This window comes from Legionella bozemanae (genome assembly GCF_900450575.1).
Taxonomy (GTDB): Bacteria; Pseudomonadota; Gammaproteobacteria; order Legionellales; family Legionellaceae; genus Legionella; species Legionella bozemanae.
Window position 1 is genome coordinate 924,384 of record NZ_UGGY01000001.1, and the last position, 57,671, is coordinate 982,054.

The window sequence follows — 57,671 nt, forward strand, 5'->3', positions numbered from 1 at the left end:
GAAGATATTTTTAACAAGTTAAAACTTAAAGAAAATGATAAAGCCAGTTTGCGAACCCTATTATCTAAGGAAGCAGATCAAGCGTTTACCTCCCATGAGATCAAAACGATTATTGAACCTATCTTGGGAAGGGCAACAAGGGATTTGGCAGCGGAACATACAAAAGATGAATTCAAAACGTCTCCTCAAGATGCACCCTTATTTGCTGCGTCTAAATACGGTTTAGAGTATTATTTCAAGCTCCAGTTTGATACTAAGTATTCGGAGTTATCAGAGCTTATTAACCACGGATTTACTCATACTGATTTTACTGAAGCAGAAATATATCGAGTGAGCGGCATAAAAACGGCGATGGAAGAGTTTGCTAAAGCAAGATTTCTGCAAGTTAGAGAAGATTTTTCGCGTGAGTGGGCAATTAAAGAACAACAGCTCAAATCAAAAGGTAAACGACCCACTGAAAGTACTCTTCAATCTCATAAAGCACATCTTTTAGATAATATCTTGAGAAAAGAAACAGTTGCGTTTTTTTCAGTCGATGATGACAAGCATCTCAAACAATATAAAAATCATCTGCAAAATGAATCTGTGTGGGGTACTGAAGAGACACTCTTTGTCTTACATCGAGCCATTCAGGGTGAGCTTATGGTGCGTAATAAGAAAGGAACTATTGATACGTTTTATGATAATGAGATCGTTTTACACCTACATAGAAATGGCAACAGCCCATATATTCAATCTGGAAATCCAGTAATGATTTTGAATAATGAAGAGAATAGACATTGGACTTCTAAAATACCTAATTCGGTATTTTCAATGCAACAATCTACGAAAATGATTCAAACAGATTACCCCGCAGAAATTGCTCTTTTTGTTAAAGAAGGCAGACAGTCGGGCCCAAAAGTAGCGAAAGCACTGAGACATATGTATCAAAAAGGGCTTTTGGAAGGCAATGAACTATACTCCCCAGAACGGTGTAAAGAAATAGCAGAACACTATCTAAATTATGTAAAACATAACAATCGTCGTTTTCTAATCACTGAGGTAGAGAGCTTTTTAGAAGAAATGAACGAAATTATTAAGAAAAAAGCAGTCAATGATATACCCGTTGTAGTGGGCTCAAACCCCATGTTAGAGGTTAAGGAAACAAATTCCCAGCTGCAGATGACTACTACAGACTCTCCGATGGAAGAGGTATTCTCTGAGGTTAAATTAAAAGACCAAGAAGTGACATTGAATACCCCAGTTGCAGAGGGGGTTACATCTTTTATTCTGCAAGAATATCCCATACCAAATGGCGACGAACTTACGGGCAAGGATAAGAGTTTTGCAAATAAGAAACAATTTACGCATCCTTATAGAGATGAGGACGTCACCATGTTGTATCAGACTATATATGATTGGATCGATTCTTTAACGGATAGATCATTTAGAAGTTTGATTAATTCTTCATTAAGAAAATATGAATCGAAAATATGGGGAAGTCTTTGGGGAGCTTCCAGAAGAGCAGAAGTAGAGGATTATTTAAATGGAAATTGCGGCTCGAAAGCACTTGCCATGATTCTTATAAATGGAGAGGAAGAATCAACATTCAATGAGTGTTTGTTTATTAAAATAGTTGAAACAATTAAAAAAGAAATTAATAGATACCCAGTAATGTTGGAAGAGCCGAAATATCAATTAATTGCTCAATTTAATTTGGAAGAGCATGGAGCGTTTTATCTTTCGAAAATGAAATCTCACAAGGAAACGATTTCGGTTTCGAAGCGACAACTACTTGATACTTCGACTTTAATCTGTTGAAACTAGAAAATTATTGCTGTATTTCTGTACTTTGCTATCCAGAACATATTCCTGATGCAGAGCTCTTTTTAGAGCTCAATAAACCAGGATTTTGCTTAATAAAGACAAATAATTTGTCATCCAGTTATTTTGTTCGTTTTTTGTGTACTTTCTTGAACGAGAGCCTCCGGATTAGAGGCTTCTGAAGTAGTTTCTTTATTTGTGAAAACTCCGACCTTTACTAAAGCTTCACTTAACGCTCCAGGATCTTTTATCTTAACGGTATTTTGAGCAAGTGCATCTGCATCTGGACTTGGGACACCCTTACTCTGCACTCCTGAAGATGGATAAGTTTTAGTTAACTTTTCGGATACCCCTGTTTTGGTTTGAAGGGTTGCTCCAGTCAATCCATTTTTATCTGCTAGCGCTATCCCATCTTCCACATATTCTTTATTTGCTGATTCTAAAATTAAATAAACCTCTTTTCCAGAAAAAAAACGATTCAGCGTGCCGTCAAATAAACAATCGGTAGGAGATTTATCACTGGTACACAGGTTTAAATCACCACGATAAGTTACTTTTTCAAATTCACTTTCTAATCTACCGTCAAGTGTACTTAATAATTCGAGCAACTTACTTTGTATGGCATCTTGTGAGGCTTTAGGAAACTCTCCCTCTATTTCTTGTAAGTCTTTTAGTTTTAAACCCTCTTTTCTAACTAATGCAGCAGCATTAGATTTTGATTGAACTTTTTCGTGATAACTTGAAATAATGAGTTCCTTGCTGGGTGTGACTGCATAAGTAATATAAATTTTAGGCATGATAACCTCTTATAAAAAAGGAATGACTTTATAAATTATAGACTATTTGATTTATTTTAAGACATTTATTGATTTAGACGATTTAGAGTTGTCTAATGAAGCAATTGATTTTTCATAATATCCCACAAAAAAATCTTTTGCTTGTGCTGGTAATTCAAATCCCATGGAGTTACTGCATTTAAGACCTAAACCTATACTTGCATTTTGAATGCTGTATTGGCTTTCATTTAAAAGTAACTCTGCATTATCCAAAGCCTCTAAAGCAAACTTATATTCAGTTTCTGCTTTTACAACATCTTGATGGTTTAGCAACCAGATGCAGTAATGGCCTATTGCATCTGCTAAGACCATATAACCATAACTGCCGTAATGAGGGAGCATGAGTTTACTGTTAGCGATAAGCTCTTGATAAAGGGCAGCAGCTTCTTCGGGATTTGCTTGCTCTAGTTTATGGTATAAATAGTCATTGTAACGTTGGATTGCATGAACGGAACCGTATTGAATTGCCATTCTAACCGATTCAATTTCAGAAAATCCAAATTCTTGCTTCATACTTTTTCGTGCTTCTTGTGACAGGTGATAAAAATAGGCACCGCGTACTAAATTAAATTGATTTAATTGATCATGAGAATAAAATAACATTAATGGTATATCCTTTTGTTGAGATAATGCTACACCATAGGCACACCATATTTTTCCCCAATATTCTTTTAATTCCGAGCGATTGCAAAATGTTTCAATTTCCTGGATGTGATAGGCGATTCGAGCAATTGTTTCAATATTCTGGTTTTTTATAAGCTTAAGCTTTTCTTCATCATTTGCCTGATGAAACATATAGATAAATAATGTATCTTGGTCTGTTAACTTTAATGACTTATTTAATGTCTTAAAATCAAAGAATTTGTACATATTTTATTACCCTTGCCTATGCGTGTATTAATTATAATGCACTTATATTACTTAAACTGAGTATTATTGATTATATAGTATATTTTATGAGTTCTAAGCTAATCCATACTGGTTACCAAAGCACAGACTTATTTATTTAGCTGTTTGAGCTTGTTAATCCTTTTTGTTTTTCGAGTTCTTCTGATGAGGATTCCTCTATTGGTTGTTTTACCGTTGGTATTTCAGGGATCTTTCCTCCTGGGTTGGTAGATTGCGGAGAGGTTAATAATGGACCATCATCTATAGAAGTAGGTGCTGGTGTTTGCGGCTTTTGAAATGCATCTAAAGTAGGCAGTTTTTCCATCTCTTCTTTGCTCGGTCGTAAAGGACCATCTGTTAACTCCTTATCTCCTCTGAATAACTTTCCATCTTTTGAATAGGCTAAAACTTTATTTGTCTCTTTATCAATCATAATAAAGTTTTGATTCTGACTCGCTAATTTTTTGGCAAAATTTAGTGCATCCTCGTCTGATTTAAAGGTTAAAGTAGTCTTATTTCCTTCAACCTTGGGCTCGTGAGTTTTATACCATTCATTATCTTTAAAATGCTCTTTAAAAGCTGAGACTACGGCATTAACATTTTCAGATTTGGCCGTTACAGTTAGAGGAGGGGAGCTTGGGTTATGCTTTTGATAATGTTCTTTGGCCTTCCCCATTTTATCGCCATTTTGTTGAAAAAGTGCTAGATATTCCTCATAGGCTTTTTTACTTTCATTATCATTAGCCTCTTTGATTTTCACTGCTTTTTCATAAGCCTCATCATTTGCCTTATCACATTCTTCTTTTATCTTTAAGTATTCCTCGCGGGTAATTTCTCCTTTTGCTGCCTGTTCACCAGCAGCTCGTGATTTAGCATTATTCTCTTCACAAGTTTTATCATACTCTTTAAAAGCTTCGTCAGATTTAGCATTATTAATTTGCTGAGTTTTTAGAAAGGTTTGATAAGCAAGTCCGTTGGCTTTCTTAAAGGCATTCATCGCGGATTCATGGTCTTCAATTTTGGGTGGAGAGCCCATGGCCTTGAGTAAGGCTTTCTCTGCTAATTCCTGAGCTTCTTCATATTGCTTAAGCTGTTTATCACGGAGCTTTGTTAACCTTTCTATCTCTGTTGGCATAATAGTAACTCAATCCTATACGCATATATAAAGGTATAGCATAAAAACTTAAACAATAGAGGTATAATACCAGCACTAAATATTCTTACGGCCTTAAACCTATCGTTTAGAAGCCAGAAAATACTATGCTTGAAGTAAAAATTAAGAATGGAGAATAGGGAATTTATAATGGGGGCTATTAGGCTCGGAGCATTGTGCCCCGAGCTCATGATACTATTTTGCAGGAACTTCTTTCCACCAATTTGTTTTGGTTTCTGTTGCCCAATGTCCTTCGCGCATACGAGCAACAAATGCCTCAGCTTTTTCTGGAGAGGACATTTTTGGATCTAACTTAATGCACCAATCCCATTCACCTGTTGTAGACCACATTTTCTCTACACCTTCCCATTTTGCCATTGCATTCATGTCAGACATCGATTTGTTACTTTTTACAAAAATTACACTATTCCATGCATTCATTATTACTATCCTTATAAAATGTTAAATGAACTGCTTGAGTGGTTCAAGCTTATTAAGAATAAAATAATTCAAGCATTCTTTCCACGTATCGCCTGATTTTTATATTTGATTTTTTTAGTGATCTTACAGATATCAAATATGCAGAATATTGGGATATTGTGATGAATTGATCACAGGTAATCAAAGAATACTTAATCGCTTAACAATACTGATCACTTATTGATCATTATGATCAATAAGTGATTGATTAATCTTAATAAAATAATCCTGCGTTAACAATCCCATAAGTTTTATTTGATACCATAGTGACAATTTAATTTATTTAATTTTTTAAAATGCGTGATAAAAAATTTGAGATTCTGTCGTGCTCTATCGATCAAGATCAGGTTAATGTTGCTCAACAATGGGCCAATACATTTATTCATAATTCAAAGGATGATCATGCAGTGAACATGATGCAGTTGTTGCTGGCCTGTTTGGCTTGCGGTGACTTCGGAGTACGTTCTTATCTATCCAAATCATCTGAATTACAAGCTCCATCGACTCAATTAAGCATTGTTGATTATGTATCTCATGCTAGCCGTGTGATTCTTGATTACCAAGAGCTATCTGAAGCGAATAGAAAAGAATTATTGAAGTTTTTCCCCGCTCCGGGGGGAGACAATAAGGTTTTTGCTCGCTCAGCTACTCATAATGTATATCGTAGTGGAGAAGGAGAGATTGTAGAAGGGAAGGGCTTTTTGTTAGGGGTAATAGGACAATTGCCCGAAATGATCAAATCATCCCTGGATTTTGGGATTAACATCGCCATGGGGGGAAATGGGCAAAAGAATTTTTATGGAAAAAAAATATCAACCAATGGCTACAGTGGTCATTTTTATTTTCACCGCAATGACCGAGATAATTTACTCATGCTTGGGCTGGAACAATCAGCACCAGCAGCTTCTCCGTTAGCATTTATTTGGGGGGCGGAAAAGTATCCTGAGGATGTGCAACAAAATCATGATCAATTTGGTCAGGGGCATTCATTGACAGGTGCTTCTGATACTTATACTGCCGCAGGATCTTTATATTTTAGTGATCCTGTTTATCAAGCAAAACTCTTATTGGAAAAAGGGGTTTTCCCTCCCGATAAATACGGGGCAATGCAAGTCAAGGTTACCGATGCAAATTGGCCGAAAATCAAAGAGTTTTTAGAGCTACTGAGAGCAAAGTCTGATGACCTCCACAAGGAGCAACTATTAGATTTACTACTTACCAAGCCTTCCAGTGCAAAACCTGCTAAAGACGACTACAAAAGTTATATCGCGCTTGATTTTCAAAGTTATTTGAAACGTGTCTATCAAGTTTTTATTAGTGAAGAGGAATTGGATACGGAGAGTCAATCACGTTTCTTGGCGTTACAGGCTAACTTATTGGTTACGATTAAAAAATTACAACAAGGCCAAATTGAAAATTATGAGCTCTTTAAGGAGCAGATTAAAGAAATCATTGGAACAAAAAATACTCCGCCCGAGTACCTAAAGGCTATTATTCGTATCCAACAATTATTTGAATTACAACTTAAAATTGATCCCCTGCTTCATCAAACACATCAAGAGCTCTTACTAAGAAATCAATATGATGACTTGCAGGAAGAAAGTAAAGTTATTCTGGAAAAACTCTTGGAAATTCAAAGATATTTTCGCGAGCAACCTCCTACAATAGAGCAAAAAGAACTACAGGTGTTTCTTCTGCAACTTGACATGCAAATTAATGAGCTTGAAAACCCGTTTGCATCAAAAGAGCCAGTTGATTTAGAATCAAGTTGGGTGATGTGTGATGTTTCTATTTCTATTAATACGGATTCTATTGAAAAATTGAGACAAACAATAGAGCGAGCTAAAGCACTTACTAAACAAAGCCCTTTAACTTTAAAAGGTAGGGAAGGAGTTTCTTTCCCCCAAGTACTATTAGGCTGGCAAGAAAAGCTTTTACCCTTATCCCAAATCAATCTTATTGATTACACCGAATTAAACTTAAATGATTTGGCGAAGCAATTTAATGACTATGTAGATTTTTTAGCACTGCAAGCGGAAACCCTTAATCTTTGGGAACACGCTCCTTCGCAAACGGCGAATCTTCTTGTCACTTACTCTGATAAAAATCCTGAGTTTGCTCATGGTTATGCTTTTGTAGCACAGTACCGTGAGAGTACGATCCTGCGACGTTTATTTACCTTAGATACTTTAGCTCTGAGTACTCACCGTTTTAAACCTTATGAAGTTCCTAGTGCACGTTGTAGGGAACAATCGTCTCTATCTTATTGGGGCAAAGTCAGCACGCTTCTTACGGCAGGTTCTGATGTGATTGCGATGCTTCGAACTTTAAAAAACCTACAAACGATTAAAGCATCATGGGAGGATATGAGTCGTACAGCAACTCTTCTTCAAGAATCTGCAGTACGTTTTGAAAAAGCACGCAAAGAGGTAACGAATCATTTAAGTAAAATTCCTCAAGAACCTTCTGGTGAAGTTTTTGAAAGCCCATTTTTTTATTCCATCAGTAAGAAAGCGTTGCAAGAAATGGATGGTTTGCAACTTGCCACTATATGTCTGGAAGAGTTGAATGCAAAAAAACCGAGTATCTTGCTAAAACGCATCACGAGTAATCCTGAATTGTGGCAATGTATGGATAAAGTCTTACAAAGTAAGATGGCTGATTTTACAAACCGAAAAGATAATGCCAAGGAAAAAATTATAGCACTAGGCCAAATCCGGCATTTTTGGGAATTAGTCCAACAATTTAAAGAAAACACGAATGTAACAATTAAAGAAAGATTTTTTGCCGAATTACAGAGTCTGTCGCGAGAAACTTCTTATATTTTTATTTTGGGAGGAGATGAAACGATTAAGAATGCTCAAAATGAGTTAACGCAATTGCGAGAATTCTTATTATTGTTGCAACGATTCGCGACAGAAGAAAAAGATAAGAATGCTGCACTTCAATTATTGGAACAAGGATATCAGAAGCTTACGGAAAATGAGCGAAAGTACTATGCACCTCAATTGCTTAGGGCGAAGGAGATTACTTGTCAGTTTTGTCTTGATAAAATCAATTCATCAATAACAATTGATGAGAGAAGAACAAAATTTGGTATCTTCCATCAAATATTTGAAGTACTTCCTCTTAAGTCACAGGAGCAATTCAAGGCTGAGCATGAAGTAAAGCAAAAAGAAGAGAGTTTGTATGCATTACATGAACGCTTAGCAACAGCGGTTTTGGTAAATGACAAACACCAAAAATTCAATGATGAATTATTCGCTACTACCATACAGAATTTTGAAAATGTAAAGAGCGAGCTCACCTCTGAATGTGCCAAAAAGGTTCATAAACAAATCACAAGGGCTAAAGCGATTTATGAAATGCTTTTACGTGATAAAGTTATTGGAGAGAGGGACTCAAGTAACTCTATAGACACACTCTTAAATCAGCTGGAACCAATACTTGATGCAATTAAAGGCTCGCTTCACGGTCAATTAGTAGAAACAGCGCTACAGGATGACGTGTTTAAAGTGGCTATTCTGAAAAAAGTCAGAGCCCATAAAAAATTCACCTCAGCATTGATTCAGGATTTATTTACCTTAAAAGAGTTCCGAGATCAAAAAATTACATTAAGTCAAACGAAACATTATGATAAAGAATATGATCAATCAATTAATCAATTTTATGCAAGAGCCTTAAATATACGTTTATCAGAGCTTCCTATAAAAAAACAGGGTGAAAAAATAATTGATGCTGCCAATAATGAGTTTAAACATCGACACGATGGAATTCGCCTGATTGCTGATGTAGTTATGATGGTTACGGTTTTGGGACTTCTGGCAGGATTAGGGCGTTTAGCTTTAAATAAGACTTTCTTTTTCAGTAGTTATCTCAGTGATATAAAAACTGATAGAGAAGTAGAATTAAAAAAGGATTGGCTTGTTAAGGACTTACCAGAAGATGGGAATGACGTTCGAATAATAGCTGCTCCTGCTGCTTAAGCAAGAGGAGCAGTCGAGTTTCAAGATCTAAAAATAGCAATTCAGCGCAAGGGCTCCAGTCACGAATTTGGCTGCATGCGGCCCAGTTACTGAAAACCAAACACCACCAATAAGACCGATATTGGAATTAAAATTATATTCGAGGGCAGGGGCCAGTGAAACTTGCTCGTTTGCCTTCCCTCCTATACCTGCAACAGTTCCACCTGGAGTAAATCCTGGGTTACCATCAAAGTTGCTTCCCGGACTATGTACATAAAGTGCTTCAAAAACGGGAACCCAGTTTTGCGTTAGCGTGTACTCAAATGCTAAGTCAGCAGAGTAACTATTATCAAGTTTTACTTTACCGCTGGTTCCGGCGGTGCCGCCAAAAACGTTCGCGTTATGTACGTTGATATCACTAAACTTTGCACCAACCAAGCTCAAACGTGTTCGTAAGTAACGCCCACTATGAAACTGAATCAATTTTTGAAAGTTAAAACCAAGGTAAGTTTGGTAAGCGCCTAAGCCCGTTTGATCAGTACCCAATCTCTGCGGATCCAGGTTTTCAAAGCGTCCTGTGGGAAAAACTTCTTGTATCACTACACGAAGATCAGGAAGCCATGAATTTTCTTTTTGTCGCAGAACTTGAAACCCTAAAGCCAAGCTATAATCGCCAATGCCATTTCCATGCTGCCTATCGTCCCAACTGACGTCATAAGGTAGTGCAGTTTGTAAATCTACAAAACTAAGAATCCCGACGCTTAAAATGGGAACGACTTCAAAATTTCTAAACCCTTTGGGATAGCCGCTATAAAATGCATAAGGTTCAAAATTTATATGGCCTGCTGGTATTGTTTTTCCAGCTGGGGCGAGCAGAGGTCCGGTGAACCATGGGCTTGCAAGTGCAACATGAGCAAAAAATAATAATAAAAAAAGCAATCTTAAACGCATAGTAAAATATTCTTATTATGAATGGAAAATAGAATTTAAAACTTTTTTCATATTAATGGAATCTATTTTTACTCACTTCTTAAACTTTTTTTACTATCAATAATTTATTCGTTAAAAAATTTTTCACAGTCAGCTTTTTTAGAATATCAAGCGACTTCCAAATCAGGTAATACCGCTTGATAATTCATTTACTTCAGCAGATGGTTCATCAGAGGCAGAAGCAGTACATTGAAAAGACCTGATAAAATCATGACTAGGCTGGCAATAGCTCCTTCAACATGACCTATTTTATGGGCTTGTGCAGTCCCTGCGCCATGGGCTCCAGCGCCCAAAAGTGCGCCTCGAGCCAGGGTTGAATGAAACGATAGATGTTTTAGAATAAATTCCCCCATAATAGCTCCTAGGATGCCTGTAATAATCACAAATATGGCCGTCAATTCAGGGATGCCTCCAATACTGTGTGATACTTCCAGCGCGAAGGGCGTGCTAATCGATCGGGGTAGCAGGCTTAATCGTATATTTTCATCAAGGCCTACTAGTAGCGCTAATGACCAGCTTGATAATATTGCAGTGAAGCTGCCGGTAATTACACCAATTAAAAGTATTCGCCAATGTTGGCAAATGAGTGCACGTTTTTCATAAATGGGAATTGCGAAAGCAACCGTTGCGGGTCCAATTAATTGGACTAACCATTGTGTTCCATGAGCATAATCTTGGTAAGTGACGTGCAGTAAAAGAACAAGGCCGGCGATAATTACTGGTGTCAAAATAAGTGGCATTAACAACCAAAATGACCAGCGGCTATATAATTTTTTGGTAAAAAAATACAGGCCTATCGTCATGAAAGACCAGAAAAGGGCTGGTTTAAAAAGAATGGGGCTTAGCACGATTAGTTCTCCGATAAAAATAATCCACAACAATCGCAGTGACAAGCATCACACATAAGGTACTGAGCAAAATAACAAAGAGAATTTTAAGACCTAAAAGACCGATCAACTCATGATGCTCGAGTACCGCAAGTACGGCTGGAATAAAAAAAAGCAACATGTCTCTAAGGATTAATTCAGCTCCGTTCTTTATGAGATTCAGCGTTAAGCGTTTTGTAGCTAAAAGCAATAAAACCATTCCTAGGCCAAAGATTCCACCGGAAAAAGGAAGTTTTAAAAAATGAACAATAAGTACACTGGAAAGCCAAAACAGGCACACCAACCCCACTTGGAGTAACGAATTGTGCTGAATTTTTAATGCTATATACTTGGTCATATTGTTCATTTCCTGTTTGGGCGTATTTTACACTTTTCTATAATATGAATAAAATGAATTTATAGACTAATGATCATTCTGGAATGGAATAATTATGGAATTTAAACTACTCCGAGCTTTCGTTGAGGTTGTGCGTCAAGGCAGTTTTTCCAAGGCTGCGGAAACTCTTTTTGCTACTCAATCAACAGTGAGCAAAGCGATAAAACAGCTTGAGGATGAGCTGGGAGTTCCTCTTATTGACCGATTTAAGAAACGTAATGCCCCGACTACTGCGGGTGAAATTGTCTATCGTCGAGGCGTTAAGCTGCTTGCTGATCGTGACGATCTTCTCAAAGAGCTTGATGCAATCCGTGGTTTGAAGCAAGGACATCTGCGTCTGGGTATTGCTCCGGTTGGAAGTAGTACTTTATTTGCCCCTCTTTTTGCTCAATATAATCAACGCTATCCAGGTATTGAGGTGGAACTTATTGAACATGGTAGTATTAAGCTTGCGGAATGTTTACGCGCAGGTGAAATTGATTTTGCTGGAACATTATTATCTGTTGCTGAAGGGTTTGATTGTCAACTAATCCGTAGTGAACCTCTGGTTGCACTTTTGGCATCGGGTCATCCTTTGGCCACACGGCACACAATTTCCTTGCTAGAGCTTAAAGAGACGCCATTTATCTTATTCAGTCGTGATTTTGCCTTGTATCGCATGATACTGGATGCGGGTCGTCGAGCAGGTTTTGAGCCTAAAGTAGTTGCACAAACCAGCCAGATTGATTTTATGGTAGAACTTGTGGCCGCAGGTCTTGGCGTTGCCTTTTTGCCACGAATGATTGCCCATGAACGATTAAATCCTCAAGTTTGTTTTTCTTTACTTGAAGGAGACGAGTTTCAGTGGGATATGGCTATGACATGGCGCCGTGATGCTTATCTTTCTGATGCTGCAAAAGCATGGTTGGCTCTGGTGCGCGAAGTACACGACGCTAATTAATTTAGGGGTTTGTTTATGTACAGACCTTAAAATGAAATAAACTTGAGGAAATAAGAGTGTAGATATCATTATGATATTGCTAATTTTCATCTTTAAATATGTTCACGTTTAAAACAAAACCTACTTTAAGTGAATGATTGCAATGGTGTTATCCTTTTGATTTCATTAATTGATTATAAATTGTTCTTCATGTTACAATAATGCTCATTTTTGAGGGGCAGGGTTGGTCATGCAAGCCAAATCAGTGAAGTTAAGAACGCATTAGAGCAGAATCCTTCATTGGATGTTGGTCGATATATATTAGAAAGAACAAATCAATTAATCGGTTTAATGGGAGTTCAGCTTTCTCGAAGATCAGACATTTTTTATATAGCCTCTATAAGACAGCGTTGGGAACGCTTAAATGAGGTTCGAAAACCTGATCTTGCCGCACCTCAACGTATGGAGGAAAGCATTAGTTCCTTTGCATCTCCATAGAAATTTATTAGCTATAAGTTTTAACTTAATCTTCCTTTGAAAAAGTATTATTTAATCCTAAAATTAAAATTCTTATCAAAGTAAATTCATGTTGGGTCTAAATTGACCCAACATTGTTGTTTGTTATAAAGTATGCAAACGTGCTAGTTCAGATAAAGATTGTTCGAGTGTTTCCAGAATGAAATTAACGTGTTCCCGATTAATTGTCAGCGGCGGCGCTATTCGGAAAACGTTTCCAAACTGACCTCCTTTTCCAACTAATAACCCTTTTTCCTTACACAGATCCATTAATTGAAATGCTTCATCGGATGCCGGTGTTTTTGTTTTGAGATCTTTGACGAGTTCAATCCCTAAAAGCAAACCGCGACCGCGAACATCTCCAATGAGGGGATATTTCTTTTGCAGTTGCAGGAATCCGTCTTTTAGTAGTTCTCCCATGATGCGTGCATTTTCAACCAACTGTTCTTCTTTAATAATTTCCAATGTGAGCCGGGATTGGATCATTTGCAAGGGGTCGCCAGCAAAGGTATTAAAATACGTTTTGCCGGTCATTGTTTCAGCCACCTCGGTTTTCATAAGTACTGCCCCAACTGGAGCCCCATTACCAAGTCCTTTAGCCATGGTCACCATATCGGCATCGATATTTAGGGTTTTGGTAAGTAAAAGATCACCACCGCCGCGACCTGCACCAGTTTGTACTTCATCACTAATGTATTTGCCACCGTAATTATGAACAATACGAGCAACCTCGCTAAAATAATCATCAGGAGGAGTAATAAAACCACCTACCCCCATCACAGGTTCAAGTATAAACGCAGCGATCTTTCCATGAGTTGAGTTCTGAATGGTTGTTTCAACATTTTTTGCACATGATAAATCGCAGCTGTCTGGTTTTTGGTTAAACGGACAGCGGTAACAATAGGGTTCAAGTGCAGAGGTTACGCCGGTAACTGGCTGTGCCTTGAATCTCCAGATTGAATGGCCACATGAGGCAAGTGCAGCAGAAGTTCCTCCATGATAAGAGTGGCGCACATTCACTACCATTGTTTCTCCAGTTGCATGGCGCGCTGCCATTATGGCAAGTTCATTGGCCTCTGAGCCTGAGTTAGTAAACGATACTCTGTCCATACCATTAGGTGCTTCTTCAAGTAAACGTTCCGCAGTTTCGACGGGGGCCTGGTTTAGATAAAGAAGGGTTGTGTGTTGAATTTCATCATTTTCTATCGCATCAATAAGTGCTTTTTTGATTTTAGGATGATTATGTCCCGCGGAGATGCAAACAATTCCACCTATGGCATCAAGGTAACGCTTTCCTTCAGAGTCCCATACATAAGTATCTTGTGCTTTGACAAGCTGAATTGGCTCCTTATGGTAAAAACCAGCGGTGGGTAAAAAGTGTTTTTTTCTGAAATTAATAAGCTCTTCATTTGAGCGTAGTTGCTTTTGATTATTACTCTCATTCATGAGGGTTGTTTCCTTTTATGTTTGTAAAGACTTGAACTTGTAAATAAAGAGCTTTTGCACACTCCTTTTACTTCAAATTCTTGTTGACTTATTTTGAGATTTGCATCTTTTTCCAGTATTTTGTAAACATTATATTCTTTGGAATTCATATCTTTATCATTCTCCTATTTTGTTATTTTCATTATTAAAAAATAAGTTTGCGCGCGTTGTGCTAAAAATAAGACCAAGATTCGCCCTACGCCTGCTCAACCTTCTAAATAACTGATTTATCCGTAGATTCCTGGGCCAAAAATAATTTATAAACAGTGGCAACGGATTTAGTTCCCATAGGATCAGCTTGCGTTTTAAGTTTACAGAAATCTTCTGCCCATTCCGATGTTCTGATTCTCAATGGAGGATTTTTACTGTTCACTACGTCAAGGACACAATCCGCAACTTGGTCGCTGCTTTGATAAACATCAAGCGTGGATGCATTTTTAAAACGATCTCGTGCCTCTTCAAAATACCGTTTAAATATGGGAGCATATTCGTCATTTTCTGAGAAGTCGATGGCACTGTTTTTAATAACATTTGTAGAAAATTCTGAAACAATACCTCCTGGTTCAATGGCTGTGAATTTAATATTAAAAAAGGGTTGTATGTAACTTGCCATACTTTCAGTCAAGCCTTCTACTGCAAATTTAGAGGCACAATAAATTTCATTAAATGGCTGTCCAATTAAACCGCCAATGGAGGTGATGTTAATAATTTTCCCGGATTTGGCTTGGCGCATTGCAGGCAATACTGCTTTGATTGTTCGGACAACTCCCATAAAATTAATATTCATAACCTGGTTTATCTTTGCTTCTGAGGCTTTCTCAGTGGTTTCTACAAAACCTATTCCTGCATTATTGATCAGACAATCAATACGGCCGTTTTGCTCAAGAATGGTTGCAACAGCACGGGCAACACTCTCTGTAGACTCAACGTCCATCTGAATTAAATGAATATTGAGATTCTTCTTTGCTATGGCTTGCTTTATTTGCTCTGCTTTATCAAGATTACGCATACTTGCATAAACAGTATGGCCTTGCTCCGCAAGCTTTATCGATACGCTTAAACCTAGGCCAGAAGAGGTCCCAGTAATTAATATTATTTTTTTCATGATGATGATGAGACTCCAATGTCTGCTGAATTGATCCAATATGTGTTATAACGCAAAATGCACTTAAGTATCAATTGGTAACTTTTGAATGTCCAGCAATTTGCAACGGCCCTTGGGCAGGCCTGTCCATAGATTTATTGTGTTTATCAAAAAAAGAATGATTTAAAAGAGTACCTGATGTTGGCATTGTTGCAGAAGAGCGGCTATGTGATAAATCAGAACTGTATTTAGAGACAGTTTGGGAACTACAAGACACCAGAACATTTAGTGCTGCCTGATTATTGTGTTTCTTGGCAATATCAAGCGCTGTTTCGCCATCGACGTTGGTGAGGGTCACATTGGCTTTGGCTGCTAAAAGCAGCTTAAATAATGCAGGATTTTTTTGTGTATAAGATGATTTACAGGCAAGCATTAAGGGAGTCATTCCTTTGGAGTTTTGCATATTCACATTAATATTGGCATCGCGAAGCAACAATTGCACAATACGGTCATTGCCATATCTGCAAGCCACTCCCAGCGGAGAGTCATCCTGACTACAAGGACTGTTGATATCGATTTTGGGAATATTTATTAGTTGATGCATAATGCTCGACCGATTGCAGGCCGCCGCATAAAAGAATGCATTCTCTAATTCGGATTGGCTGATAACCGGTGATTTATTGTGTAATCGTAGTATTTTCCATACTGTACTTCTATCATCATTTTGAACTGCCAGAGCAAGCGCGCCATAGCCGCGACAATTAGTGGTTTGGATAATCTCTGAATCGACAGGATATAAATCATCAATTGCTCGGATTTTTTGCACTAAATTCCGTTTTCCTGATGTTGCGATAAAAGAGCAGTGAAATACCAAACTTCTACTGGATTCAAAGAGAGATTTATAAAGTATGGGACAGAGTTCCTCACTGGTTAATAATTGATAAGGGTATTCTTCATTTTGTTCATATAAGTGATTGATATCCATGAATAACCATGTATTGTCCTTATGCTTTTTAAAACCAACGGTATGTTCCTCACTACTGCAAATCACCACAACATGACTTTTAGCTGGGAGGATAATATACAGTTGTTGTAAAAATTCTTTGACGCTTTGCGGCGATGCCAAACTTATTGTTTTACTAAACAGGTTCTTGACGGTGTTTTGATTCCTATAGAGATTAAGTTGAATCATCTTATAAATCATATCAATATTAGATTGTTGAATCACTTGAGCATAAATCTCATGATAATCGTCGGGGGATTGAGCGAGACATATGGCTTCAAGAAAAGGTCTTACTTCATTTCGCTTTTGTTCTTTTCTGGATAGAGTTTGGCTGGATCTTATTTTCTCACTAATTACTTGTAGTGTATCGGGTAATGTTTTTTTTTCTCGCTTAATCAGATTGAGCCGATTATAAAATTGATAATCTAATCCAAGTGCTGCTTCTTGTGCCCAGGTTAACGTAAAGCCATGACAAACGCCGTCTTCATGTTTGTAATTAAATTTATCAAAAAGAGTTAATAAATCTTCATGTTCTAAAGCATTCTGTTTTGATAAAGATAAGCGATTTAATGAAATGAGCTTAAACTGGTGCATTACTACAATCAGTAGAGAGACTAAAAGCAGTACATAGACGACGTATTCCATTTTACGAATCAGTGAAGTCCTTTATCAAAATCAAATCATAATCCGCAAACGAAAGCAACACAGGGTCTATTTGTGAATGAAGCGGCAGGTAAAGTGTCTAAGCTATTCGTTTGATTTACAACATTTTATGTATGATTGAAGTTTAAATTATGGTACATGAATGTGAACTGATGCACTCGTTCCTTTTTGTCTTTTCTGTGTCGTCGTCTGGTAGGTATTTCAGCGCATCAAATTGAGTGAGAAGAGTCATTAGACTGACGAGAGTGGAATGATCCGTTTAAAAAATGTGTCCTTTTTTTATTTTTTAAATGTTTTTTTAATAGAGTAACTGTTTCGGATACTGCTCTGACCATAATTTTTACAACATTAAAACTTTTTTAAATTATAGATAAAAAAATGGAAAAAAGGATAATTCGTTCTACAATTAAGGTATCTGAGGCCTCATGGGTTAATTAGCTCAATACGATTTATTCTGGTTAAGAGGAGCTCCAAATGAGGAAAAGAGTCATGGAGGACATAAATGAGAATTTGGCAATCAGTGGTAGTTACGACCTTCTTGTTGTTTCCCTTAAGTCATGCTAATTCATTTACGAATAATATCACTGATTTTCCTCAACTTGTACAAGCCGTTGAGAGTGGTAGTGATGTCCGCGCAATTATTCATTTTGATAATTGCCAGGTCACAGGTCCTGAACTTTCGACTCAAGCAAAAAGAAGATTAAATGGAGCTACAACGCGCTTTAATTTTACCCAGTTTTTTCATGGTAAAGAGGATATTGATGATCAATTAATCGATACCGTGACTACCTCCATGAAAATTTTTATAGAGAAACCCACAGGAGAATTCTTAACATTTTCTGGTCGTTTAAGTGTTTTTGAAGATAACACCGCGACACTGCATGTGGATTTCATCGATCCCGTTTTGAAGAAGCAAAAATTGGTTGTTGATTGGTTTTGCAGAATTAGCAACGGTGACGATAATAATGGTTTAGTGTTATTCAATTTTTCTTAGCAGGGTAAGAAGCCCATGGGCTTTTGATAATACTCCAATCAAAGAGGAGAAAGTAAATGGCCTCGTCTAAACTAGAGAACGAAATTATACAAACAAGAACTTTTCTTAAACAGATATCCTCCCCAAAAAAGGCAATACGATAATTCTTTGAATCATCTCTTCAGCATCCTATCAACGAAATAGGTGAAAAAATTACGCGTACACAAGACATAAGCCAAATGGCGGATGACCATATAAAACTAATATGGCTAAAGGCAGCAAGTTTGGCAAATTATTTGAAAGAGTTATTGAAAAAGGAGCAATTGAAAAGGATAAAGATGAGAGTTTAGCTGATTTTATGGATCAGCATAACCTAAGAGAGGCAATGCCAGAAAGCTTAAAAAATTATTTAGCAGAACATGATTCGGACTATGGAAAAAAAGTTCAAACTGTAATGTAGTAATAATCGTTGTGAATTAAATGCTAACAAAACCTGCAGAATAAGGTAACCATTTATTAAGAAACCCGATGTTTTATTGCGCTGGATTTTTCTTACAGCAAAAATCACTTCTTATCAATTGATCATGATTAATGCCCCCATTTCCCTTAGTTTTTATAAGCAAAATCCTCAATTGTGTAAAAAATATCTGGAAATTAAGATGAAATTATTCTTGATTTACAGTTATTTGAAGTACTTGAAATGAGTTCATTAAGTGTACCTTCAACTAAAAGACATTTAGTTCTGAACTGCTAATAATAAAGGAATAATGACAATGTCAGAAAAGATAAAAGGGACTGTAAAATGGTTTAACGAACGCAAAGGTTTCGGATTTATCCAAAGTGATGGCCAGGATTATTTTGTGCATTTCAGTTCCATTCAAGGAAGTGGCTTTAAGACACTTAGAGAAGGGGCGTCTGTGTTGTTTAAGCAAGGAAAAGGGCAAAAAGGTCTCTTGGCACAAGAGGTTCAAGTGGTCTAGGCTCATGGATGTGAGTTAAAAAAGATAGCGCTATTTGATAGTTAATGATCACCTGCTTAAAATTCCGCGGTTTAGTCCGCGGAATTTCTAATTTTTACATTGGCAAATGTTCTCGTAGAAAATCAGATAATTTTTGCTCTGTTAAATGAATCACGTCATTCTTAATGTTATAAGTTATCAAATTATTGATATGTTTGTTTGTGTGCTGTAATAAAAGCCCATTCATATGAGGCGGTGCGACGATAATGAGTCTGTCATAGTCGTGATTATTCCTACCATTATCCAGCTCTTCTGCAATTTCTCTTGCAAAATTATCGTTCTCGATTTCTTTTGGATCGGATTGTTGGGTATATGTTCCTTGAGTGGTGGTTCCGGTGTTGAAGCGTCCCGATTTACTTGATGTCATCTCAATATCTCTAAGCTTAGCTTCAGGATGAAAAAGTTCTTTGACCAGTGAGAATTGATAAGGTTTTGTGGTCGATTTATAGATTCTGCAAGTGCTTGTATCTGCAGTCAGAATCCATGTTGTATGTTGATCAAATTTCATCACGATATCCTTATTATGAGTAGCGGCAAGAAATTCTTAATGTGTATAACTAAATTGATGGGGCAAGGGTTTCTGCTCTATTCTCTTCCTGCAAATGAGCATCAAGCGTTGGTAAAAATTCATTTTTTAGCGCATATTTTTTTAACAGATGCAATACAATTCCATCTATTTGTTTGTCAACTTCTTCAAACAGCGGCTCTATGTTTTTATTATCCATAATAACTCCATTCATTAGATTGCTCCGATACACTCATCGAGACATATTGCACACATGGTAGAACTTGTTTTTCTTGTTTTCTGAAAAAAATGCTGCATTCTTTAATCAGGAATTGGCAATTTTAATTCCCGTATGTTTTTTTTACAATCGAGGTCTTACTTATAAAAACTAAGGAAAACTGGAATGTGTTGATTGCCAATTGCTAAGTGGAACAGCACTTAGCTCACTGATCCCCTAATACCTATGACTACAGAGTTTCTGTCCAGTTTGGCCGTTTTCACTTTCATATACATGCCTGCTTCAAAATGGCCTGGGATATTACAGGCAAATACAACATCATGCTTTGGATTTGCTTTAAATTGCCAAGTCAATGTTTTAGTTTCACCAGGATTAATTGTGATGGTATTACCATCTTTATGAACCAAACCTGGCATGGTACGCATCATTTTTTGATGTTCTTTTTGTTCTTTTTCATCGCCTATAGAAAATTCATGAACTACTTTTCCTATATTGGTCACTTCAAATGTTATGATTTCACCATCATGAACTTTGGGGGCTTGTAAAAAATTAAAGCGCATATCATCAGAAGCAGTCACTTTAATCGTTTTGGTGGCCTTTGTTGCATTCACTGGATTTCCTATAGAACTTGTTTCGTGGTGAGAATGTGCAAATGATGAATTGATAAAAATTCCTGAAAAAAAGCTGGTCAAAATAAAAGTTCTTGACAAAGTAGTTAACATATTTGAAATCCTATTTTAATAGTAAGATAATTTAGAATCACGAGGTAATCGTATTGGTGATTCTAAATGATCTTAATGTTTAGTCACACCCTGTGTTTGGGTAAAGTGCAAATAAACCAAGCGCCTATGCCCTCATGATTCTGCACATAAAGTTTACCGCCATGGGCTTCAAGGAGGTTTCTACAAATAGTAAGCCCCAAACCAGTTCCTTGGGCTTTGGTGGTAAAATAAGAGTGTAAAATTTTATCTTTATGCTCAGGAATGATTCCTGGTCCATTGTCACGGAAATGAATTTCAATGTATTCATCTTTATTCTTTGTTTGAATGGTGAGCTCAGGAGTTTGGCTTGTATTTTCTTGCATCGCTTCAATGCTATTTCGCGTTAAGTTGATAATGATTTGCATGATTTGAATTCTATCAATATCTAATTTAGGGAGCTCCTCTTCTAAAATTAAATTAATTTTTAATTTTGAATGTGTTAACTCATAATCTAAAAAAATCATGGTGTCTTGAATTAAGGTATTGATATCCGCTCTTTCTGGAAAATGCACATTTTGATAAATAAAGCTTTTCATACGACTCATTACTTCACTGGCATGTTTTGCCTGTAAAATAATTTTATTCAACAAGGCTAATGGACTCGGATCTAATTTATTTTTTTCAATGTGTTCTTTGATTTGTAAAAGACACGTCTGACCATAAAGAAAAATGGCAGTTAAAGGCTGATTAATTTCATGAGACAATGCTGATGCCATTCCTTCCATTGTATTCAAGCGAATTGCATGAGCTAATTTTGCTTGCTCTTTCATTTTTAATTTTTTTTGTAAATAAAATTCGGTTAAATCTTTAATAAGCAAAATAATTTCATTGTTTTGGGATGAGTGGTTATAAATAGGATTAAAATTGATTTCAAAACAAAAATTAGCTTCATATAATTCACTCGAATTTTCAATTAAAATGGTGGTTTCTTCTCCTAAAAGAGCTTGATGACATGCTTTGATTAGTTGTTGTTTATATTCTGAAAAATTGGAAATAAGTGTAAGAAAATTCATTCCTGTTTGAATTTTTATGGTAAAAATCCTAGAAAAAAAATTAATAAAAGTGGGATTTATAATTTTAAAGTAAAATTCTTTATCTAGTGTGGCTATTGCATCGGAAACATTTTGCAACAAATTAGTAATCGTCTCTAACGATCGATTTAACTGTATCTGTTGTGATTCTAATTGGCGTACATAGGTAATATCTTTAAGAATAAGTCGTATTAAGTGTTCATTCTTTGTAACCAGGCATTCGATACGTACTTGTTTTCGTTTTCCTCCTTTTTGTAGTAATTCCAGCTCACATACTTGCTTTATTTTTTTTTCCATTAGGGTATGGATGCATTTTTCTAGATTATTTTTCTGAAAAGGATTAATTAAATTTAAAAAATTTTTATGAATCAACTGATTGCGATCATAATTCAATAAAATGGCGCCTTGAAAATTTACAGAGTGTATTAAGTAATTTTTATTAATAGTAAAAAAAGCCGTGGAATTAAAATCATAAAATTCAATAAATTGATTTTTTAATTCATCTATTTCCGAATTAAGGAAATCAATTTCCCGATCTTTTTTATTTAATTCTTTTTGTTTGAGCAACAGCTGCTCTTGTAATTTTTTAATTTCCTCTGGTATCGGGACAAATAGTTCTCTATTGACTGTTAAATCCATTTAATTTCTCTCAAAATATTTGGAATTTATTCAAGCATTCCTATAATGAATCTGTTTTAAATTGTATTAATAATAAAGAGCCCGAAATTTTTTGCACTGTGATTTGGCAAACAGCAGTATTGCTAAGTTCTAGTTCGCCTTCACAATGAAGATCTTGCTTGCTGAGAAACTTCTCTAAAAAGTGGTTCAATTTGTTTCGATCAAATTTCAATTTCAATTTGAAAATATTTTGGCCAATAATGCTTTCATTGTGTTCAAGAAATCGTTCGTTAAAACGATTATTGGCTAAAAAGACCTTGAAATGCTTGTCTAACAGTAAAACTGGATAAGGAAGTATATTAATTAATTGAACTTCAATTGCTTTGGAGGCTTTAAGTTCATCTTCTATTTTAATTAATTCATTTTCAGCTTTTTTTTGGTTATGAATATTTAAAAAGGTAATCACGATACCGTCAATAATATTATTGACCGTACGATAGGGAATAATTCTTATGACATACCAACGTCCGCTCTTATCAACTACTTCTATTGTTTTCGATTCTAATGTTTTAAGAACTTTACGCGCATCGTCTGTCAATTTATCGTATTGCAAATTAGATACAATATGATTGATAGGACGTCCGACATCTGTTGGAATTAAATTAATAATATCTGTTGCTCTGGGAGTAAAGCGTTTGATGCATAAATCTTTATCTAAAAAAATGGTTGCAATTTCTGTATTATCAAGGAGATTCTTAATATCATCATTGGCACTTGATAATTGTTCAATTCTGCTTTCTAGTTCTGAGTTCACTGTAGTTAATTCTTCATTTAAAGATTGTAATTCTTCTTTTGAGGTTTCAATTTCTTCGTTAGTACTTTGTAATTCTTCATTAGTTGATTGCAGTTCTTCATTACTGGACTTCAGTTCTTCATTAGAAGTTTCTAATTCTTCAATTGTAGATTGTAAGCTTTCTTTTGTATATTTGAATTCTTGTTCTAATTGAATAATTTTTTTGCCAAGTTCCCCTTTTTTTTCTTGCTTCGATAGTTCATTATGTGGGACTATTGCTGGCAATTCTTCAAAAACTAATAAAAGAAGCATTCGATTGAACGATTTTGCTTCGAAGATCGGTCTAATTCTTATATTGACATACCGGAATTCAGCACCCTCTTTAAGAGGAAGACCTATAAGCGTTTCTTCTTTTTGTGATGCTGAGGCTTTTCGCATTGCGCTCAAAACTTTAGACTTTAATTCGGTTCGTATCATATTAATAAAATTTAAATGTACTTCCCCTGAAGCAAACTCTATAAATTTACTGGTTCGACCGTAGATATAAATAATATTTCCATTTTCATCGAGAACGAAAGAAGCCGGGGTATAATTATCTAATAAAATATGCTCGACTAAATGCGACAAACTGGGTTTACTACCTTGATTATTTTTTTCCATAATATGTAAGTTCATTGATTCTGAATGCTGAGCTGCATAAGGTAGATGCATAGTTGAGTTATATGCTGTTGCTCCACCTTTCCTTTGAAAAATTTTCCACTGTCTATTTAGAATTGTAAACAAATCAACAGAGCTACTAATCGCTTCAGAGGTTCCTAATAACAAGAGTCCATCAGGTTTTAAGCTATAGTGAAAGAGTGAAAAAAGTCTCTTTTGTAGCTGCGAGCTTAAATAAATTAATAAATTTCTGCAACTCAGTAAATCAAGATTCGTGAAAGGTGGATCTTTAATGACGTTTTGCACTGCAAAAATAATCATTTTTCGTATATCAAGGTTTATTTTATAAGAATTCTCGTCTCGGATAAAAAAACGTTTTAGCCGTTCTTCCGAGACATCTTTTTTAATTTCAAGAGAAAAAATTCCTGCTCGTGCAATTTCAATCGCCTCTTCGTCAATGTCGGTGCCAAAAATCTGAACTTTAAAATGACATTTTAATTGCTCCATGCACTCTTGCAAAATAATTGCAATTGAATAAACTTCTTCTCCAGTGGAACATCCTGGAATCCATATTCTTAAGTTTTCACTTTGTGACTTATTGGATAAAATCTTTTCGAGTAATATCTCTTTTAGTGCATCAAACGCCTCGGGATCCCGAAAGAAATGAGTGACATTAATAAGCAGCTCTTTGAATAAAATTTGTATTTCAGTAAGGTGTTGCTGTAAATATTGCATATAATCTGATAAATTTTCGATTTGTAAAATACTTAATCGTTTTTGGATGCGACGGAAAATGGTATTAGGCTTATATAAAGAAAAATCATGGCCGGTATTCGTTTTAAGTAATATTAATATTTGCTGTATTTCATCGGAGATGCTTGCGGGGAGAAGCGTTTTATTATTTTCAAAATAAGCTATGTAGCTAATAAGAAATGGATATATCTGTTGAGGAAGAAAAATATAATCAACTAACCCAGTGTTTATTGCACTTTTTGGCATAACATCATAGGCAGCGGATTTAGCCATTTGCGCAATAACCAATCCTTTTTGTTTCGCTATTGCGCGCAATCCAATAGTACCATCATTTCCTGCCCCTGAAAGAATAATACAAATACTCTTTAAACCCTGATCTTCAGCTAAGGAGCAAAAAAAGGCATCAATAGGATGCATTTTAGTATCAGGAGTAATCGGGGCTAAATGCAATATTCCTTTTCGAATAAGCACGGTATTTCCTGGGGGTAATACATAAACATGATTAGCCTCTACTTTTTGGTAATTGCTCATAGGCAATACTTTTAGTGGGGTATATTGTTGTAATAATTCAGGTAATACGCTTTCTTTATCCGGACTTAGATGAGTCACTATTGTAAAAGCAAGATTCTCATTTGTTTTAGAACGAGAAAATAAATTTTTTAATGCTTCCAAGCCTCCTGCTGACGCACCAATTGCTACAATAAAAGGTGAATTACTTTTGGGTTTCACATTTTTTTCCACAATGCTCGAAGAATTGGATAATTGTTCTGGCATAGGATTTTGTTTTTGGGAGCGCATATTATTTTTTTTTGTAGTCATCTAATATCCTAAAGCAAATTTATTTATTTGAGTTTAATGGTGGCAAAGGATTATTTATGTATTTTATTAGTAACGATGCAATATCATGTGTTGGCAAACAATGATCTATAGTAGTATTTTGGGCCGCATTTTTCGGCATATCAGGATATTCAGCTTCTTCTAACGATTGAATGATGGTGATGCCTTTATGCTCTTTAATTTCTTTTAAGCCAGCACTGCCATCATTTAATAAACCACTTAATAGAATGCCAATGACACGGTTTTCATGATGATATGCCGCTGACGAAAACAAGGGATCAATAGCAGGCCTACACTTATTAATTTTAGGACTATGCTTAAGAGAAATTGTGTCATTCTCAATAATCATATGAACATTCGAGGGTGCAACATAAATACGATTGCTCTCTAAAGGCAATCCATTAAAGGGATTAACTACGGGAATTTTAGTAAAATGACTAATGACTTGAGGTAATCTACTGATTGGGGTAGGAGGAATATGCACTACTATAAGGATGGTAGCAGGAAAATCTGCTGGTAATGGACTTAATAGGCTATCTAGTGCAGTGATGGCACCTGCTGATCCTCCGATTACAATAATGTAATTTTTAAACAATACATACTCCTCTTAAGAGCTTTAACTATATATCAAATTTCTTAATCCAAATATAGGGTAAACCCATAATGCAGCCGATGTATTTCGTAATGGTGTTTTTAAAAAAAAGCTCATACAGTTAACCTTGAAAAAGGAGTTGAGGCGAATAGGTGTCTTGCAAATCGAGGAACAATTTTTGTGGGATTGGGAACAGTATAATGACTCCCAAATTAAATTACTTACGTTCATTCCACCACATATTCATTCATTTTGGGCTGGTGCGCATTGTGAATTTAGAAAGTGATGTTTGGAAGATTACTCATTTGCCTATTTCATGTCCACGGTATTAACAGGAGAAATGAAGATAGCGATAATTTTTATTCATTTAAATTATTATATTCTTTTAGAATATGAAACATATCATTTAGATCAAAAGGTTTGGATAAAAAAGTTTCATTTTGCATTTTTTCCATTTTTTCTAAATTCGTTTTAGCAGAAGTAATAATTGTTGGGATATTTCTAATCCGCTGAGATGCTTTTTTTCTTTCTCGGAATTCAAAACCATCAAGTACAGGCATCATGAGATCCAAAAAAATAATTGCTGGCAGAGGATCTTCTTCAAGCATATTTAGCGCTTCTTGACCATTTCTAACAGTCACTGTCGTATACCCGGCATATTCTAAAGCCCAAACTAAAGCTTCACTTACAGCACTGTTATCTTCAATTAATAATATAAATTGCTCTTTCTTTTTTTCTCGTTTCATGGGATTGAATTAATGGTAGAGTGAAAAATCATTGCTCCAGTTTTAACGAATCCCTGTTTTTTTATGGCGTGTAATGTCAATTTCATGTTTCTAACAAATTTGACCATACACAAAATCAAACTGATTCATTCTGTAGAATCAATGGCTCTAGTATAAATTAGATTAATCTTTATAAGCTCAGCTAAAGATTTAGTCTCCATTTTTCTCATGACATTAGCACGATGAACTTCAACTGTCGATATGGATATATTAAGATCATAAGCGATCTGTTTATTTAATTTACCCTCAACAACCAAGTTCATAACCTGTTTTTCACGTTTGGTCAAACTATTCATTCGCTCATGAAAATTAGACTGAGAGATTGTATTGTTATTATTTTTTTTAAGGCATTTTTGTGTGACTTCTAATAAATTTTGATGATTAACGGGCTTAAGAATGAAATCTTCCGCCCCTGCTTTCATTGCGCGTATTGCCATTGAAATATCACCATAACCTGTGATTACGATTACTGGTAATCTGTTTTGTGACGCATTTAATTGCTCCAATAATTCTAAGCCACTCATTATAGGCATCCGTACATCGATGATTAAACACCCCTGTTGATTAGTGTAACTATCGAGAAAATCTCTGGCATTATCATAGGCTTGTACTTGAAGGCTTATTGATTCAAATAACCACTTGAATGATTTGCATATTTCGGGATCATCGTCAACGACGAAAACAGTTTTATTAGAAGGCATATCCATTACCTTTGTTGAAATGCTGTAAGTTGAAAACAAATACTATGAGCAAATAATTCAGCTAATAAGACACCACTCTCTTTATCGAGAGAGGTATGACAATAAGTGAGCCCTTTTTCAAAATCCTCCTCTTTTATTAAAAAGTTACTTATGATTATAATTTTCATCATGTTTTTATCTATGTTTGTTTGGATTTCTAATTTTGGTTGGCGAAGCTTATTTTTTTCTACAGTGTGAATACATTGTTTCAATAAACGAAATAAAACATGTCTGATCTGAACTCCATTAATAGGGAAATTAGAAAAATTTTCCTGAAAATCCAAGATTAAGCTAATATTGTGATGTTTTATTTCATAGGAATACAGTGAAATAATCTCTGTAATAAAGCTATGGATGTCAGTAGGTTTTTCTATGAATGTTTCTTGAGCTGCATGCTCATATATGGAGTCAATCTTATTTTTCAACAACTCAGTCTGTTCATCAATTTTTTGCAAGATACTGAGTATTTGTCCTGCGCTTAAGTTGTTTTTTTGAATTCTGAGCTCACAACCTCCTAAATAGGCTTTGATTGCTGTTATTGGTTGCTTTAATTCGTGGATTAATTCTGAAATATATTGACCTTGCGGCTCATCTTCCCTTATTTTTTTCATCTTTCCCTGGACCAAACAATTATGTACTATGAGCAAACTAAGCATGTTGGGATAAAACATACTCTACTCGTCAGACCTATAACACAGGTTCATATTAATTTATATCATTTCATTAGTTTATTCTGGTTAACCTTAGGAGAAAAGTAGGGGAGATGTGGGTAATTGGAAATGTAGATGGTACAGGATTTATATTGATGCCAGTGATAGTATAAAACGAAAGTAAATCAGGTTACACTTTGACAAGTATCATGGAACAGTTAAAAGGTAAGGAATGCGTTATATTGGTTTCATCATTGTTTTATTGATGAGCTTCATAAATAATGAGGCGCTAGCAGCTGCCCCCCTTACTTTTAAAGAGGCGTTAGAGATTGCCTATCGTAATAATCCCGATTTGCACGCAGAAATGGATAAAGCACAAGCAATGCGCGGCTATTTTATCCAAAGCGGACTCTATCCCAACCCTCAACTGACGTTAACTGCTGAAAATTTTGGCGGTTCAGGCAGCTATTCTAGTTATGAGGCTGCAGAAACCACGGCATCTATAACTCAACCTATTCCTTTAGGGCATCGTCTTTCCTATTTGAAAAAAGCAACCTATGCAGATTATCTGGCAGCTTTGGCTCAGATTAAAGTTCAAAAAGCAGCACTTTATGTATCGGTTGGTGTGGCCTATGTTGATGCTTTGTATGTAGGCCAATGGCATCAAGTGACTAAAAAATTAATTCGCCTGAATGAAACGATTGTGACCGCGATCGAGCGCAGGGTAAAAGCCGGAGTGGGTACGGAATTGGATTTGCGATTAGCGCAAGGACGTTTAGGTGAGGCGCGTATTCAAGAACAAAAAGCGATGCGCGATGCGCTTTCTCAACGAGCAAAGCTTGCTCGTTTATTAGGTGATGGATTAAGAATCGACAGGCCTTTAGTGGATAAAGGGTTACCTGATGTGGTATTAGATTTGCCATTTCTCTTGAAAAAACTGCCTCAAAGCCCGCAATTAATGCAACTGCAACTGCAACTGCGAGCAAAGCGGGCAACGATTACTGCGGTTAAAAAATCAGTTTGGCCTGATTTAAATATTCAATTGGGTGGGCGTCATTTCTCCGATGATGGAAGCAATGCGGCAGTAATTTCTGCTTTTGCGCAAGCACCTGTTTTTGATCGAAATCAAGGAAAGATACTGACCGCGGAGGCACAATTGACGCAAACAGCACATGCATATCAAGGAGCACGACTTGATGTAAGGCAAAATGTCTATAATGTTTTTTTACAGGCACAACAAAGTCAATACGAGGCAAATTTAGTTACTGAGTCACTTTTACCTTTAGCCCGTAAATCAATAAAACTTGCTGAAGATGGCTATCAAATGGGACGATACACTTATATTGAATTATCTCTTGCCTTAAATACATTATATGAAGAGGAACGACACTATCAACAAGCCCACGCGGATTATCATAAAGCATTAATTCAGCTTACGGGACTTTTAGGACTTCGTCCCACTAAGGAGAGTAAATGAAATTTCCAAAGCCATGGGTTTCTTTTCTATTATTGTGTGTTCTTTTACTTAGTTTAAGTTTGATTTTCTGGGCGGGTAAGAATACGCCTATGACTGAGGAGGGCGGTTTTCAAGAAACTCTGGAAAAAGGTCCCCACGGAGGTCATTTATTTAAGAAAGGGGAGCTGAGTCTTGAGCTTTTAATATTTGAGCGTGCGATGCCTCCTCATTTCCGAGCTTATTTTTATGAGAGTGGGAAGATTATTTCTCCAGATAAAGTGCGGTTGACCCTTTTATTAACACGATTTAATGGCAAAAAAGAGACGGTTACCTTTAGTTCTGCTAATCATTTTTTACAAAGCAATGAAGTGATTAAAGAGCCTCATTCTTTTGATGTTACCGTTCACTTGGAGTTCTTGGGAAAACAGATGAATTGGTATTATGCCTCGTACGAAGGGCGAGTTCAAATTAGCCCAACGGTCCTTAATGCTGCAAAAATACACACTGCAAGAGCACAAAGTCATGAGATCAAAACTCAATTAAACGTAGTAGGAAAAATTCTTCCTAACCGCGATACATTGGCACCGATTTATGCACGTTATCCTGGCATTATCAAATCCATGATTAAAAATCTTGGCGATGAGGTCACGAAAGGAGAAACATTAGCCACAGTAGAAAGTAATGAAAGTTTACAAAACTACACGATTACCGCACCGATTACCGGTACTATTGTGCAAAAGAATGCTACGAATGGTGAATTGACGCAAAATACCAAACCGATTTACGAAGTAGCAAATTTAGCGAATGTATGGGCAGATTTTACTTTGTATCGTAAAGATGCCTCTCTTGTAAGACAAGGAATGGAAGTCATCGTAACGGGGGATGAAGGAAAACCTAAGACCTTGAGTACCATTTCTTATATCTCCCCTTTAGGCATTGAAGACAGTCAGACTAATTTGGCTCGTGCCATTCTTCCTAATGAAGAACGCTCCTGGTTGCCAGGTATGTACATCAATGGAGCCATCATCATCGATAAGAAAACAGTTCCTGTCGCTGTTCTTCTCTCTGCAATCCAGAAAATAAATGAAAAAGATGTGGTTTTTGTTCAACAAGGTGATTATTTTGAGGCAACCCCTGTACTTTTAGGAAAAAAGGATGAGCAGTGGGCAGAGGTGACTTCAGGACTTGCTGCGGGACAACGCTACGTCAGTAAAAACAGCTTCTATATCAAAGCGGAACTAGGGAAGGAAGGCGCAAGCCATGAGGATTAAGGATAAAGATGCTTGAAAAAATTATACGCTTTTCTTTAAAGCATCGTTGGTTTGTCCTTTTATTCACACTGATTATTGCAGGGCTTGGCGTATATAATTTTCAGCGCCTCCCAATAGATGCGGTGCCGGATATCACGAATGTCCAAGTGCAAATTAATACTGAGGCTTCAGGTTATTCACCTTTCGAAGTGGAGCAGCGCATCACGTTTCCTGTCGAATTGGCGATGAGCGGTTTGCCGAATTTAGATTACACCCGTTCTTTATCACGTTATGGATTGTCTCAGGTGACCGTAGTGTTTAAAGATGGGACGAATATTTATTTTGCACGCCAATTAATTAATGAACGTTTACAAGAGGTTAAAGATAAACTTCCTGCAGAAGCAGAAACGACATTAGGACCTATTTCTACAGGTCTTGGTGAGATATTCATGTACGTGGTGAAAAATAAGCCTAATGTCCCTAAATCACAACGTTATAATCCAACAGAACTTCGTACCCTGCAAGATTGGATCATTAAACCGCAATTACGGAATGTGGAGGGGGTAGCAGAGGTCAATACAATTGGTGGTTATGAAAAACAATTTCATATTACACCCGACCCGAGCAAACTGGTGCGATATGGTTTGAGTTTAAATAGTGTGGTGGAGGCTTTGCAACGCAATAATGCGAACGTGGGAGCAGGATACATTGAACGCAATGGCGAGCAGAACCTCATTCGAATTCCTGGACAAGTACAAGACATAGCGGATATTGAAAATATTGTCATTGCCAGCTTTGAAGGTACTCCTGTTCATATCCGCGATGTGGCGGAAGTGGCATTAGGGAAAGAGTTACGTACTGGGGCTGCTACTGAAAATAGCAAGGAAGTAGTTTTAGGTACTGTGTTCATGCTGATGGGAGAAAACAGTCGCACGGTATCTCAACGCGTCGCTGCTAAAATGAAGGAAATTAATAAATCTCTTCCTGAGGGAGTCGAGGCCGTTACGGTTTATAACCGAACCGCGCTCGTTAATGCCACAATTAACACCGTCAAGAACAATTTACTTGAAGGTGCTTTGCTTGTTTGCGTTATTTTATTTTTATTTTTGGGAAACATTCGCGCAGCGCTGATCACTGCTACGGTGATTCCTTTATCGATGCTGCTGACCATCACAGGGATGGTCAGTAATCAAATCAGCGCCAATCTGATGAGTTTAGGGGCGCTTGACTTTGGTTTGATTGTCGATGGCGCGGTAATTATTGTTGAAAATTGCATGAAACATTTGGGTGAGCAACAGCATGAGTTACAACGTATTTTAACCCATGAAGAGCGGTTAAAAGTGATTGCTTATGCTACGACCGAAGTCATCAGGCCCAGTATTTTTGGCGTATTCATCATTACTGTTGTTTATCTTCCGATTTTAACCTTAACTGGTGTGGAAGGAAAAATGTTTTTACCTATGGCTGAAACGGTGATTATTGCCCTGATGGCCTCAATGTTATTCGCTTTAACTTTTGTGCCGGCTGCAGTAGTTATTTTTCTAAGAGGTCGCATTCAAGAGAAAGAAAATCGGTTAGTGCATGGTATTTCCTTAGTCTATGCGCGAGTTTTGCGGCATTGTTTTCATGTGCGATATGGGGTGATTTGCGTCGCGATAGTGTTGGTTCTCATCAGTCTTCTCATTGCTTTTCGATTAGGTGGTGAATTTATTCCAAGCCTTGATGAGGGCGATATTGCCATGCATGCCATGCGTATTCCAGGCACCAGTTTAACGCAGGCGATTGCCATGCAAGATTTAGTTGAACAAAGAATCAGACAGTTTCCTGAGGTGAGCGTCGTTTTTTCCAAGCTAGGTACGGCTGAGGTGGCTACTGATCCTATGCCGCCGAATGTGGCTGATACGTTTATTATGTTAAGGCCACGGAAAGAATGGCCTAATCCTAAAAAAACCAAACCAGAGCTCATGCAAGAAATCGAACAGGCTGTAACACAGATCCCTGGAAATAATTATGAATTTACCCAACCAATTCAAATGCGTTTTAATGAATTAATTTCAGGTGTACGCAGTGATGTAGCAGTGAAGGTATTTGGAGATGATATGAATGCCTTAAGAGAAATTGCTGAATCAATCAGTAGGCAACTTAAAGAGGTGCCAGGTGCTGCTGATGTGAAGATAGAGCAGGTAAGTGGCCTGCCTCTGCTTACTATTGAAATAAATCGAGATACACTCGCTCGTTATGGTTTGCAAGCAGGTACAGTGCAAGACGCCATTGTTATTGCAACAGGAGGCAAGAAAGGCGGGGAGCTTTTTGAAGGAGATAAACGATTTGATTTAATTGTACGTTTGCCAGAGTCTTTGCGTTCAAGTCCTGATGTGTTAAGAAATGTTTTTGTTCCCTTACCGCCGGCAAAGGATGGAGATCTCCATTTCATTCCATTGAGTGAAGTAGCTAAAACGATACGAAGTGAAAGCCCAAACCAAATTAGCCGTGAAAGTGGCAAGCGTCGTGTGGTGGTTACAGCAAATGTGAGAAATCGAGACTTAAGTTCGTTTGTTAATGAAGCCATGGAACGCATCGAACAAAATGTTAAATTACCTAGTGGCTATTGGATTACTTGGGGAGGTCAGTTTGAACAATTGCAATCTGCATCTCAGCGCTTGCAAATTGTGGTACCCGTTACTTTATTAGGCATTTTTTTATTACTTTTTATGAGTCTGGGTAATATCCGCGATGCACTTTTAGTTTTTTCAGGTATTCCCCTTGCGTTAACTGGCGGTGTATTTGCTTTGTATTTGCGCGGCATCCCTTTGTCCATTTCTGCGGGGGTCGGGTTCATTGCTTTATCCGGGGTGGCGGTTTTAAATGGTTTGGTGATGATTACTTTTATCAATAAATTATACGAGCAGAAAAAATTCTATTTAAAAGATGCAGTGTTGCAAGGTTCTTTGGCAAGACTTAGGCCAGTGCTCATGACCGCACTGGTTGCTTCTTTGGGGTTTGTACCTATGGCATTGGCAACGGGCACTGGTTCAGAGGTACAAAGACCTTTAGCAACGGTAGTTATTGGCGGAATTATTTCTTCTACTTTTTTAACGTTACTGGTTTTACCAGGCTTGTACTATATAGTTCATCAGCGCCGCAAAAAAATAAAACAAAATCCAATCCTGTAACTTTTTAGTATGCTCCAGATATTGCATTACGACACAGGGTAGCGCTTAGGAAACTTTTGCTGTTTATCATGAATTGTGTTTGCTATTTTTTTCAGGTAATTTGATATAAAAAACATATTCTTACTAATGGACTAATGGAAGGGATTATGGCCAATATGATTATTTTGGCGATGCGTAATTTTACTTTGACCTGTTTTATTTTGGGCTTGTTGTTTTCTTTTATAGAATGGTTGATACACTCCAAGCCAATAAAAAAAGCCAAGATTATTGAAATTATATTTTCCTGGTTTTTATTATTTAATATTGGTTTGGCCTATTTGTTTAATTTTGTAATGCATGTCTTCTTCGGTGATTTTACAGCGCAGTTTATTGGCTGGCCGCAAAGCCCGTTTCAAATGGAGGTTGGATTTGCAAGTTTGGGAATTGCTGTGAATGGGATAATTAGCTTTAAAAGTAAAATTGCTTTTCGTGCGGCAACGATTATTGTGCCTGCCATGTTCTTATGGGGGGCTGCTGGCGTCCATCTTTATCAAATGATCACGACTCATAATTTTGAACCCGGTAATGCAGGTACTATATTTTGGACTGATATTCTAATCCCTGCTATCGCGTTTCTATTACTCTGGCTTCATTATCGAAACCTGCTTGTCCGTTAGGCGAGCGGATTTAGACACTCCATTCCTAGGTTATTTATCTCTTTGTCATATGATTCATTTATTTGACAAAATGGTTTTTTATGTGCCAAAATTTATAGATACCCATAAAGTTATGGAGGTGAATCATGAGTAAAGTAACTCAATTCAAGAAAGGATCTCCTTCTAAAGGATCTTCCATTCAAATTAATCGTTTGCAAAATCCTTTTTTAAGTCTGCAAAATGAAGTAGATAGATTATTTAGAGACTTTAATGAGTTTTTACCTGCATCTAAATTAAATTGGGGGCAATTTGAAAAAATGGATCTTTCTCCATCAATGGACATTGTTGAGGATAAAGAGCATTTTTGTGTTCAGCTAGAAATGCCTGGTATGGATGAAAAAGACGTTCAAGTATCTATAGCGGACAATGTACTCACTATTAGTGGTGAAAAGTCCAGTTCGAAAAAAAATGAAGGTAAAAAATTTATTTCTCGAGAAATTAGCTATGGAAAATACGAACGTTCCATTTCGTTACCTTCAACCGTTGATCTGGCCAAGGCAAAAGCAACGTTTAAAAAAGGAATGCTTTGGATTGATTTGCCTAAAAAACAGGAATCCAAAGCGGGTGCACGATCAATAAAAGTTGAACAAGCCAAATAGAACTAAGTAGCCTCATAGTTAAAACTATGAGGCGGTATTTAAGTGCTAAATTATTCACGCGTTTATCCAAAAAATACGGACTAAAACGTACAAAATGGTCATGCCTAAAATAGGAATAACAAGAAAAGCAAGAAAGTTATAAAATCCGATTCTATTTTCTGGTGAAGCATTGTAAAACGCTTTAAATTTTCTCCACAGGGACATTATAAAACAGTCTCCATTTTTGCCTAACAGTCAAGATCATAGATTCTAGCATAAATACTACCTCCAACTTTTAATAATTAACGCCCGGTCATTTTTTCCAAATTTTCTGGGTAACGATCACCCATAATCGTGATCTGAGCGGTGGCGCGATTTATTTCATTTAAGTCTTCTGATGTAAGATTAATTTCAGTTGCTTTAATATTTTCCTGAAGGCGTGCTAATTTTCGTGTACCAGGAATTGGGACAATCCATGGTTTTTGGGCGAGTAGCCAGGCAAGTGCAATCTGAGCAGGGGTTGCTTTCTTCCGGGCAGCAATCTTGGCAATTTCGTCAATCAATGCCTGATTCGCCTGTCGTGCTTCGGATGTAAACCGAGGCAAAGTATTGCGAAAATCAGAACTGTCAAATTGTGTGTTTTGGTTAATATTACCTGTGAGAAACCCTCTCCCTAATGGGCTGTAAGGAACAAAGCCGATCCCTAACTCTTCAAGTGTGGGAAGGATTTCAGCTTCAGAACCTCTTGTCCATAAAGAATATTCACTTTGTACTACAGTAATGGGATGAATTTTATGGGCTCTTCGGATTGTATGCTCACTTGCTTCACAAAGGCCAAAGTGTTTAATTTTGCCTTCATGAATTAAGTCTTTTATTGCACCAGCTACTTCTTCAATAGGAACTTCGGGGTCAACACGATGCTGGTAAAACACATCAATTGCTTCCAGTTTAAGTCGTTTTAAGGAGGCTTCCGCAACGTGTTTTATGTGTTTTGGATGACTGTCTAATCCAGACCATCTTTTATTTCCTGTGGGATTCAGTTTAAAGCCAAACTTTGTTGCAACGACTACTTTTCCACGATAAGGTGCAAGCGCTTCACCTAAAAGTTCTTCATTGGTAAAAGGACCATAAACTTCGGCAGTATCAAAAAATGTAATCCCTAGTTCTATGGCGGCATGCAGTAAAGAGATCATTTCCTGTTTGTCTGCTGGTGGTCCATAAGAATAGCTCATCCCCATGCAACCGAGGCCTAGGGCAGATACTTCCAGGCCGCTTTTTCCGAGTTTACGCTTTTGCATCGTAGTCTCCTTTTGAATCTGGGTATTCCATATATTCTAGCCGCTGGTTTTTAGAAAGACTTCAAATTTTGAATGAAATGAGTCCTATTTCCCAGTGGATTGTTAAAATGATACACTTTTGGCCTGTCGATGACAGGTTTGGGTTCGAAGTCCATGGCAAGCTGAGCTTGCTCGTTATGAGGATATAAGATGTTACTTTTTAGTGCTGCTTTATTTAAACATCAATTGGATTTTAAGCCATTATCGGAGCGTATGGAGTATTTATCGCTAGCTGCAACTTGGGCAGAAGGAGAATGGGGCTATATTCGTAATAAAGGAGTGGAATATCGTAAAGGCGTTCTCAATGACTTGAAGGAACATGTATATATAGGGACCTTGAATGATGAACCTGTTGCGCTATTTGCTTTATTCCCAAAAGAAATGGCTCCTGAATTTAATGAAAAAAAGTTTAAGGCACCTGCTGTGAGTGAATTAATGTATGTTTATGTGGATAAGCCCTATCGCGGATTAGGTTTTGGCAAGCAAATCATTGAACAGGCTAAGCAAATTGCAAAAGCACAAAAAGCGGAATTTATCATGTTAGATACCTTAAAACCTTCATTAAATCGATTTTATGAAAATGCTGGAGCGCAGATTATCGCAGAGAATCAGTTGTTTTCTCATCCTACAGATGTTTTGACAATGAAATTGTAGCGTTCTGAGGCAACCCTGCGAACACGCTCTGAGCGTTCCCTACAAAATTAACCAGGAAAATGTGTATTCTGTCATCCCCGCGCAGGCGGGGATCCATTTTTATATTGGCAATGGGCTCATTCATAGGTGGATTCCTGCCTTCGCAGAAATGGCAATGTCCGCTTTCTGCTTCACTTGACAGCCATGGCTTTCACTCAGGCCAGGTGATTAAAAATCGAACGTTTTATAACGTAACAAGCTGGGATTTAAAGTTTAAAAAGTCGAAATCCCCAAGATCAGCATCAAATTTTGCGCTTGCTTGCACCAAAGTGTCTGTAATAACGGCTTCCATAAGGTCGATAAGAGGAGTTTCTTTATAGCGCCGCATGGATTTAACGTGTTTTTCCAAATTTTGTCCAGCAACTGTTTGAGGCTTAGTGTGATTCAATTGAAATTGACCTAGACCGATTTCGCTGGTTACTTTATCCAGTGCTTGTTGATATGAAGTGGCCATACCGGATTTGATTGCTTGGACTACTGAGTGAATAGAAGTTCCTTGTTTCAATAACTGAGCGCAGATATCTGCCAATTTATTGATTTCATTAATATAACCTTGTTGATTGCGTAACATTAATATTTTCAGGGCAGAGGCAGCTGTGGCGCTGACTTGGGGAATATTTGCAGCTTCTACTTCCTCTGCAAATAACGCATCTAAAGAAAATACAGGTAGATTTGTTACATCAATTTTTTTTTGCACAGTGGGACTCCAAAAATAAGATTAGATGGATAAATTGTTCACCCGTGGAACAAAAATAATTAGTCATTATGTAATTATTTTGCTCAGCTGTAAAGGCTTTTGCAAAATTAAAGAAGAGGGAAACCAACTGCAAATATGTTTTACTCCATGTGGTATAATAAGAGTATTTTTATTAAACTGTTTTTCACAGCGGGTAGCTAAATTGATTACCAATCGTATCGATCTTCGTTCTTATCATACTGAAAGTTGTAGTCATGCTCATGATTTTGCGCAATTGGTTTTACCTCTTGCTGGCTCCATGGAGTTAGAGTCAGGTCTTTATGCGGGTATTGTTGATAAGCAGGTTGGTGTATTTATTGCGCCTAATGAACGGCATTGTTTTGCAGGAAGTCCGAATAATCTTTTTTTAGTGATTGATGTCACTGCCCAAAATCATCTATTTGAAGATCGCAGATCTCATGCTTTTAATTTAACTGCGAGCATGAAAAAGCTTTTACATTTTACACATCATTATTTAGCGGTCAAAGAAGGGGATTTCTTCACTGATTCATTAATTAATCAATTAATTATTCATTTTGCCACAAAATCTTTTTCGCCGGAGTTGGATCCAATAGCAATTAAGGCAAAAAACTGGATTGATTTGTATTTTGCAGATGCTGTAGATGTAACTAAAGTTGCACGGCAGTGTTATTTGAGCGTAAGTCAATTACAACGTCGATTCAAACACGCTTTGGGGTGTAGTATAGCTGAGTATTGGCGATTTAAAAAATTACATCGGGCAAAGCAATTGCTGTCATCAAAAAACCTTTCTATTGAAGCCATAGCTTTTGCAGTGGGTTATGAAAATTTACCTGCATTTAGCCGACGATTCAGTAAAGTATTTGGGGAATCGCCTTCTCAATGGAGAACAAAAGCGTTATCAGCAAATAAAATGCGTGAAATGGATAACTCAAACTGATTTCAAAATTGATAAACTATGGATTCGATTTCACTTTAGAGAAGTGTTTATAATGAAAAAATCCAACGCTTATTTTATGCAAGGCATGCTTTTTCTTATCCTAGCTCAAATCATGGTAGGCGTGAATATTGTTTTTTCCAAGTATCTGCTTTCCTCCATTCCTGTCCTGCTTCTATTAGCGCTTCGATTTACTTTGGCTGCGCTCATTTTATTACCCTTACATTGGCTCACACCTGCTAAAAGAAAACCTGTTCGTTATTATTTTTCGCAACTAAAGCAAAAAGATTGGGTTTTTATCGGTGCTCAGGCACTCTCTGCCGGGGTGTTGTTTAATTTCCTTATGTTATGGGGGTTAAATTATACTGATGCTAATGTGGCTGGCATTATTACCAGTGCTTTACCTGCAATCATCGCGATGATGTCTTGGATTATTCTTGGTGAGAAAATTTCAGGCAAAAAAGCTATTTGTGTAGGTTTTGCCACATTGGGATTAATTGTTATCGCATACGATAGGCTCGGAGGCTCCCACGTAAGCCATTCATTTTGGGGAGATGTGCTTGTTTTAATCGCCCTTTTGCCCGAAGCAACTTATTATATTTTAAGTAAAATGCATGCTAATTCGCTTCCAGTATTTCTCATTTCTTCTTTACTCAATGCAATTAATGCTATTTTATTATTACTTAGTCTGAGCTTTAGTACTTGGAACGGTTTAAGCACCTCGCTTTTAGATTGGCTTATTTTGATCATTTTAGGTTTAAGCTCAGGTCTTTTTTATGTTTTTTGGAATTTTGGATGCCAGAAAGTGGATGGTGTTATGGCTTCATTATCAACTGCGGTGATGCCATTAGCTACAGTACTCATAGCATGGATGTTGCTTGGCGAGCGTTTAACATTAGGGCAGGCCATAGGTATGGGAATGGTGATTTTCTCTATTGCTGTATATGCTAAACGGTAGATGTCGCCAACGGCCATTTCAAGTGAAAAAATAGGACTGTAATGAGTGCAGAAAAAAAATGGGAACATTTCTCTCATGAATCAGATATAGGGGTGAGGGGGTATGGGCCTACTTTAGCGGAAGCCTTTGCGATGGGAGGGGTGGCCCTGACTAATGTGATTACCAATTCACAATCAATCCAACCCCATAAGAGGCTTCATGTAACTTGTGAGGCGCCGAATCAGGAGATTTTATTTGTCGACTGGTTAAATGCCATTATTTACAACATGGCAATCTACAATATGCTTTTTAGTCGATTCGAAGTCTCCATAAAAGAGGGGAGGTTAACTGCTATAATTGCAGGAGAACAAGTGGATATCAAACGGCATCAACCTGCAGTGGAGGTTAAAGGCGCTACGTTCACCGAATTAAAAGTGTACCAAGGCAATGGCATTTGGGTAGCTCAATGTGTAGTCGATGTATAATAAACCCCGAGGAGAGAAGGCAGAAAATCAATGGACTTAAATCGATTAGAAAAAATGAGTGACTTTGAATGGCAAATTTCCAAGCATGGGAAAATGCGTGTACCTGGGATTATCTTTGCTTCAGAAGAATTAATACTCAATATGGATATGAAAGTCTATGAGCAAGTCACTAATGTGGCAACTTTGCCCGGCATTGTTCACGGCTCGTTTGCCATGCCTGATGCACATTGGGGATACGGGTTTCCTATTGGAGGTGTTGCGGCATTTGATCCTGACAATGAAGGAGTTGTCTCCGCTGGCGGTGTTGGTTTTGATATTTCATGTGGGGTAAGGCTCTTATCAACTGGGTTTAAGCGAGAAGAATTTGAGCCGTATAAGGAACAGCTTGCAGACGCTTTATTTGCCCATATTCCAGCAGGCGTAGGCAGCAAAAGCCGTATTAACCTCACTATGAAGCAAATGGATGATATGCTGCGTGGCGGCGCTGTCTGGGCTGTAAAACAAGGATATGGTGAACGGGAAGATTTAGAGCGAATTGAAGATAATGGCTGTGTAGAAGGCGCATTACCCGAGTATGTTTCAGAACATGCAAAAAAACGACAAAAAAATGAAATGGGTACTTTAGGCTCAGGTAATCATTATTTGGAAATTCAAGAAGTACGCCAGATATATTGTGAAAAAACTGCCGCTGCATTTGGTTTAGCACTGGGGGATGTGGTGGTGAGTATCCATTGTGGTTCGCGTGGGCTAGGCCATCAAATAGGAACTGATTTTTTGCGCTCCATGTTAATTTATGCTCAGCAGCATGGTATTCAACTGGTTGATCGCGAATTAGCGTGCGCGCCTATTCGTTCACCAATGGGCGAACGCTATTTAGGCGCTATGCGCTCAGGAATAAATTGTGCTCTGGCAAATCGTGAAATCATTACCCATTTTATGCGTGAAGTTTTTCAGAATGAAATGCCAGGAACCCAAATAAAGCTTATTTATGACGTATCCCATAACACCTGTAAAGAGGAAACGCATCAGGTGGATGGTAAGACGATGCGTTTATTTGTTCATCGTAAAGGGGCCACACGAGCTTTTGGTCCGGGTCACCCTCAATTAATAAAAGACTTTAGACATGTAGGTCAACCGGTGATTATTGGCGGCAGTATGGGGACTGCATCTTATATTTTGGTAGGTACTCCAAGTGCTGAAAATAAATCATTTGGTTCTGCTTGCCACGGCGCAGGACGCGCGATGAGTCGACATCAAGCAACCAAAAAATGGCGTGGTAGTGAAATCATCAAGCAACTGGCACAACAAGGGATTCTCATTCGCAGTAGTTCCTACCGTGGTGTAGCAGAAGAAGCTCCCGAGGCATATAAGAATGTCGATTTTGTTGTGGATGCCGCACAAGCATCAGGTTTAACCCAAAAGGTTGCCAGGCTAGCACCTATTGTTTGTATAAAAGGGTAGGCCTGTTTACAATTCTACTTTCTTGGCCAAAATGCTGCGATTTCTGCGCTCCGATATTCACATACTTCGTGTATGTTCCGTTTCGGTGTTCTAAAATCTCAGCATTTTGGCTCAAGATAGTGAAGTGTAAACACCCTATATATTGGCTCCAAAAACCGAAAAATCAAATTACTGCATCGCGTTCCTATAATCAAAAATTATCATTTTAATCGAGACAACAACTGTATAAAAATAAATCAACTATAATAAAAATATTGTTTTAAAATTTTAAGAGATATTGTTGTATGCCTTTGAATGCAAGATCCGATAAAGGTCCGATTAAGAAATTAAGTGGTTCTTCAAATCATGGTCGCTATAATACCCAGTTTGATAGTGTCGATATAGTTGCTTTTGATAGAGAAGGAGAGGAGTGGGGGATTTTTTCTAACTATGCAGAAATTCCTATTAAGATGCAAACCCCTTTTGGAGAAAAAACGTTCCCCACGGTGGAGCATTATTTTCAATATCAAAAAGATCCTAATGATAAAGCTTATCTAGAGAGGATTCTTCAGGGAGATGCACAGAATGCAAGAGATTTAGGACAAAAAAAACGATGGAGTGATTTTAAATTAGCTGACGAAGCAATGCAAAGAGCAATTCAGGAAAAACTAAAAAACCCTTTAGTGCGACGAGCGTTGAAAGATACAGGAAATGCTTGTCTCATTGAAGATACAGGAAGTAGAAGTTCGCAAAATCAGGATGGTAATTGGGGGTGGAGAACAGGGGGAAGCATAGAACCACATGCTACAACAGGTAATAAGCTAGGCATTTTGTTGATGGAGGAACGTAATCGTTTGCATCGACAAGAAGGCAATTTTTCTATGATTGTGCAAAACCCCCGAGATTTGTCTGAACGAGCCCGTGGTATTATGACGCGAAATTACAGTAACAAGAATCTCATTCATCTCAGCTTACCCGTTGTTTCGACTACACCAACACAAGCTAGCTATCCTTCTTCTCGAATGAAAGATTCTTTGAATCAGACTAAAAAACATTCAACTCAAGAGTCACATCACGAAGTGAGTCAAATGATTCGTACCATGATGACCACCTCTTCTCCAAGTTTGGATATCCCATTTGTGGGCAAAGGTCAGATGAACGGTACATTCAAAATAGCTTTTGATAATCCTAAAGATGCTGCTGCTTTTCAAGACATGTTAGCAAAGCAAGGTTTTAAAACCTCTTACTTCGGGGATGGTGAACGTTATCCGATGGAACATTCAGGGAAAAAATTGAATCATATTGTTCGCTTTGAGAATGCAGGTACAAAAACAGAAATTCCTGAAAAAGCGTTACAGTTTCTCAAAGAAAAATTTAATGATGATGCAAAAGTAGCCAATATAGTTGAAAACATGGGGTTTGAACGGCCCAAAATGGGGGTATCAATGCATATGTAATTGTATGCCCATTTGATTAGAAATGTTTATTAGCGCGCATACTTCCATAAAGCCCCTGAATGGGTTTACCAGCTTCATCATTTTTCAATTGTCCTATGGTTTCTTTAAACTCCAAAATTGACTCGTCACTGTTATTGATAATAATGGTAGATAGCAAATCAGGTCATTATAAAAAGTAGCCATGTTTTTTTTCCATATCAATAAGTTAATGTACTCCTTTTCAGTTGAAATTATAGCTTTATTTGCCTAGTGTATTAAAAAGATTGAGTATTATTACCTCTTGCTCCCATTATGAGTAAGACTACTTTAATGAAGGACTAGGTTAATCGTGACATGAAGACTACTTTTACCTTACATCCTATGGCTCCATTCCAGCTGGACTATACAGTTCTTGCTTTGCGTCGAAGAAGCAAAAATAATGTTGATCTTTGGGATGGACGCCGTTATACACGATTATTGCTCATAGAGAATGCGCCTGTTAAAGTCATTGCTGAGCAAAGTAAAAAGCTTAATAAACCAGAGTTACTTCTATCCATTGAAAGCCAAAACGACGTATCTCAAAGTCAGCTTACATCTCAAATAGAGAAAATGTTGGGCTTAAAATGGGACCTACGCGATTTTTATCATCTCACACAACATGATGCTCAATTAAACCCACTGGTTGCGCAATTTAAGGGGGTTAAACCGCCGCGATTCCCTTCTATTTTTGAAGCACTTGTTAATGCAGTTTCATGTCAGCAAATATCACTTGATGCAGGATTGCAAATTCAAAATCGATTGGCTGAATTTCTGAGTATAAGAATAAAGGAAAAGGAGCACATTTTCTACGCATTTCCAAGACCGGAAGAGGTTGCTCATTGCACCGTTTCTGATTTGAAGAAAATAGGCTATAGCACACATAAAAGTGAAACACTGATCCGCTTAGCAACTGCAATCCTTGAGGAAAAATCAAATTTTAGATCTTTAGAAAAGAAAACAAATGATGAGGTAATTAATTTTTTATGTCGTTTTAAAGGAATAGGGCGTTGGACTGCGGAATATGTTTTATTGCGTGGTTTGGGAAGAATCGACACTTTTCCTGGTGATGATATTGGTGCACAAAATAATTTATATCAATTGCTGCATCTTGATAAGAAACCTGATTATAAGAAAACAGCGGAAATTACAGCCAAATGGTATCCCTACGCAGGATTAGTTTATTTCCATTTATTATTACAGCGCTTGTATGAAAAAAGAGATATAAGATAATCATACTTAAAAGGAAATTTTGTTTTACAATAGGTCTTGGTTTGTGAGCAAATTAAAAAATCGAATAAGGGAATGTGTGAATGGATAATGCACCTCAAAGCTCAATTGTTGAGCCTATGGACGTTGATAAAGTATCTAATGTCTTAAAATGGATTCTTTTAATTACAGCAATTATCTGTTTTATAGTACTGATTTGGGGTACCTATAAAACCTACCAGCTTGCTCCACCTTTACCTCAGCAGTTTCAATCTCCTTCTGGACAAACTGTGATGACAGCAGAAGATATAGTGAATGGCAAAGCGGGTTTTCAACGCGCTGACCTTATGGATTATGGCAGTCTTTATGGAATGGGCTCTTATTTTGGAGAGGATTATACTGCAAAATATTTAGTCAGTCTTGGCAGAATTATCGAAGATAAAATAGCACAACAACATTTCGGTAAGTCCTTTATAAGCTTGACCATAGGAGAACAATACACTGTACGTCAAGCAATGCAACAGGATTTGCAGCAAACTGATCTAAGTAAACAAATTAGCATTTTGTCCCAGCCAGTTGCTGATGCAATTGTGCAGCTGCGCCAGCAAATTTCACAAAATCTACTGAATCATGATCCAGAAACAGGTTGGACCAAGGCTTACAGCTTGAATGAGCAAAGTGCCTTACAAACGGCTGATTTTCTTATTTATTCTTCACTCACTACGATTGCACATAGACCAGGACAAAATAGTTCCTATACCAATAATTGGCCTTATGAACCCACCATGGGAAATACGCCAACAGCAAATACCTTTTACTGGACTTGGGTATCGTTTTGCTTTGTATTTCTGGGTTTTGGTGCTGTACTTTATATTTATCATCGATATTTGAGTGTGCCTGATGAAGCATTGAAAACGCCTGTTTTTTTGGGATTTGACTCGTTGACGCCAAGTCAGCGCAAGGTAGGGCAATATTTTGTAGTCGTTGCGCTTGTTTTGCTGATCCAGATCGCTGTAGGTGCGATTATGGCGCATTACTATACAGAGCGAACGGGTTTTTATGGAATTAATATTAATGATTATTTACCTTTTAATTTCTTACGTGATGTACACATTCAAACACCAATCATCTGGATCGCTCTTTCATGGGTGAGCGCTGCTGTTTTTATGGCTCCTCTCATTAGTAAAAAAGAAGCGAAAAGACAAGGTTTTTGGGTTGATCTTTTGTTTTGGGTCACCTTGTTTATTGTTGGCGGAGCACTTGTTGGTAATTATTTGGGGATTATGGGGTATGTGGATGAACACTGGTTTTGGATTGGCAATCAGGGTTTATCCTATCTGCAGCTCGGTCGTTTATGGCAAATTGGATTTTGTTTAGGACTTTTTCTTTGGAGTTTTATTATTTTTCGCGGCATGTGGCCTACCTGGAGTGGCTTAAAAACTGCTACGGTTGAGTTTTGGAGTGGACGTATTCGTTTAGAGCATCTTTTTTGGGCAAGCACAATGAATATTGCTGTATTGTATTGCTTTGGGATGATCCCTTTAACTGGAATTGAAAAATCATTCACAATCACTGATTTTTGGCGCTGGTGGGTAGTTCATCTTTGGGTAGAGCAGTCATTTGAATTTTTTGCTGCGTGTGCCACTGCTTATCTTTTAATGGGAACGGGATTGGTTTCGCGTGCTCTAGCTGAGCGTACAATGTACTTTGAAACAATTTTGATATTTTTAGGCGGAATCATTGGAACTGGCCATCACTGGTATTGGACAGGTACGCCAGATCTCTGGGTACCGCTAGGAACTATGTTTTCGTTTATTGAAGTATTGCCTTTGGTTCTTCTCATTATTGATGCCATCGAACATCATCAATTAATTAAGCGACAAAGTGTGTTTACTTATAATTTGGCTTTTCTCTATATTTTGGGAGCATCCTTTTGGAATTTTGTTGGCGCAGGAGTATTTGGTGGGGGGACGCTTAATGCGCCGCTTATAAATTATTATGAGCATGGGACATTTCTTACTTTAAACCATGCACATACTGCATTATTTGGTGCATTTGGTTTGCTTGGCCTAGGTTTAATTTATTTTTGTTTACGCTATGCTGCAGGTGATCGTTTTGCTTGGAGTGATCGTTTAGGGATTTGGGCATTTTGGTTATATAACATAGGCCTTGTCTTATGGATTGTGTTGAATTTCTTTCCTATAGGTTGGGCACAATTAATGGATGTTTATGAACATGGCTTCGCCCATTCAAGAAGCCTTGAATTTTATAATACAACATTGTTATGGCAATGGTTACGACTGCCCGGAGATGTAGTATTTGCTTTAGGTGCGTTATTCATGGCCTATGATTTTATTAAAAAGTTAGGCCCTTTCTTTCCAAGATGGTTGGGAGCTAAGCGTTCAGAACAACAACTTGTTCGCGATATTTAGCAGAAAAAGGTAATCCAAAAGGAAGATATGGTTATGCCTGAGCTTTTTACGATTGGACACTCCACACATACTTTGCAGGAGTTTCTGGGAATAATCCACGCCCATCAAATAACGCATGTTGTTGATGTGCGCACTATACCTAAATCACGCACTGTTCCTTGGTTTAATAAGGAGGAGTTCAAGAAATCGCTTGCAAGAGAAAAAATTGCTTATACCCACTTACCTAAGCTAGGAGGATTACGTAAAGTTGAGAAAAACTCCATCAATAGAGGATGGCGGAATGCAAGTTTTAGAGGATTTGCTGATTACATGCAAACGGAGGCGTTTCTCGAAGGACTAAGTGAATTAAATCATTTAATCAGTAAGAGTGATAAAGTGGCAATCATGTGCGCTGAAGCGGTGCCTTGGCGATGCCACCGTTCGCTTATTGCGGATGCAGAATTGATTCGTGATTATATTGTTTGGGATATTATGAACAAAACCACTGCGAATCCCCATCAATTAACTTCTTTTGCAGTGGTAGATAGAAAGAAAAAGCCAATACAAATTTATTATCCCTAATTAGGATCTGTTTACAGATTCTATTTGGGGAGTTGGGTGTATCGCGGTAGAAGGGTTCATTGTGATGAAGTTGCTGGTCTAGCAGCCGGCTTAATTCAGGCTGTTCGATTCTTCCATAGTGCTTTCTGTATCATCCTTCTTAGCCATTATTCTAACTCCATTGAAACTGAATGGTGAGACATGAGCACCATACTGCTGTACGTTTTTAAAAAGAGTACAAAAATTAGGAAATTTATAGATGGATGTAGAGACTGTATCTTTCTTTTGCAGAGCATTCTCAATAGTTTGACAATTTTCTTCAATGTTTTGCTCAAAATTGGACACTCCTATGACCATCAAACTAAAATTTGGTGATAATGATTGAAGCCACCGATAAAATGCCATCTCACATCTGAAGTAGTTGTCATCAAGTGGATAAATACATTTTCCTTGATTGTAGTTTTTCTCGGTCAATACGACCACCTGCTTAATTCCAAATTCTTTTAATTGCTTCAATGTCGGTAGTTTTGTAGCGTCAACTGCAGTGAATCCATGATTGGGTTCGATGATTAAACCTAATGAAGAGTCATGTGAGGTAGGCGATTGTGATAACAGTTCATCACGCGGTAAAGCATCTTGCAGCTGCTCCATAATCCGTGTTTGGGAGGTTTGATCATTCATTATGGATAGTTGCCAAATGCAATCAATCCCATTCATATATAATGCGCTTGCAACAGGTGCTTCATGACCGGTAAAGTTTATAAACAGTGTATTATCAAGCCCATGTTGTGTATTTAATTCTGCTAATACAGCATTTGTATTGGCACTAATCTCTTCATCAATGGCTTTTGTTATAAAGCTCCGCCCTTTGGGTATCATATCATGAGGTCTATTAAGACGAATGAAATGTATTTCGCCTCCAAACGTGGATAATACCTTTTGTGAAGGGGTCACAATTTCCACTAATGTTTGTAAATCATGTCGAGTTCTTATTCTAATTTCAAAATTTTGTGGGGTCTCTTTTTTTGCGGGGGGATTTTGCAAGGTATCTATTTTATGGGTAATGCTCTTTAGTTTGCGTAACTCATCGATAGAGATCTTGAAAGCAAATTCTCCTTCTATATTTTCTACTGCGACACCCAAATACTTTTTAAAGAAAATATCGCGTAATCTATATTTATTAGCCCTGCTGGCATCAACATTTCCACCCTCAATTTTACTGAAAATCAAAAGGCGGTTTTCATTTTCTAAAAACTCAATATGATCCCGGTAATAACCAAAGTCTTCTATTTCGTTAATCACTGCATTTAACGCATCTATAATCAGTTTTACATCAGGTTTCATTTATTCACTTCTAAAAGTTACCTTCTAAAATTAACAAGATACATGATACAAATCAGTGGTAATGATTCCTCAAGTACTTTTTTGTATAATTATTATACTATATTATAAATGAATAATATTAAGGACAAATTAAGAGATTACTCCTTGTGGTGAGATTTCAAAACAGTTGCTACTCGTTAGAAGACAGTTTATTGTATTTTCGTTCGAGGTTGATATATTTCACGGAATAAATGTTTTGATATACTCTAGATGAAATCCAATATTAAATCTGTGCCAAAATGTACATCAAATCCAGCCAATTAATTTTCTCGCCATCTGATCTTACCCAATTTATGGAGAGTCCTTTTGTATCTTGGATAGAACATCTTGCTGTAGTGCATCCTGATTTATTGCCTATACCCGATGAAAAAGATGAATTAATTGATGTATTGCAACATTTGGGAAACCAACACGAATTGGAACTCTTGGCATTATTTGAAGAACAAGGATTATCCGTTGTCAATTTGCATCAACAGCCTAACTCCTATGAGGCAACCTTAACTGCCATGAATGATGGAGTAGATGTGATTTATCAGGCGCATTTGCAATTGCTTCCTTTTCAGGGATACGCTGATTTTCTAATAAAAAAAGCAGGTAAAAGTCGATCGGGTGATTATTGCTATGAGGTTTGGGATACCAAGCTTGCTCGATCTGTTAAACCGGGTTTTCTGCTACAATTATGCTGCTATGCGGAAATGCTTGAAGCAATGCAGGGCAGTAGAACAGAATACATCACAGTAGTTTTAGGCAATAAAGAACAGCGGCGCTTTCGTACCGCAGATTATTTTTATTTTTATCAAAATCTGAAACAACAGTTTTTATTGACGCATCAAAATTTTGATCCCAATGCTTGCCCTGATCCTGCTGCATCTAAAAATTGGGGAAGATGGAGTACTTATGCTGAAGAGTTATTAATTAAAGAAGATCATTTGATCCAGGTCGCAACCATTACTTCCGGGCAAATCAAAAAACTGTATCAAGCAGGAATTAAAACCATGACTGCATTGGCTTATGCAAATTGTTCCTGGGTCAAAGGGATTAAACCAGAGCGTTTTGCGCGTTTGCAAGCACAAGCTAAAATTCAAAAAGAAAGTAGCGGCAAGGATATTCCCTTATATCAAATGCTTCCTCATGCCCCAGGACAAAAGCAAGGTTTGGCGTTGCTGCCTCCTGCATCACCGCTAGATGTATTTTTTGATATTGAAGGTTTTCCTCTTGAGGAGGGGGGACTGGAATATCTTTGGGGTATTGTGTATTTTGATGAAAAAGGTCAGCGCCAGTATAAAGATTTTTGGGCACATGATGCAGAGCAGGAAAAAGAAAGTTTTCAAGCTTTTGTGAAATGGGTTTATCAGCGTTGGCAAGAAGATCCGCGAATGCATATTTACCATTATGCCAATTATGAAATTTCTGCGTGTCGCAAATTAATGGGGCGATATGGTGTTTGTGAGAACGAGGTTGATCAGCTCTTACGTAATGAAGTATTTGTTGATTTATATAAAATTGTTAAAACATCACTCATTATTGGCGAGCCACGCTATTCCATTAAAAATATAGAGCATTTATACCGCGGAAAACGAGATACTGAGGTGGGGTCGGGGGGCGATTCAGTCGTTGTTTATGAGCATTGGCGAGAACATCCAGATGGAGAGAGTTGGCATACGTCAAAAATATTAAATGACATCCGTGCTTATAATATGGATGATTGTAATTCCACTCAGGAACTGGTGGATTGGCTAAGGGCGCGGCAAAAAGAACAAGGTATAAGTTACTTAGGTAAAACAGAGCTTGTTGAGCTTGAGATTAAGGAAGAGGTGGGTGAGCGTATTCAATTACGCGATCGGTTACTGGCACAAGCAGAACGTTTAAAATTTGAGGGGGACATCGAATTAGCTAAAATAAATTTGATTTTTGCATGGTCCATTGAATTTCATCGACGTGAAGCAAAACCGGTGTTTTGGCGTATGTTTGAGCGATTGGGGCTAACTGGAGAAGACCTGCTCGATGATATTGATTGTTTGGCTTATTGCCGGCGGACCGCTAAGCCACCCTATAAACCTTCACCAAAATCACGCAATATGGCCTACGAGTATTTTTTTGATCCGGAACAGGAGTTTAAAGGAACTGCTAAGCAATATTTCATTTTAGATATTTTAGATAAAGAAACAGAAGACGGTAAGACGGTTACCGCAAATTATTGTGAAGAGGACAGCGATTTGGAGCATGGGATTATCGTCTTGCAAATGAAAAATGAAGTGGATGATCCAATTACCTTAATTCCTAATGAATATGTAGATCCTCATTCGATTCCTGATGCGATTGCAAAACAGGCAGCATTATTTGAACAAGGTTTGCTTGAAAATACTGCGATATTGGATTTTCTGAGCAAATCTTATCCGCGGATTAAAGATCATCCTCAAGGGGTAGCAATTGCACCAAGTCATCATCCTGAAGAACGATTAGCTGAAATTATTCATGCTGTTTTAAATTTAAATAATAGTTATCTTACGCTTCAAGGGCCTCCTGGCGCAGGTAAAACCTATACAGGAAAGCATTTAATCGCAGAGCTCATTCGGAGAGGAAAAAAGATAGGGATCTCGTCCAATAGTCATAAAGCAATCAATAACTTATTGCTGAGTACAGCGGCTTATTGCCATAAAGAAGGAATTAAGGGCCACTTTGCATGTTCTCGTAATACAGATGGAGAAATTGAAGCTTTAGGTATTACAGTACTGGAAAACAAAAATATCGTTCATTTTATCCAACCCGGATGTGTTGTAGGAGCTACAGCTTGGGGTTTTGCCAGAGAAGAACTCGCTGATGTTTTTGATTATCTTTTTATTGATGAGGCAGGGCAAGTCAGTGTTGCAAACTTAATTGCTATGAGTCGTTCAACCCGCAATATTATATTAATGGGCGATCAAATGCAGTTGGGACAACCTTCCCAAGGAAATCATCCTGAAGAAAGTGGTTTATCCATATTAGAGTACTTATTACATACAACACCAACAATTCCAGATTCTATGGGGGTTTTTCTGGGTACTACCTATAGGATGCATCCTGCGGTAAATCAATGGATTAGTGATGCGATTTATGAAGGAAAACTGGAAACCGCTCCTGAAAATGTACAGCAAATAATAAGCATTCCCAAGGGATATCAAGGTGTGCTGAATAAAGAAGCGGGAATTATTCCCGTACCGGTCATTCATGAGGGAAATACACAAGCCAGTGATGAGGAAGTAGAGCAAATTGCATTATTAGCCAAGGAGCTTTTAGGTAGAACATTTAAGGCAAAAAATGGTTCGCAAAAAGCAATCGGTTGGGATGACATTCTTTTTGTTGCCCCATATAATCATCAGGTAAATAAATTGAAAATGGCACTTGGCGAACAGGCTAAAGTAGGAAGTGTCGATAAATTTCAAGGACAGGAAGCGCCAATTGTTTTTTTGAGTATGTGTGCGAGCAATGCAGATGAATCTCCTCGAGGACTGAATTTTCTTTTTGATAAAAACAGAATAAATGTGGCCATCTCGCGAGCTCAGTGTTTGGCGATTATTGTCTACTCACCTTCTTTGCTTGAGGCTGTGCCCAATAATATCGAGCAAATTTCCAGGATGAATGTGTTTTGTCAATTGGTCAAATTAAATGCTTCTTCTCCGACATGAGATACGCCTACACTCTTCTCTACGTACCATGGCTTGTCTCTGAGAGATCCACGCCAAATTTGAATATAACTCTTATGTTTTTAAATGAACTATACTCAACGTTCTACGTACCGCGCATAAAGCGCAGTACGTAGGGGGTTAAATTTCGTGTGGATTGCTCAGGGTTTATCCACGGCATCCGGTGGCTCTGGTCTTGAAACAGTATTTAGATGATTCCATCGAGATTTTTCCTGGGTCAGATAAACGCATTTCTCTGTTTAAATAAATTATAGTTTGTTCACAGGATTGTAGCGAGCGAAATCATGCTTTAGGCTTCTTTGCTGTATAGAGCAATTGCATTTCCTTCAGAATCAAGAATGGTGACTCGGTGTCCATAAGGACCTATTTGTTCTTTGGCTTTTAAAATTGTCCCTTTGTTTTTAGTTACGGCTTCAGCAGCCTGGTCCAACCTTCCTTCGGCATTAAGATAAATTAAGGGGCCGTTTTGCGAAGGTTTTCTGTTCTCCATAACGCATAAACAACCTGAAACATTATCTTGAGTATGGGGTAACAGACCAAATTCAAATCCATGCTCCGAGAATTTTTGTACGGGTTCATCAAGAACAGCAGAATAAAAGGCAATTGCTCTATCTAAGTCAACCACTGGAATATCTATCCAGCAAAAAGTATTTTTTTGATTCATGAGATCCTCTGATTCAATTTGCGAAAACTTTATAATACAAGATGTCAATTAAATCTTCGATGAATTTATTTTAAGGTTTTAGGTTACCCTAGAAAATCAGCAAGAGTACATTCATCATTTTCTAATAACTGAGCCATTATTTTATTAAATGTATTTACTACTTCATCTTTACCGTATGCTGTTAATGGTCCATTAATCGATAGTTGGTACTGTCCTTCCTGATCTTTTGAAAATAAAATCCATAGAGAGCGGTTATTAATAGGGCGATCCTCACTACTGTAATGATTTGGATACTGATAACTAAGATTTGCAAAGTTTTTATCAGGAACTATTTTACTAAAAAAAGAAGGAGTAATATTAATAAGCACTCTTAACCTTTCGGGTTTTGTCAGGGGTATATTTAACTTAATTAGTTGATTTAATTTATGTTTAATCAAAGTATTGTGGGTCATTGCCTGTGCCCAACTGAGATACTTTATTAAATAATCAATGATGATTGAATGCAACTTGCTTTTTTTAAGATCCTTTTTAAGGAATAGTTTATTCCATACATAGTGCAAATAATGACTTATTGCTAACCCAGAACCTTTAAACTCTCTATTCTTAATTATATGAGAGCATTTTTGATAGGGTGCTGTTATTAGAAATTGTTCTTCAATAGACTTAATAAAATTAATAAAGTTATCTTTCTCATTTAAGGTAAGATTTATTCTTTTATATTCTACGAACACTCCTACTATGGAATTATATTGACTTCCTTCTCTACCATTATGAATGAGGACAAACGGCATTTTCTTTTGGTGACTCAGCTTATAAAGTGCAATATGGCATGCAGCAATTAACCCAGTACTGACATTAATATTTTTTGTTCTATGCCATTCTATAAATTGTTGCACTCGAAGAGAATCAAGAGAATAATGAAATAAATACTTCTCCTGCTTGTCTGTATCAGATATATAATATTCAGGTTTCAGTGACAACATCTTAAAACCATAATTATAGTGGTGCCAAAAATTAACTTTATCTTTTAGATTGGTTTCATAAAGATGATTATTTTTTTTAACATAGCTAAGGAACGAATCTTTTTCTGGCTCAAGAATCATTTTTTTGCCACGGAAAAGAGTTTCATAGCATTTTTTGAATTGGTTCAATAGAATACTGCATGAAGGTCCGTCTACTATGATATGAGGCATCACAATATGCAACTCATGTAATTCACTATTTATTTTATAAAGATATACTCTAATTAGCGGGGGTTCTGTTAAGGGTATAGCACTCATCATGTTGTTTTGGAATTCCTGATGCAGCACTGTTTGGTTGTTGTTTAACGAAATGTCTTCGTAGATTAACTTGAATTGCCCCTCTTTCTTCAAAGTTTGAATCGGCACCTCTTTGTTAAAACTCAACCAAAAAACAGGATTGTGCTTCACAACAAAATCAAATGCCTGAGCTACATATTCTTTATTCAGTTTGCCTTGTATCTGTAACTGTGTCCCAGCATTATAAGGATAATCCATTTTATTGAGCACCCAGAATACGTATTGAAAATCGCATAGAGCGATTTCTTCATCGCTTGGGTTTTCTATGGGAAGAGGCGCAGAAGTATTCTCAAAAATTTTGTCTAATTCATTGGCAATATTTTGGGCGATTTTGTCGATTCGGGGTTCATTAATAAAATATTCTATGGGCAGACTCAGGGTTGGGCAGTTCAATTTATCATGAATACGGTTTCTCAATTCCAAAGTCATCAGTGAATCCATGCCCATGGCGAGCAGATCGTTTTTGATGCCTACCTCTTCGCCGCTTTCCAACCCCAAAACGTCAGCAACAATCTCACATAATGTCTGGCGCAACAGGGGAATACGTTCTTTATAAGCATAGCGTTGTAAAACTGCTAAAAAGAACGGATCTGTGGGCGCGGTCTTTACCATCAGTGCTGAAAACTCACTTGGCTTGGGCGTGTTTTTGAAATAAACATCCCAATGTATGGGGCATACGGCCATTTGCGGCACCTTGCTCGGCAACAACACATCCAGCACACCAATACTCTCGGGATTCAAGGGAATAAACCCGCGTCGCTTAAGCGCCTCAATGTGCTGTGCTGCCATGCCTCGAGTGTGAAAAGTACCCCAGTTAATTGCCAGTGCCGGCAAGCCCTGTTGGTGGCGCAGATGCGCCAGACCATCCAAGAACCCATTCGCTGCCACATAGTTAGCCTGTCTTCCGGAACCGAGAATGGATGCAGCTGATGAAAACAGGACAAAGCAATCCAGGTGCAGATTTTTGGTGAGTTGATGCAAAATCAGCGCGCTGTTCGCTTTCGCACGCAACACCTCGTCGACCTCCTTGTCCCTTAAATTAACGAGCAACTCATTCCGAATCACTCCGGCAAGATGGAAGATCCCCCTTAGGGGGTGTGCGCTGTGTTCAATCTCGGTGATAAGGTGTTTCATGCGCTGAGCGTCGGCGGCATCACAGGAATAATGTTTTATCGCAACCTGTTTTTTGCGGGCCTGCTCTATGAAGGCCTGCGTCTCCTGGGCGCATTCTGTGCGGCTGGTAATGATGAGGTGTTTGGCCCCTCGCTGTATGAGATACTCCATTAAGGGTTTGCCCAAACCACCTGTACCGCCCGTAATGAGGTAACTTGCTTCCCGGTCGAATAATACTTCGGGGTGCTCTGGAGGGAGTGGCTTTTTCTTAAGCCGGGGTACATAAATGGCATCACGCACCGCAAACTGGGTCTCAGCACTCGTGGTATGCACGATATAGCGTAACACCTCGCTTAAGGTACTGCGTGAGTCGAGGTCAATGGTATAATTTTGAGTCAACCCAAGTTCATTTCTAAAACTTTTCCAAAACGAACTGGCCATGGTGTGGTACGGGTTGACCCTGTCTGTGGTGTACTTGTCGTTGAGGGCATACGCGTTTTCAGTGACGAAGATAAAACGTGCCGGCTGGTGTTGAAACATCTGTTGGCACCAATGAACGAATGCAGTGAAGTATTGTTCATCGTACAGGAATACGATGTTTTTATGCGCCACATCCTCTAATTGGGTGACCTCCTTGATGCACTGATACTTAAGCCCCCCTAATACTTTTTGCGCACGTAGCTCATCGTGTGCGATAACCCAAAGCTCAGGCAGTTCGGCGGTGCTGGGGACGTTGGCATGCAGCAGATTCCAGGTGCGGTCATAAAGATGCTGTACGGCAAAGTCATCGGCACTGAAATGAGGTGCAACCGCTTTTTTTTCCAACCAAAATTCACGGCGGTCAAATGGATAGTTAGGTAAGGAGACTTTGTTGAATGCTCCAGGGGAAGCGGAGTAGTAATCCCGCCAATCAACGTCTCGACCTTGGAGGTACTCGCTAACGAGTGCCGCACGTTCTGGGGTGTGCACATCCAGCGACTTTGTGTCCTCAGAGGATGAAGCAAACACACCTTGCTGCAACATTTGACTGGCTTCAACAGCACTCTTAGCCGCTACGGCCAGGCGATAAGAATAGTGCTCTCGACAGGTGGCTGCGGTAAAGCAGATGTCACTAAAGGCATCTGAGGTTGTTGCTAAATACTGTTGGTAGCGTTGGGCCAGATGGTCCAACGCACTCTGGCTTTTGGCAGACAACACCAGCACATTCGAAAGAAGTCCGGTTTGGGCGGGCAGAGTGTTTTTTTGTCGTGTCTTGGCAGGAAACTCTTGCACAATCACATGGGCATTGGTGCCGCTAAAACCAAACGCGTTGACGGCGGCGCATTTCAGCGAGGTATGGGGAGTCCAATCCATGCTGTCTAATGCAAGACGGGTATTATCCAGTTTGATTTTTGGATTTAACCGCTGAAAATTGATGTTTTTATAAATTCGCCCCTTTTGTAAGCTCAAGATGACTTTAATTATACCGGCAACACCCGCGGCGCTTTCAAGATGGCCCAGATTGGTTTTCACAGCACCCAGATAAAGTGGGTTATCTGGGCTGCGCTGCGCACCATAGACCTGGTTGATGGCATGAACCTCGATGGGGTCGCCAAGAGGAGTACCTGTGCCGTGGGTCTCAATGTAGCTGATGTCGCTGCTGGATAAGGACGTCTGGCTCAACGCTTTGCGCATCACCTCTTCCTGGCTTTTCCCATTGGGCACGGTTAATCCGGCAGTCTTTCCATCATTACTGACTGCTGACGCTTGAATCACTGCTAAAATCGTGTCGTTATCGCGTAGGGCGTCTGCGAGGCGTTTCAGGAATAACACCCCGCACCCTTCCGCCCGCACATAACCGTCTGCACGTTCGTCAAAGGTTTTGCATTCACTCGTCAACGATAAGGCCTTTGCTTTGCATAGATTGACAATGCTTTCGGGGCGTACTAACACATTCACCCCACCTGCAAGCGCAAAATCGATTTCCCGGGTTTTTAAGCTTTGACAGGCATAATGAATCGCAACTAAAGACGAAGAACACGCCGTATCAAAGCTTACTGCAGGGCCCTTGAAGTCAAAGGTATAGGTGACGCGCCCAGGAATCATGTTTAACGCTTTGCCCGTGACCGCAAACATCCCCATCTCATCGTGGGATAGCCCTGCTTGTTCCAGTTGGGAATA

General features: G+C 37.9%; 45 protein-coding genes and 1 pseudogene (2 of these 46 cut by a window edge). 22 read left to right on the plus strand and 24 right to left on the minus strand.

Annotation, left to right across the window (positions count from 1 at the left end; all coding sequences use genetic code 11):
• On the plus strand, positions 1–1,800 hold the 3' portion of the coding sequence (locus DY223_RS19695) for a hypothetical protein (protein ID WP_058460719.1). 102 nt of this gene lie to the left of the window's left edge; 1,800 of the gene's 1,902 nt are visible here — the last part of the coding sequence; its start codon lies off the left edge, out of view; it ends in the stop codon at positions 1,798–1,800.
• Positions 1,801–1,916: 116 nt separating this feature from the next.
• Here the strand turns inward: DY223_RS19695 and DY223_RS03990 are convergent, their stop codons facing one another.
• The 4 genes from DY223_RS03990 to DY223_RS04005 all read right to left on the minus strand — a co-directional run bounded on the left by DY223_RS03990 (position 1,917) and on the right by DY223_RS04005 (position 5,121).
• The gene (locus tag DY223_RS03990) at positions 1,917–2,600 is read right to left on the minus strand and encodes a hypothetical protein (RefSeq protein WP_058460720.1); all 684 of its coding nucleotides are present in this window, start codon (positions 2,598–2,600) and stop codon (positions 1,917–1,919) included.
• A gap of 51 nt (positions 2,601–2,651) precedes the next feature.
• On the minus strand, positions 2,652–3,509 hold the full coding sequence (locus DY223_RS03995) for a DUF5630 domain-containing protein (RefSeq protein ID WP_058460721.1): 858 nt from the start codon (positions 3,507–3,509) through the stop codon (positions 2,652–2,654).
• Between the two features lie 136 nt (positions 3,510–3,645).
• Positions 3,646–4,662, minus strand: a complete 1,017-nt coding sequence (locus DY223_RS04000) for a hypothetical protein (protein WP_058460722.1) — start codon at positions 4,660–4,662, stop codon at positions 3,646–3,648.
• Positions 4,663–4,875: 213 nt separating this feature from the next.
• A complete protein-coding gene (locus DY223_RS04005) occupies positions 4,876–5,121 on the minus strand; it encodes a hypothetical protein (RefSeq protein ID WP_058460723.1) in 246 nt (81 codons plus the stop codon).
• Positions 5,122–5,456: 335 nt separating this feature from the next.
• Between DY223_RS04005 and DY223_RS04010 the strand changes: the two genes are divergently transcribed.
• Entirely contained in the window at positions 5,457–9,146 is a 3,690-nt protein-coding gene (locus tag DY223_RS04010) for a LepB GTPase-activating domain-containing protein (protein WP_058460724.1), read from the plus strand.
• Positions 9,147–9,173: 27 nt separating this feature from the next.
• Here the strand turns inward: DY223_RS04010 and DY223_RS04015 are convergent, their stop codons facing one another.
• From DY223_RS04015 to DY223_RS04025, 3 genes are all read right to left on the minus strand, one after another.
• Positions 9,174–10,076 carry a hypothetical protein gene (locus tag DY223_RS04015; protein ID WP_058460725.1) on the minus strand — a complete coding sequence of 301 codons (903 nt, stop codon included), beginning with the start codon at positions 10,074–10,076 and terminating at the stop codon, positions 9,174–9,176.
• A gap of 188 nt (positions 10,077–10,264) precedes the next feature.
• Positions 10,265–10,918, minus strand: a complete 654-nt coding sequence (locus DY223_RS04020; RefSeq protein ID WP_058460779.1) for an LrgB family protein — start codon at positions 10,916–10,918, stop codon at positions 10,265–10,267.
• A gap of 22 nt (positions 10,919–10,940) precedes the next feature.
• Entirely contained in the window at positions 10,941–11,339 is a 399-nt protein-coding gene (locus DY223_RS04025; protein WP_235810585.1) for a CidA/LrgA family protein, read from the minus strand.
• A 94-nt stretch (positions 11,340–11,433) separates the two neighbouring features.
• Between DY223_RS04025 and DY223_RS04030 the strand changes: the two genes are divergently transcribed.
• Together DY223_RS04030 and DY223_RS04035 are read left to right on the plus strand one after the other, a co-directional pair.
• Positions 11,434–12,318 carry a LysR family transcriptional regulator gene (locus DY223_RS04030; RefSeq protein WP_058460727.1) on the plus strand — a complete coding sequence of 295 codons (885 nt, stop codon included), beginning with the start codon at positions 11,434–11,436 and terminating at the stop codon, positions 12,316–12,318.
• Positions 12,319–12,528: 210 nt separating this feature from the next.
• Positions 12,529–12,795: a hypothetical protein gene (locus tag DY223_RS04035; protein WP_058460728.1), complete on the plus strand. Its 267-nt coding sequence runs from the start codon at positions 12,529–12,531 to the stop codon at positions 12,793–12,795.
• A 123-nt stretch (positions 12,796–12,918) separates the two neighbouring features.
• Here DY223_RS04035 and DY223_RS04040 read toward each other — a convergent pair whose 3' ends face one another.
• The 3 genes from DY223_RS04040 to ankG form a co-directional block, all read right to left on the minus strand.
• Positions 12,919–14,259, minus strand: a complete 1,341-nt coding sequence (locus DY223_RS04040) for an aspartate aminotransferase family protein (protein ID WP_058460729.1) — start codon at positions 14,257–14,259, stop codon at positions 12,919–12,921.
• A gap of 253 nt (positions 14,260–14,512) precedes the next feature.
• A complete protein-coding gene (locus DY223_RS04045) occupies positions 14,513–15,403 on the minus strand; it encodes an SDR family oxidoreductase (RefSeq protein WP_058460730.1) in 891 nt (296 codons plus the stop codon).
• Between the two features lie 70 nt (positions 15,404–15,473).
• A complete protein-coding gene (gene ankG, locus DY223_RS04050; protein WP_082642492.1) occupies positions 15,474–17,030 on the minus strand; it encodes a Dot/Icm T4SS effector AnkG/AnkZ/LegA7 in 1,557 nt (518 codons plus the stop codon).
• Positions 17,031–17,550: 520 nt separating this feature from the next.
• On the opposite strand from ankG, the gene DY223_RS04055 reads away from it, so the two are divergent.
• The 3 genes from DY223_RS04055 (at position 17,551) to DY223_RS04065 (ending at position 19,001) form a co-directional block, all read left to right on the plus strand.
• Positions 17,551–18,042 carry a hypothetical protein gene (locus DY223_RS04055; protein WP_058460732.1) on the plus strand — a complete coding sequence of 164 codons (492 nt, stop codon included), beginning with the start codon at positions 17,551–17,553 and terminating at the stop codon, positions 18,040–18,042.
• A gap of 244 nt (positions 18,043–18,286) precedes the next feature.
• Positions 18,287–18,481 carry a hypothetical protein gene (locus DY223_RS04060; RefSeq protein ID WP_058460733.1) on the plus strand — a complete coding sequence of 65 codons (195 nt, stop codon included), beginning with the start codon at positions 18,287–18,289 and terminating at the stop codon, positions 18,479–18,481.
• A gap of 313 nt (positions 18,482–18,794) precedes the next feature.
• Positions 18,795–19,001, plus strand: coding sequence for a cold-shock protein (locus DY223_RS04065; protein ID WP_058460734.1), 207 nt, complete (start codon positions 18,795–18,797; stop codon positions 18,999–19,001).
• 94 nt (positions 19,002–19,095) lie between these two features.
• Here DY223_RS04065 and DY223_RS04070 read toward each other — a convergent pair whose 3' ends face one another.
• From DY223_RS04070 to DY223_RS04105, 9 genes are all read right to left on the minus strand, one after another.
• The gene (locus DY223_RS04070; protein ID WP_058460735.1) at positions 19,096–19,548 is read right to left on the minus strand and encodes a host attachment protein; all 453 of its coding nucleotides are present in this window, start codon (positions 19,546–19,548) and stop codon (positions 19,096–19,098) included.
• A 49-nt stretch (positions 19,549–19,597) separates the two neighbouring features.
• The gene (locus DY223_RS19205; RefSeq protein WP_165483278.1) at positions 19,598–19,765 is read right to left on the minus strand and encodes a hypothetical protein; all 168 of its coding nucleotides are present in this window, start codon (positions 19,763–19,765) and stop codon (positions 19,598–19,600) included.
• 218 nt (positions 19,766–19,983) lie between these two features.
• The gene (locus DY223_RS04075) at positions 19,984–20,505 is read right to left on the minus strand and encodes a cupredoxin domain-containing protein (protein WP_058460736.1); all 522 of its coding nucleotides are present in this window, start codon (positions 20,503–20,505) and stop codon (positions 19,984–19,986) included.
• An 83-nt stretch (positions 20,506–20,588) separates the two neighbouring features.
• Positions 20,589–22,214: a PAS domain-containing sensor histidine kinase gene (locus DY223_RS04080; RefSeq protein WP_058460737.1), complete on the minus strand. Its 1,626-nt coding sequence runs from the start codon at positions 22,212–22,214 to the stop codon at positions 20,589–20,591.
• A 40-nt stretch (positions 22,215–22,254) separates the two neighbouring features.
• Positions 22,255–25,215 (minus strand): CheR family methyltransferase, encoded by a 2,961-nt coding sequence (locus tag DY223_RS04085; protein ID WP_058460738.1) that lies wholly within the window; start codon positions 25,213–25,215, stop codon positions 22,255–22,257.
• 19 nt (positions 25,216–25,234) lie between these two features.
• Positions 25,235–25,828 carry a chemotaxis protein CheB gene (locus DY223_RS04090; RefSeq protein ID WP_058460739.1) on the minus strand — a complete coding sequence of 198 codons (594 nt, stop codon included), beginning with the start codon at positions 25,826–25,828 and terminating at the stop codon, positions 25,235–25,237.
• Positions 25,829–26,184: 356 nt separating this feature from the next.
• Positions 26,185–26,571 (minus strand): response regulator, encoded by a 387-nt coding sequence (locus DY223_RS04095; RefSeq protein ID WP_058460740.1) that lies wholly within the window; start codon positions 26,569–26,571, stop codon positions 26,185–26,187.
• Positions 26,572–26,696: 125 nt separating this feature from the next.
• The gene (locus tag DY223_RS04100; protein WP_058460741.1) at positions 26,697–27,311 is read right to left on the minus strand and encodes a response regulator transcription factor; all 615 of its coding nucleotides are present in this window, start codon (positions 27,309–27,311) and stop codon (positions 26,697–26,699) included.
• Between the two features lie 5 nt (positions 27,312–27,316).
• A complete protein-coding gene (locus DY223_RS04105) occupies positions 27,317–27,961 on the minus strand; it encodes a sensor histidine kinase (RefSeq protein WP_058460780.1) in 645 nt (214 codons plus the stop codon).
• Positions 27,962–28,265: 304 nt separating this feature from the next.
• Here DY223_RS04105 and DY223_RS04110 point away from each other — a divergent pair, with 304 nt between their 5' ends.
• The 5 genes from DY223_RS04110 to DY223_RS04130 all read left to right on the plus strand — a co-directional run bounded on the left by DY223_RS04110 (position 28,266) and on the right by DY223_RS04130 (position 35,173).
• Complete coding sequence (locus DY223_RS04110; protein ID WP_374930665.1) at positions 28,266–29,477, plus strand: TolC family protein; 1,212 nt, start codon at positions 28,266–28,268, stop codon at positions 29,475–29,477.
• Positions 29,474–30,727 (plus strand): efflux RND transporter periplasmic adaptor subunit, encoded by a 1,254-nt coding sequence (locus DY223_RS04115; protein ID WP_058460743.1) that lies wholly within the window; start codon positions 29,474–29,476, stop codon positions 30,725–30,727. Before DY223_RS04110 ends, DY223_RS04115 begins: the two co-directional genes overlap by 4 nt.
• An 8-nt stretch (positions 30,728–30,735) precedes the next feature.
• On the plus strand, positions 30,736–33,879 hold the full coding sequence (locus DY223_RS04120) for a CusA/CzcA family heavy metal efflux RND transporter (protein WP_058460744.1): 3,144 nt from the start codon (positions 30,736–30,738) through the stop codon (positions 33,877–33,879).
• A gap of 146 nt (positions 33,880–34,025) precedes the next feature.
• Entirely contained in the window at positions 34,026–34,535 is a 510-nt protein-coding gene (locus tag DY223_RS04125; protein WP_058460745.1) for a DUF6790 family protein, read from the plus strand.
• Positions 34,536–34,660: 125 nt separating this feature from the next.
• Positions 34,661–35,173: an Hsp20/alpha crystallin family protein gene (locus tag DY223_RS04130; RefSeq protein ID WP_058460746.1), complete on the plus strand. Its 513-nt coding sequence runs from the start codon at positions 34,661–34,663 to the stop codon at positions 35,171–35,173.
• Between the two features lie 281 nt (positions 35,174–35,454).
• Here the strand turns inward: DY223_RS04130 and DY223_RS04135 are convergent, their stop codons facing one another.
• Complete coding sequence (locus tag DY223_RS04135) at positions 35,455–36,450, minus strand: aldo/keto reductase (RefSeq protein WP_058460747.1); 996 nt, start codon at positions 36,448–36,450, stop codon at positions 35,455–35,457.
• A gap of 189 nt (positions 36,451–36,639) precedes the next feature.
• Between DY223_RS04135 and DY223_RS04140 the strand changes: the two genes are divergently transcribed.
• Positions 36,640–37,143 (plus strand): GNAT family N-acetyltransferase, encoded by a 504-nt coding sequence (locus tag DY223_RS04140; RefSeq protein WP_058460748.1) that lies wholly within the window; start codon positions 36,640–36,642, stop codon positions 37,141–37,143.
• A gap of 223 nt (positions 37,144–37,366) precedes the next feature.
• On the opposite strand, the gene DY223_RS04145 is transcribed toward DY223_RS04140, so the two are convergent.
• Positions 37,367–37,879 (minus strand): hypothetical protein, encoded by a 513-nt coding sequence (locus tag DY223_RS04145; protein WP_058460749.1) that lies wholly within the window; start codon positions 37,877–37,879, stop codon positions 37,367–37,369.
• 202 nt (positions 37,880–38,081) lie between these two features.
• On the opposite strand from DY223_RS04145, the gene DY223_RS04150 reads away from it, so the two are divergent.
• The 8 genes from DY223_RS04150 to DY223_RS04185 all read left to right on the plus strand — a co-directional run bounded on the left by DY223_RS04150 (position 38,082) and on the right by DY223_RS04185 (position 47,370).
• Entirely contained in the window at positions 38,082–38,837 is a 756-nt protein-coding gene (locus DY223_RS04150; protein WP_058460781.1) for an AraC family transcriptional regulator, read from the plus strand.
• Between the two features lie 52 nt (positions 38,838–38,889).
• Positions 38,890–39,792 carry a DMT family transporter gene (locus tag DY223_RS04155; protein ID WP_115684351.1) on the plus strand — a complete coding sequence of 301 codons (903 nt, stop codon included), beginning with the start codon at positions 38,890–38,892 and terminating at the stop codon, positions 39,790–39,792.
• A 41-nt stretch (positions 39,793–39,833) separates the two neighbouring features.
• Positions 39,834–40,256, plus strand: coding sequence for an archease (locus DY223_RS04160; RefSeq protein ID WP_058460751.1), 423 nt, complete (start codon positions 39,834–39,836; stop codon positions 40,254–40,256).
• Positions 40,257–40,286: 30 nt separating this feature from the next.
• Positions 40,287–41,717 (plus strand): RtcB family protein, encoded by a 1,431-nt coding sequence (locus tag DY223_RS04165; protein ID WP_058460752.1) that lies wholly within the window; start codon positions 40,287–40,289, stop codon positions 41,715–41,717.
• Between the two features lie 284 nt (positions 41,718–42,001).
• Entirely contained in the window at positions 42,002–43,153 is a 1,152-nt protein-coding gene (locus tag DY223_RS04170) for an NADAR family protein (RefSeq protein ID WP_058460753.1), read from the plus strand.
• A gap of 333 nt (positions 43,154–43,486) precedes the next feature.
• Positions 43,487–44,401, plus strand: a complete 915-nt coding sequence (locus DY223_RS04175; RefSeq protein WP_058460754.1) for a DNA-3-methyladenine glycosylase family protein — start codon at positions 43,487–43,489, stop codon at positions 44,399–44,401.
• Between the two features lie 80 nt (positions 44,402–44,481).
• Entirely contained in the window at positions 44,482–46,809 is a 2,328-nt protein-coding gene (locus tag DY223_RS04180) for a nitric-oxide reductase large subunit (protein WP_058460755.1), read from the plus strand.
• A gap of 33 nt (positions 46,810–46,842) precedes the next feature.
• Positions 46,843–47,370 (plus strand): DUF488 domain-containing protein, encoded by a 528-nt coding sequence (locus tag DY223_RS04185; protein ID WP_058460756.1) that lies wholly within the window; start codon positions 46,843–46,845, stop codon positions 47,368–47,370.
• A gap of 90 nt (positions 47,371–47,460) precedes the next feature.
• Here the strand turns inward: DY223_RS04185 and DY223_RS04190 are convergent, their stop codons facing one another.
• Entirely contained in the window at positions 47,461–48,693 is a 1,233-nt protein-coding gene (locus tag DY223_RS04190; protein ID WP_058460757.1) for a hypothetical protein, read from the minus strand.
• 278 nt (positions 48,694–48,971) lie between these two features.
• Between DY223_RS04190 and DY223_RS04195 the strand changes: the two genes are divergently transcribed.
• A complete protein-coding gene (locus DY223_RS04195; protein WP_058460758.1) occupies positions 48,972–52,397 on the plus strand; it encodes a TM0106 family RecB-like putative nuclease in 3,426 nt (1,141 codons plus the stop codon).
• A 307-nt stretch (positions 52,398–52,704) separates the two neighbouring features.
• Here the strand turns inward: DY223_RS04195 and DY223_RS04200 are convergent, their stop codons facing one another.
• Positions 52,705–53,079, minus strand: a complete 375-nt coding sequence (locus DY223_RS04200) for a VOC family protein (protein ID WP_058460759.1) — start codon at positions 53,077–53,079, stop codon at positions 52,705–52,707.
• Positions 53,080–53,162: 83 nt separating this feature from the next.
• A pseudogene (locus DY223_RS04205) lies at positions 53,163–57,671 on the minus strand (SDR family NAD(P)-dependent oxidoreductase); its annotated part runs 387 nt beyond the window's last position; the annotation flags it as partial.

What these genes read in the sequence shown, in the direction of transcription:
- DY223_RS03995 (WP_058460721.1), bottom strand. Translation starts at nt 3,509, where the DNA reads ATGTACAAATTCTTTGATTTTAAGACATTAAATAAGTCATTAAAGTTA.
- DY223_RS04135 (WP_058460747.1), bottom strand. Translation starts at nt 36,450, where the DNA reads ATGCAAAAGCGTAAACTCGGAAAAAGCGGCCTGGAAGTATCTGCCCTA.
- DY223_RS04110 (WP_374930665.1), top strand. Translation starts at nt 28,266, where the DNA reads ATGAGCTTCATAAATAATGAGGCGCTAGCAGCTGCCCCCCTTACTTTT.
- DY223_RS04190 (WP_058460757.1), bottom strand. Translation starts at nt 48,693, where the DNA reads ATGAAACCTGATGTAAAACTGATTATAGATGCGTTAAATGCAGTGATT.
- DY223_RS04165 (WP_058460752.1), top strand. Translation starts at nt 40,287, where the DNA reads ATGGACTTAAATCGATTAGAAAAAATGAGTGACTTTGAATGGCAAATT.
- DY223_RS04045 (WP_058460730.1), bottom strand. Translation starts at nt 15,403, where the DNA reads ATGAAAAAAATAATATTAATTACTGGGACCTCTTCTGGCCTAGGTTTA.
- DY223_RS04155 (WP_115684351.1), top strand. Translation starts at nt 38,890, where the DNA reads ATGAAAAAATCCAACGCTTATTTTATGCAAGGCATGCTTTTTCTTATC.
- DY223_RS04040 (WP_058460729.1), bottom strand. Translation starts at nt 14,259, where the DNA reads ATGAATGAGAGTAATAATCAAAAGCAACTACGCTCAAATGAAGAGCTT.
- DY223_RS04195 (WP_058460758.1), top strand. Translation starts at nt 48,972, where the DNA reads ATGTACATCAAATCCAGCCAATTAATTTTCTCGCCATCTGATCTTACC.
- DY223_RS04020 (WP_058460779.1), bottom strand. Translation starts at nt 10,918, where the DNA reads ATGACGATAGGCCTGTATTTTTTTACCAAAAAATTATATAGCCGCTGG.
- DY223_RS04070 (WP_058460735.1), bottom strand. Translation starts at nt 19,548, where the DNA reads ATGAAATTTGATCAACATACAACATGGATTCTGACTGCAGATACAAGC.
- DY223_RS04010 (WP_058460724.1), top strand. Translation starts at nt 5,457, where the DNA reads ATGCGTGATAAAAAATTTGAGATTCTGTCGTGCTCTATCGATCAAGAT.
- DY223_RS04130 (WP_058460746.1), top strand. Translation starts at nt 34,661, where the DNA reads ATGAGTAAAGTAACTCAATTCAAGAAAGGATCTCCTTCTAAAGGATCT.
- DY223_RS04015 (WP_058460725.1), bottom strand. Translation starts at nt 10,076, where the DNA reads ATGCGTTTAAGATTGCTTTTTTTATTATTATTTTTTGCTCATGTTGCA.
- DY223_RS04005 (WP_058460723.1), bottom strand. Translation starts at nt 5,121, where the DNA reads ATGAATGCATGGAATAGTGTAATTTTTGTAAAAAGTAACAAATCGATG.
- ankG (WP_082642492.1), bottom strand. Translation starts at nt 17,030, where the DNA reads ATGGAATACGTCGTCTATGTACTGCTTTTAGTCTCTCTACTGATTGTA.
- DY223_RS04170 (WP_058460753.1), top strand. Translation starts at nt 42,002, where the DNA reads ATGCCTTTGAATGCAAGATCCGATAAAGGTCCGATTAAGAAATTAAGT.
- DY223_RS04085 (WP_058460738.1), bottom strand. Translation starts at nt 25,215, where the DNA reads ATGACTACAAAAAAAAATAATATGCGCTCCCAAAAACAAAATCCTATG.
- DY223_RS04125 (WP_058460745.1), top strand. Translation starts at nt 34,026, where the DNA reads ATGGCCAATATGATTATTTTGGCGATGCGTAATTTTACTTTGACCTGT.
- DY223_RS04200 (WP_058460759.1), bottom strand. Translation starts at nt 53,079, where the DNA reads ATGAATCAAAAAAATACTTTTTGCTGGATAGATATTCCAGTGGTTGAC.
- DY223_RS04065 (WP_058460734.1), top strand. Translation starts at nt 18,795, where the DNA reads ATGTCAGAAAAGATAAAAGGGACTGTAAAATGGTTTAACGAACGCAAA.
- DY223_RS04000 (WP_058460722.1), bottom strand. Translation starts at nt 4,662, where the DNA reads ATGCCAACAGAGATAGAAAGGTTAACAAAGCTCCGTGATAAACAGCTT.
- DY223_RS04140 (WP_058460748.1), top strand. Translation starts at nt 36,640, where the DNA reads ATGTTACTTTTTAGTGCTGCTTTATTTAAACATCAATTGGATTTTAAG.
- DY223_RS04185 (WP_058460756.1), top strand. Translation starts at nt 46,843, where the DNA reads ATGCCTGAGCTTTTTACGATTGGACACTCCACACATACTTTGCAGGAG.
- DY223_RS04175 (WP_058460754.1), top strand. Translation starts at nt 43,487, where the DNA reads ATGAAGACTACTTTTACCTTACATCCTATGGCTCCATTCCAGCTGGAC.
- DY223_RS04025 (WP_235810585.1), bottom strand. Translation starts at nt 11,339, where the DNA reads ATGACCAAGTATATAGCATTAAAAATTCAGCACAATTCGTTACTCCAA.
- DY223_RS04115 (WP_058460743.1), top strand. Translation starts at nt 29,474, where the DNA reads ATGAAATTTCCAAAGCCATGGGTTTCTTTTCTATTATTGTGTGTTCTT.
- DY223_RS04120 (WP_058460744.1), top strand. Translation starts at nt 30,736, where the DNA reads ATGCTTGAAAAAATTATACGCTTTTCTTTAAAGCATCGTTGGTTTGTC.
- DY223_RS04060 (WP_058460733.1), top strand. Translation starts at nt 18,287, where the DNA reads ATGGCTAAAGGCAGCAAGTTTGGCAAATTATTTGAAAGAGTTATTGAA.
- DY223_RS04030 (WP_058460727.1), top strand. Translation starts at nt 11,434, where the DNA reads ATGGAATTTAAACTACTCCGAGCTTTCGTTGAGGTTGTGCGTCAAGGC.
- DY223_RS04160 (WP_058460751.1), top strand. Translation starts at nt 39,834, where the DNA reads ATGAGTGCAGAAAAAAAATGGGAACATTTCTCTCATGAATCAGATATA.
- DY223_RS04075 (WP_058460736.1), bottom strand. Translation starts at nt 20,505, where the DNA reads ATGTTAACTACTTTGTCAAGAACTTTTATTTTGACCAGCTTTTTTTCA.
- DY223_RS04055 (WP_058460732.1), top strand. Translation starts at nt 17,551, where the DNA reads ATGAGAATTTGGCAATCAGTGGTAGTTACGACCTTCTTGTTGTTTCCC.
- DY223_RS03990 (WP_058460720.1), bottom strand. Translation starts at nt 2,600, where the DNA reads ATGCCTAAAATTTATATTACTTATGCAGTCACACCCAGCAAGGAACTC.
- DY223_RS19205 (WP_165483278.1), bottom strand. Translation starts at nt 19,765, where the DNA reads ATGGATAATAAAAACATAGAGCCGCTGTTTGAAGAAGTTGACAAACAA.
- DY223_RS04080 (WP_058460737.1), bottom strand. Translation starts at nt 22,214, where the DNA reads ATGGATTTAACAGTCAATAGAGAACTATTTGTCCCGATACCAGAGGAA.
- DY223_RS04095 (WP_058460740.1), bottom strand. Translation starts at nt 26,571, where the DNA reads ATGAAACGAGAAAAAAAGAAAGAGCAATTTATATTATTAATTGAAGAT.
- DY223_RS04105 (WP_058460780.1), bottom strand. Translation starts at nt 27,961, where the DNA reads ATGAAAAAAATAAGGGAAGATGAGCCGCAAGGTCAATATATTTCAGAA.
- DY223_RS04100 (WP_058460741.1), bottom strand. Translation starts at nt 27,311, where the DNA reads ATGCCTTCTAATAAAACTGTTTTCGTCGTTGACGATGATCCCGAAATA.
- DY223_RS04180 (WP_058460755.1), top strand. Translation starts at nt 44,482, where the DNA reads ATGGATAATGCACCTCAAAGCTCAATTGTTGAGCCTATGGACGTTGAT.